Raw genomic sequence first — 53735 nt, 5'->3', positions numbered from 1 at the left:
TCGGCGTTCGCCCTCGACCTGGTCACCGGCGGCGCCATGGCCGGCCTGCTCGTGCTGCTGCTCGGCGGCCTCGGCCTGCTCTACTGGACGCGCGGCCGGGACGCTCGTGTCGCCGGTCACGAGAAGGGCGGGGTCGATCCCGTACAGAACGGGCACTTCACCCCGCCGGACGGTGTGCGTCCCGGCCAGATCGGCACGCTGGTGGACGAGCAGGCCGACGTGATCGACGTGACCGCCACCATCGTCGACCTGGCCGTCCGCGGCTACCTGCGGATCGACGAGCAGCCCCGCCAGACCTACGACGCCCCCGACTGGATGCTGGTCAGGCTGCCGAACGCGCCGGTCAACGCGCTGCTGAGGTACGAGCGCGCCCTCTACGACGCCGTCTTCGACGGCCGCGACACGGTGTTGCTCTCGCAGCTGTCCGGCTCGTTCGCCGGCCACCTCGGCAAGGTGCGCGACGCGCTCTACGCCGACGTCGTCACCCAGGGCTGGTTCGCCCGCCGGCCCGACACCGAGCGCACCCGCTGGACGACGATCGGCGTCGTGCTGATCGGCCTGGGCCTGCTGGCCACGGTCGCGCTGGCCTGGTTCACCACGTACGGGCTGCTGGGGCTGGCCCTGGTCATCGCGGGCGGCGCGCTGGCCGTCGGCGGCCAGTACATGCCGGCCAAGACCGCCAAGGGCTCGGCCGCGCTGGCCCACACGATGGGCTTCCGCGAGTACCTGTTCTCCGGCGACCTCGGCGAGGTACCCGAGCAGCACCGGGTGGAGCTGTTCTCGCGCTACCTGCCGTACGCGGTGATCTTCGACGGGGTCGAGCACTGGTCACGGGTGGTGGCCTCGGTGACGGGCAACGGCCACCAGTCCGACAACCTCTACTGGTACCACGGGCCGGCGGAGTGGGATCTGTCCAAGTTCGCCGGGTCGATGCGTACGTTCACCACGACGACCTCGGGGGCCATCTCCGCCAGCCGTCAGTTCCGCACCCTCTAGCGGATCCGCAGCTCGCCCACCGGCCGGCCGCCGCCCAGCAGCGGCGGCCTGGCCAGCTCGGCCAGTTCGGGGGCGTCCAGGCCGAGCGAGCGCAGCGCGGCCACGGTGACGGGCACGCGGGCGCGCTGCGAGCCGTCCTCGATCTTGACCGTCCCGGCGCGCCCGTCCTCGAACGCGAACGCCTCGAACGCCTCCGCGCCCGCCTTCAGCATCAGCCCGGGGATCGCCCGCATGAGCTTGGCCTCGGCGCGGTCGGTGCCGGACGTCCACTCGGGATACGTCCGCATGGCGTCGAAGATCCGCCGCTCGTACGAGTCCTCGGCGGCCAGCGGGAACGCCCTGAACGCCTTGGTCACCCCGAGCATCGAGACGAAGAACAGCGGCGCGCCGCAGCCGTCCACGCCGGAGGCCGCCACCCGTTCGCCGGTCAGGTCCTCGACCGTCTGGCGGATCGCGCGTTGCAGCGGGTGCGCGGGCTCCAGGTAGGTCGCGAGCGGCCAGTCGTTGAGCACGCAGGTGGCCAGCATGGCGGCGTGCTTGCCTGAGCAGTTCATGTAGACCCGGCCGAACTCGGTCGAGGTACGGTCGGACGGGTGGTCCTCCGGACACAACAGGGCGGACTCATCGAGGTCCGCTCCGTCCAGGATCTTCCGTACGCCGTCCACGTGGAACGCCTCGCCCGAGTGGGAGGCGCAGGCCAGCGCCAGCAACTCCCCCTCCAGCCGGAGCCCGTTGCGCAACATGCCGAGCGCCTGCAAGGGCTTCATCGACGAACGCGGCGAGGACGGGACGTGCACCGCGCCCCGCGTCTCCACGGGAACGCCCCGGGCGTCCACGGTCAGCATGCGGGCCTGATGCGTGGACTCCACGAACCCCGACCGGACAACCTCGACAATCAGCGACATTACGCGCCCCCTTTGGGCCTGAGTCTACGAACAGTTCTTTCTGGGCCAGAATGGGATGCCATGCGAGCAGTCGTACAACGAGTGAGCTCGGCCTCCGTCGAGGTCGAGGGGCAGACAGTGGGCGCGGTCGACGAGCCGGGGCTGCTCGTCCTGGTGGGCGTCACGCACACGGACACGCGCGCCGAGGCCGCCAAACTCGCCGCCAAGTTGTGGGGGCTGCGCATCCTGCACGGCGAGAAGTCCTGCTCCGACGTCTCCGCCCCGCTCCTGGTGATCAGCCAGTTCACCCTCTACGGCGACGCGCGCAAGGGCAGACGCCCCACCTGGCAGGCAGCGGCCCCGGGCCCGGTCGCCGAGCCGCTGGTCGAGGCCGTGATCGAGGAGCTGAGGACGCTCGGCGCCCACGTCGAGACCGGCCGCTTCGGCGCCGACATGAAGGTCTCGCTGGTCAACGACGGGCCGATCACGCTCGTCCTCGACATCGACGCCTAGCGGGGGTCAGCGGATCCGGCGGCGCAGCGAGGGATCGATGGAGACGTTGCGGCCGGCGTCCGGCGGGACGATGACCTCCTGCGCGGCGGCCACGCCACCGGCCAGCAGCGGCGCGTCGACCGGGACCGTGCGCTTGACCACGGCCAGCGCGATCGGGCCCAGCTCGTGGTGGCGGGCGGCCGAGCCGACGACGCCGACCTCCTGGCTCTCGAAGATCACCGGCGCGCCGTGGACCGGCAGCGTGTCGACGCTGCCGTCGAGGTGGAGGAACACCAGGCGCCGCGGCGGGTGGCCCAGGTTGTGGACGCGGGCGACCGTCTCCTGACCGCGGTAGCAGCCCTTGCTCAGATGGACGGCCGAGCCGATCCAGTCAACCTCGTGGGGGATCGTCTTGTGGTCGGTCTCGAAGCCGAACCGCGGCCGGTGGGCCTCGATCCGCAGCGCCTCGTACGCCCACAACCCCGCCAGCGGCCGGCCCAGATGGTCGGCCAGCTCCGCGCGCGGCACCAGGAAGTCCTCGGTCGCTGTCGAGAGCACCGCGAGGTCGTCGGCCCGCGACACCTCCACGCGCAACATGAACCGCATGCGGTCGAGATAGTCGATCAGGCTCTGCGCCGTGCCGGGCTCGACGTGCGCCAGCACGCTCTCACCGTCGTCGACCAGCGTCAGGTGGTGGACGACGCGGCCCTGGAGGTCGAGGTCGAGCGTCTGCGTCCACTGGCCGGGCGGCAGCGCATCGAGCTTCTGCGAGGTCAGGTCGTTGAGCCATTTCAGCCGGTCGGCCCCCGAGATGCGGATCACCTCGCGGTTGCTGCGGTCGACGACCGCCTCACCCTTGGCCAGCGCGCGCTGCTCGGCGAACAGGTCGCCGTAGTGCGCCGCTACGTCGGCGTCCGGCCCGTCGGCCGCGACGGCGCCGGGGAGATCGAGCAGAGGGCTACGCATGACTCCAGGCTATCCGCCCGCGCGACGGCGTCCGACGCCGGTGTCGCCGGTTGATCAACGACAGTCGCGGCAGCGGCCGAAGACCGTGAGGTGGTGGACGTCGGCCGCGAACCCCAGCTCCTCGTCGAGCCCCTTCACCAGCCCTTCGGCCAGCTCGGGCCGCACCTCGAACACCTCGTCGCAACCCCGGCACACCAGGTGGACGTGGTCGGCCTCGGCGGCCAGGTGGTAGGTCGGCGCACCGTGACCGAGATGGGTGTGGGTGACCATGCCGAGCTCTTCGAGCAGCTCAAGGGTGCGGTAGACGGTGGAGATGTTGACCCCGCGCGCCGTCTCGCGCACCTTGTGGCAGATCTCCTCGGGCGTCGCGTGCTCAAGGTCCTTGACGGCTTCGAGCACGAGCTGCCGCTGCGGGGTGACCCGGTAGCCCTTGGCGCGGAGTTCCTCGTGCCACTGCGTCTCGGTCATGTCCCGAGTGTAAAGCGCCCGCCCGGCTCTTCGAGGCCGTCCGATAATTACTTGCCCCCGCCGCTCGCGACCGCATAGCTTCATGAGTACGCGGAAAGGAGGTGGTCCGAATAATGGATAGTCATAGTCGGGCTAGCGAGGTGGTTGTCCGCTAGCACTGCGGACTGTTGTCTCGTGGCGCAAGCGAATCCGAGGCAACCACCGGGGCCCCGTGGCAGCCGGAGGGCGGGATGAGGCATCCCGACCATGGTCCATCCGGCCCGCCTGCTCAGCAGGCGGAGTGTCGCCCGGGGCCCTCTTTGTTTTCTCCGATCAGTGTTCGCCGTGGGGCTCGATGCCCAGCTCGGCGCAGGCCGCCCGGTAGAGGCGCACGACGGCCTTGCGCACCTGCGCGCGCTCGGTCAGCGTCTCACCCCACGGCACGCGCACCCGCTCGCCGCCGTCGATCGTGAACTCCATCGCCTCGGCGTCGACGTCGCTGGTCACCGCCGAGGTGGCCTGCGGCCGGCCGCCGAGCCCGCGCACGATGACCAAGGCGTCGCCGGTGTGGTCGTCGTTCATGTGGCGCTTGATCGCCTCGACGGCCTCGGGGGTGAAGGGCGTGGACATGCTCAGGACACCTTCTTCAGCTCGGCCGACATGTGGTCGGTGAGCGGGTGGCCCATGGCCGCCATCTCGTAGGCCCACATGAGGTTGCCGTTGACCAGGCCGTAGAGGCGGTAGCCCGCCGTGTAGTCCTTGGCCGTCGTGGTACGGGCCACGACGTCGGTACGCAGCTCGATCTTGTGGAAGACGACCTCGCCGATGTAGATCTCGACGATGCCGGTCGGATGCGCGAGCACCACCTCGACCTGCCGGTCGGGCTGCGGACGCCAATAGCCGGACTCGGTGGCCAGCGGCCTGACCCGGTTGCCCTCCTCGTCGAGCAGCCAGGTGCGGCTGACGTACGTCAGGAACGGCTTGCCGTTGTGGCCGAACTCGATCTCCTGCCCGAAGTTGAAGCTCTCGATCGTCGGGTAGCCGCCCACGCCGGCGCCCTCCCAGCGGCCGAGCAGGAACGCGATCTGCTCCAGAGCGGGATGCACCTCAGGTTCTTCCATGCTCACCAAGCCTAGTGCCGGTGGCTAACCTTCTCGATCGGGGGAACGCCCTGTCGGGGGGAGCTGTGATGCTGGATGCCTGGGCCGTACCGCCGCCGCACGTGGACGTGCTGTTCGTCGGCGCCCATCCGGACGACGAGTACCAGTCGCTGTCCACGTTCGGGCAGTGGCGCGAGCGGGACGGGCTGACCACGGGCGTCGTGACGGTCACCCGCGGCGAGGGCGGCGGGAACGCCGCCGGGCCGGAGAAGGGCGCGGCGCTCGGCCGGATCAGGGAGGCCGAGGAGCGGAAGGCGGTCGCCCACGCGGGCATCGACCAGGTCTTCTACCTCGACAGACCGGACTTCTGGTACACGCTGTCGGCGCCCCTGACCGCCCGCGCGTGGGGGCCCGGCACCCTGCGGCGGCTGGTCGAGGTGATCAGATCCACCAGGCCCTCGACCGTGGTGACGATGGACCCGCGGCCCTTCGGCAATCACGGCGGCCACCAGCTCGCCGCCCGGCTGGCCGTCGAGGCGTTCCGGCTGGCCGCCGATCCCGCCGCGTTCCCGGGCGCGGGATCGCCCTGGCGGGCCTCCCGGCTGCTGACCCAGAACTGGGGGCTGCGCGGTCCCGTGGGCCCCGGCTGTGCGACGGCCGGGCTGCGCGACCCGGCCACCGGACTGCCGCAGCTCGGCGTCTGGGAGGGCGCCTGGTCGCCGGTCCACCACACCACGTGGGCCCAGCGGGAACGCGACGCCGAGCGCGTGTACCGGACGCAGGGCTTCGCCGCGCGGCCCGCGAAGGTCGCCGGGCCGTTCGGCTGCGACTGGTTCTCGGTCGTCTTCGACGGCGGCCGGCCGGTGACCGCCCCCGTCGCCGAGCAGGCGGGCCTGCGTCCCCTGTACGCCGAGTTCCGCGACTGGGCACACGCGGTCGGCCTGCCCTGGCTGGCCGACCGGGCGCAGCCGGACTATCCGCCGCCGCCCGCCGCCATGCTCCCGGTGGCCCGGCGTGCCCCCGTGCTCGACGGCGCCGCCTCCCCCGGCGAGTACGCGGCCCCCGCCCTGCGCCTCACACACTGGGAGGGCGAACGCTGCGCCGCGGCCGACTGCGCCGCCACCGCCCGGCTCACCCGCCACGGCGACGACCTGTACGTCCTGGTCGAGGTCACCGACGACGCCCGGGGCGCCGCGCTGGAGAAGTGCGAACGCCACTGGCGTACCGACGCGGTGGAGATCGCCCTCGACCCGCGCGGCGACTCCGACGACACCTCCACCACGTTCAAGCTGGGTGTCCTGCCCTACACCGCGCGCGGCGGGCCGTGCGCCGCCCGCGACGCCGACGCCCGCCAAGGACCCGCCCCCGGCGTACGGGTCGCGTCGGCCTCCCGCCCCGGCGGGTACGCCGTCGAGGTGCGTATCCCGCTCGCGCTGCTGCCCGCCCGGCCCACCGTGCTGCGGGCGAACATCCTCGTCTACGACTCCGACACGAAGGACAGGACCGGCCAGACCCGGCTCGCCTGGTCGCCGTTCGGCAGCGCGCAGGCCGATCCGTACGTGTGGGGCCGCCTCGGGCGGGGTTAGGGTGACGCCATGGCACGATCATTGGTGATCAAGGTGACGGCGGGGGCCGACGCCCCTGAGCGATGCAACCAGGCTTTCACGGTGGCGGCGGCCGCACTGGCGAGCGGGGTGCCGGTCTCGCTCTGGCTGACCGGCGAGTCGTCCTGGTTCGCCCTGCCGGGCCGGGCCAAGGAGTTCGCCCTCCCCCATGCGGCGCCGCTGACCGACCTGCTCGACGCCGTCCTGGCGGGTGGCCGGGTGACGCTCTGCACGCAGTGTGCGGCCCGCCGGAACATCACGGTCGACGACGTGATCGACGGCGTGCGCATCGCCGGGGCGCCCGCCTTCGTCGAGGAGGCGGTCAGCGAAGGCGCCCAGGCCCTGGTCTACTAGCCCGCCGGCGCGGGGCCGGCGGGCACCCGGTCAGCCGGACAGGACGGCGCTGAGCCGCTCCTGGCGCAGGGCCTCGTACCGCGAGTCGTCGAGGGGGGCCAGCTCGCCCACCCGCCACGACAGCAGCAGGTCGGCCAGGGCCGGGTTGCGCGCCAGGGCCGGGCCGTGCAGGTAGGTGCCCACCACGTGACCGGCGTAGCAGCCCTCGAAGCCGTCGCCGTTGCCCACCCCGGCGACCGTCCTCGACAGCGGCCTGACGCCCGGACCCAGGTGGGTGACGCCCATGTGGTTCTCGAAGCCGGTCAGCGTGGGCAGGTTGAGTGCGGCGTCGACCTCGGCCACCAGCTCGCCCACGGCACGCGCGGGGCCGCGCGAGCTGGCGATGTCGAGCAGGCCGATGCCGTCGACCGGCTGGCCCTCCTCGCCGCCGAACGTGCTGCCCATGATCTGGTAGCCGGCGCACACGGCCAGCATCGCCGCGCCCCGGGCGATGGCCCGCTGGAGGCCGCCGTCCCTGCGCAGGCGCTGGGCGGCCAGGATCTGGGGACGGTCCTCGCCGCCGCCGATGAGGTAGATGTCGCCGGTCTCGGGCACGGGGTCGGCCGAGCGTACGTAGACGGTCTCGACCTCGATGCCCCGGCGCTGCGCACGCTGCTCCAGGACGAGCACGTTGCCCTGGTCGCCGTACGTGCTCAGCAGGTCGGGGTAGATCCAGACGATGCTGAGTGCGCTGTCAGAGGGCACGTCCGAACTCCGATCGGATCTGCTGGAAGGCGGTGTAGTTGGCGATCACGTCGACCCGGCCGGGCGGCTGCATGGCCAGCGCCTCCGAGAACGAGCCGCACAACGTGAACGGCACGTCGGCCACGTCGAGCCGGAGCGCGAGGTCGAGCCGTCGCTCACCGGTGACGAAGACCGGACGGCCGCGCAGGATGCGGTAGTCGACGTCCCACAACCACGAGGTGTCGCGGCCGTCGGGGCCCTGCGCGTTGACCGACAGGATGATCGGCAGGTGCGGGTCGGCGACGTCGAACGCCTCCAGCCAGCCCGCCGGGTTCTTGGACAGCAACAACCGCGCGTGGCGGCCGTCGCGCTCGACCGTCGTGTAGCGCCCGGCCACCGAGGTGACCTCGCGCAGCCGGGGCAGCGCCCGGTCGACCGGCAACCCGAACGCCTCGGCCACGGCCAGCGCCATCACCGCGTTGGAACGGTTGGCCAGGCCGGGGAGCTGGATGTCGAGCACCCAGTGTTGCCCGCGCGGGTCGATCGCCACGTCGTCGTGGAGCACCCACTGCGGCTCGGGGCGGTGGAAGGTGCACTCGCGGCAGGACCAGTCGGCCTCCTTGCGGTCGAGCGGGCCGCCGCACTCGGGGCAGCACCAGGAGTCCTCCTTCCAGCGCTGCCCGCCGGCGACCCACGTGACCTTGGCGGCCGTGGAGGCGCCCCAGGTGACCAGGGGGTCGTCACAGTTGGCGATGACGTGGGTGGGCTTGCCGGACAGCGCCCTGCGCCACTTCTGGGCGAGCAGCCAGATCTCGGCCGCGCGGTCCATCTGGTCGCGGCTGAGGTTCATCAGGCAGACGACGCCGGCGCCGGTCGTGTCGAGCACCTCCGGCAGGTACTTCTCGTCGACCTCCAGCACGCCGTAGGGGGCGCCCTTGTGCTGGGAGAGCGCCGAGACGTGCCCGGCCGGCATGTTGGCGCCGAAGGCGTTGGTGGCCACCTCACCCATCTCCAGCAGCGCGGAGGTGATCAGCCTGGTCGTGGTGGTCTTGCCGTTGGTGGCGCTGACCAGGGCCAGCTTGCGGTCGCGGGCCAGCTTGCGCAGAAGGTCGGGCTCAAGCAGCAGGCCGACCCTGCCGCCGATCACCGAGCCGTCACCGCGCCCGGTCATCCGCGAGAGCGTGGCGGCACTGCGTCCCAGGGCGCTGGCGAGCTGAGCCCGCAGAGGAAGCTGGGTCATGCACATGGATCCTAGTCGTGGTTCGCCCGTACTCTGGAGTCGCACACGAAAACGCAGCCCGGTTGGTAGCCCGGGCGAAGCATCACGTATCCGCCCTTCAGGGATGTCCGGTGTGCCGGTGGCGGCCTTTCCCAGGCCGCTGTTCGGCATGTCTGGCGAAGGGCGGAGAAGATGGTCACGTTGTCGGTCTACCTGGACGGCCCGTTCTGGGTCGGGGTGCTGGAGGTCGTCGAGGGCGGGCGGCTGCGGGCCACCCGGTTCACCCTCGGCTCCGAGCCCACCGATCCCGAGTTGCACGAGTTCCTGATGCGGCACGGCGTGGCCCTGCTCGAACAGGCGCACGCCGCGCCCGCTGTGGCCGCCGCCGAGCGGCCGAAGCGGGTCAACCCCAAGCGGGCGGCCAAGTTGGCGGCGCGGGCCGCGGCCCAGGTGTCCGTACGCGGCACCGCCGCGCAGGAGGCCATGCGGCTGGAGCTGGAGAGCCGCAAGCAGGAGGCCGCGCAGGGACGGCGGGAGCGGCGGCGCGAGCTGGCCGAGCACAAGCGCGAGGTGGCCCGCCGCAAACGCCTCGAACGCCGCCGCGACCGCTGACCCCGGGCCTGTGTCAGGCCGAGGGCGTGTCTGCCCCCGGGCGGGTGTCAGGCCGAGGGCGCGTCGACGAAGGCGATCTCCGGCGCGCCCCCTTGGTCGAACGGCAACACGAACCTATGCGGCCACGACAACACGCTCTCCAGCCATCCCGCGCCCATCGTCTGGCCCACGTGCCTGATCCTGGCCGACGCCTCGATGCCGATGGCCACGTTCGTGATGTCCCGTTGCACGCTCTCGTTCTCGTCGTCGCCGAGGATCACCCGCCAGGCCAGGGCCCGGTTGTGGTCCACCTCCATGGACAGCGGGTGGTGGCGCAGGGCCTTGGCGCGGTGGCCGAGCAGTTCGGTGGGCACCAGGTCGGCCGCGCCGTTGCCGTTGGGCTGGCGGAACAGGGCGTACTCCATGGCGGGGGCCGGGCTGCGCAGGTTGGGGGCCGGGCGGCCGTACGGGAAGAGCCGGTCGACCTCGTGCAGCCAGCGCACCTGCGGGATCACCCACGACGCGCCGGGACGGTCGCCGCCGGCCTCGGAGCCCGACAGCAGCCGCGCGGCCGCCTCGGCGGCCTTCTCGGTGAGCAGCGCCGGGTCGAACCAGCTCCGCAGCGACCAGGCCCGTCGTTGCACCGCGCGTTCGACCAGGGTGGCGAGCAGGCACTCGCGGCGGCGGGCGGGCAGCTCGGCCCAGGCTCCCGACAGGGCGCGCGGCACGCCGGGCAGCGGCCGGTTGCTGACGAAGGCCAGCACGACCGTGTCGCACCAGATGCGCAACCACGCCCAGTCGGGCGCGTCGGCCAGTACGTCGGCCTCCCGCAGCTCCACCAGCGTGCACGCCTGCCCGGTACGGCACTGCGCGCCGCAGGCGGCCGACCTGCGCCCGCGGATGGGCGGCTGGGGCCCCGGCAGCGGCTTCTCCCGCGACTCGCCCAGCGGTACGCGCACGCGCAGCGGCCGGTCCATGCCGTCGGCGAACACGGCGGCCGAGCCGGGCTGGAGCGAGACGACGTGCCTGGACTGCTCGTCGCTGAGGTTCATGGCCGCGCCGACGAGCTTCCTGTCGTCCTCGGCGGGCAGCCGGTGGACGACCTTGAGCGCGGTGTTCTTCACGACGTCGGAGACGAGCTTGGTCGGGATCTGCTCGGCCACCACGATGCCCTCGCCGTACGCCCTGATCTCGGCGAGCAGGCCGGCCAGCAGTTCGACGGCGTGGGTGGAGGCCCGGCCGTGGCCGCGGTCGCGCAGCAGCCGGTGTGCCTCCTCGATCACGATGACGTGCCGCAGCCCGGCGGTCTTCTCCTTCCTGGCCCGCATGCGCAGGTGCTCGACGATCCGGATGATCAGCGTGCCCATGAGGAACGCCTTGTCCTCGTCGTTGGCGACGTCCTCGATGGCGAGGACGACGTTGCGCTCCAGCAGGCCGCCGATGTCGGCCGGATGGCCGCCCTCGAAGAAACGCCCGGCCGAGCCGACCCGCAGCGAGCGCAGCCTGAGCGAGATGAAGCCCTCGACGTCGGCCTGGACCTCGCGGCCGTAGCCGATCTCCTTGATGACGTCCATGGCGTGCTGCTGGAGCTGTTCGAGCGTCGGCACGCTGGGCGGGACGTTCGAGCCGGGCACGGCGCCGCCGGTCACGACGTCCCAGCCGGTGGCCTCGTAGACCCGTTGCAGGGACAGGGACATGATCTGCGGGAACGGCTCCTCGGCGTCGAAGGCGGCCATGAACAACGCCCTGATCATGTCGATGTGCGCCTGGACGGGATAGCCGGGCTCGGGTTCGAGCGGGTTGACGCTGAGCGGCACGCCCTCGGGGGCCGACGGGTTGATCACCGTCACCGGGTCGGCGACGCGGCCCGCCATGGCCGCGTACTCGGACTTGGCCGGTTCGATGGCCAGCCACGGGATCTGGGCCTCGCTGAGCTGTTCCAGCAGGTGGCGGACGGTCTGGGACTTGCCGGAGCCGGTCGCGCCGGTGACGAACGCGTGCCGGTTGAGCGTGGCCAGAGGTACCCGGAAGGTGCCCACTCCCCTGTCCTGGTCGTCGAGGATCTCGCCGAGCTCCAGCTCGCCGCCGTCGGCCTCGGAGGTGACGTCGAAGAAGCCGGAGTCGAGCACCCGTACACCGGGCACCTCGCGCCTGGGCAGCCCGGCCAGCGCGGCGAGCGCTCCCGCGGTGGCCGCGAAGGGCGCGGCGGCGCCGTCGGCCGGGTCCTGCATGGTGATGGCCAGGGCCTCCGACAGCGCGTAGACGGCGCCGTGCGCGCTGCGCAGCCGGTACGGGTGGTGGCTCATCTCGACCGACCCGACGAGCACGGGCGCGATCTGCCGCAGTTCCTCGGCGGTGGCCCCGCCGGCCAGCACGCGCACGTTCCACAGGCCGGCCTCGCGGAAGGCGTCGAGCTCCTGCATGCGGCGCTCGGCCCGCTCGGCGTCGAACCGGGAACGTTCGGAGGCGTCGCCGTACTGGCGCAGCACATTGAGCTGGGTGCGCAGGTGCGCCACCTCGGCGTCGAGCAGGTCGGTCGGCTCGGCCACGACGAGCCACGCGAACGGCCGCGACATGAGCGTGACCAGCGTCGACTCGAACAGCGTGGGCCGCCGCAGCTCGTCGGGGTCGGCCCCGGCGAACTCGCGTCCCCGCCCGCCCAGCGGCGGCGCCTGGCGGCCCGGGCACGGCGTCCACACCAGGTCCGCCAGGTCGGCCAGGTACTCCTCGTCCAGCTCGACCCCCCGCGCGCCCCCGGGGAACAGCAGCGGCTGCGGCCCCGTCGGGCGGTCCGGCACGTCGGTCGCCCGGCGTGGCTGGCGTGGCGGCGAGAGCGGGCCGGCGTTGGTGATCAGTTCGAGCGGCGCCCCGGAACCCCGGGACAGCCACCCGATGACGAACGGCCGGTCGCGTTGCGCCGCCGACAACACGGCGGGCAGCACGGTGACGAAATCCCATTCCGCCGACGAGCTTCGCGAGGGTGCGGCGATCGACTGGATCCGATACCAGGGCCCGCTCAGCGAGACACTCGGCTGCATTATTCAAATCCCCCACAGTCGGTTCTCAGTAAAATCTCGCCGATCGCAGGCTCCTCACCACGCCCTTGACCAGGTCATTGCCTGCCCTTGCGCCAGTCCAGGCGTGGCGGTGGTGGCCCGAGGTTGGGTGGCGGCTCTCCGTCGTCCTCGCCGCCCTCCAGCGAGAGCACGGCCTCGCGCACCTCGTCCAGCTCGCCCAGCGTGGTCTTGGGGAAGGTCAGGATGGCGGGGTTGGCGTCGGCCAGGCGTACGCGCCGGCCCTGGGCGGTCGCGTCGGTGACGATCACGGACGTCGTGGGGAGCTGCTGGAGCTGGTGCGGCTCGACCAGGAACTCGCGCGAGCGTTGGAGCACCCGTTCGGTCTCGGAGATCTTGTCGGCGGTCCTGCCCCACTCGGTGGACTCGGTGATGTCCTCGGCCAGGTCGGCGACGCCGTCGGCGCGGTCCTCCCGGGCGTCGTCCACCTGGGAGATGGTGGAGGTGTAGCCGCCGTCGAGGCCCGGCAGGGTCTCGCTGATCGTCTCGGTGAGCTGGGCCAGCTCCAGCCGGTGCTCGGTGCCGACGTGCTCACTGGCGACCCGGGCGTCCTCGGCGTTGCCGAGGCGCATGAACGCCACGGCCGCGTGGCCGCGCCCCAGCCGCTCCTTCACGGTGGGGGTCAGACTCCGGTACGTCAGCACCAGGCCGGTACGGGAGGTCTCGCACGCGTCCATGAGCCGGTCCAGCACGTCGCCGCGCAGCTTGTCCGCGCCCGCCACGATGATCGTGTGGTACCAGGGCCGGTCGGAGGCGGGCGACTGGCGCAGGATGTGGGTGAGCGCGGTGGCCACGTACGTGCCGAGCACCCGGTTGCCGAACACGCCGGCCTGCCGGTCCATGCTCACCACCCGCAGCCGGGCGGGCGGCAGGCGGACGGCCTGGGTGCCCAGCGTCTCCAGCTTGCGCAGCTGCGACTCCAGGGCCCAGGCGCGCTCGATCACCACCCGGTCGCTCACGCCGCGGCCGAACAGCGTGCCGATGCGTTCGAGCTGGGTCGCGGTGATCAGGCCGAAGCGCAGGTCGTCGCGCGGGTCGCCGACCTGGGCCAGGGCTCGCAGGGCGGCGGTGACCTGGCTGATGGTGGCGTTCTCGCCGAGCACTTCGAGCACCCGTTCCAGGATGGCGTTGTCGAAGCTGAGGTCGCGCGTGGTGCGGTGCTCCTCGCTCACGCTCACCACGTGGGCCAGTACGTCGGCGAACGCCTCCGGCTTGAGCGTGGCCCCGAGGTCGAGCTTCGGCAGGTCGACGGGCAACACCCAGACCAGCGGGTCGTCGCCGCCCTTGCGGGCCAGCTCGATCAGGTCCTTGGCGATCGCGCCCTCCGACAGGTCGAGCACGGTCAGGTGGCCGCCGCTGTAGAGCCGGGTGGCGCCGAGCAGGGTGATCAGCGCGGACCAGCCGGGCAGCGTGCCGCCGGCCACGTCGATGCGGTCGATCTCGTCGGGGACGGCGACGGCGTACCAGCTGAGCTGGCGCTCGTGGCGGTCCTTCGACTCCTGCCACTCGCGGTAGCGCTGGGCGTGCTCCTCCTGGGCGCGGAACAGTTCTTTGTCACGTTCCTGGCGTTGCCGGTCGTCCCTGGCCTGTTGTTCGAGCACTCTGAACCGGACCGCCCGGTCGCCCTGGAGCAGCGCGTAGCTGCAGATGCCCGCCACGCCTCCGGCCGCGACCAGGCCGAGGAGCGCGAAGGACCACCCCAGGTAGCCGGTGAACGCGGCCACGAGGATCAGTACGGACACGGTCACGGCGATGGCGCGGATCACCCGTACGGGCCGGTTGAGCATGTCCTCCTGGAGCCGCTCGCGGCGCAGCGCCTCGGTCGCGGCGCGGTCGGACGACGCCTGGTCGGGGCCGGGCTCCTGGACGGGCGAGGGGCGTTTGGGCGGTGGTCCCGGGTCGGGATGCAGCAGGATGTACTGCCAGCCCAGGTAGATGCGGTCCGCCTGGAGCTGGGCATGCTCGGGATGCACGTCCGCCACGTGACCCTCCGGCCGCGATATGTCGTTAGTTGTGGGGGCCAGCCCCTTTCCGCTCCGTGACAGCGTATGAGTTTCCACCCCCGGAGCGGCAGGGTTCGCAGCAATTCGACCCGCCAGAAGGGAGCATTGCGGCAGATGGGGCAAGCGTGACCTATTACCATCCATACCCATGACGGAACCCTCCGGCGGCAGCAGCACGAAGCCCAGACGTCCGGTGGCGGTGCCCATCGTGGGCCTTGTCGCTCTCACGGCCGTCGGCATCACCGCCTTGCTCGGCGGGCTGAACGAGGCCGCCGACAAGGGCCCGGACGCGCTCGGCGCGGGCGCGACGCTCGACCAGGGCCGTTACTCCACGCGCTTCGTCGAGTCGCGGGTCAAGGTGGACAAGGCCAAGACGCCGTACGACGAGGACAAGCGCTTCGTGGAGCTGGTCTTCGAGGTCACCAACAAGGGGGACGAGACCTCCTCCGTCGGCCTGCCCCCCGACCCCGCCAAGCCGGACAAGGCCTGGCTCGGCATGTTCTTCGCCAGCTCGCTCATCTCGATCAGCCCCAAGTTCCCCAAGGAGTCCGGGCCCTTCGTCTACGCGCTGAACAAGGGCGACGAGACCCGGCAACTGCACCCCGGGGTGACCAGCCAGGTCCTCGTCCGCTACCGGCTCGGCGCGACCGAACGCCCGCCGGACAAGATCACTCTCGACGTGGCCACCTTCGAGTACGCGCCCGGCTTCGAGGACCAGCGGCTGCGCTGGCAGATGGTCTCCAAGGAGGAAGGGGACAAGTTCGTCCCCGAGATCAAGGCCCGCGTGACTCTGCCGGTGAAGACGGGTGAGGGGGCATGACCGCCACCGAACCGCGCTCCTCCGTCGTCCCGGACCGCGGCGACGGCCGCGACGAGCGCGCCGGGCGCGGGCGGGGTGGCGGCTCCAAGCTGCTCAACGCCTGCGTCGGGCTGCTGCTCGCGGCCGCCGCGATCGGGCTTCAGACGTTGCACATGACCCCCAACGAGGCCGCGGCCAGACTGACGTACACGGGCGCCAAGGGCGAGAACGTGGACGCCCGGCGGTTCACCGTCCGGCTCGACTCCTTCCTGGCCGCCAAGGCGATCCAGAACGGCGAGGAGACCGTCACGACGGACAACCTGTTCATCGTGGTCAACGCGTCGGCCAGGTCGAGCCTCAAGCCGTACCACCTGGGGCAACCGCAGCTGCTGACCGCGGACGGCAAGAAGTTCGACGCCACCGACCGGATCGCGAGCCCGCTGACGCTGGCCAACACGTGGGTGCAGCCCGACATCTGGGTCAGCGGGCGGTTCTTCTTCGAGGTTCCCTCATCGGCTCTGCCGGAGGCGCGGGTGGTCTTCGGGCTGCCGGCCGAGGTGCTGGTGGAGCCGTACCAGCCGGAGGTCGAGGTCGACCTCGGGCTCGACGAGGAGGCCGCGCGCAAGCTCGCGGCCTCGCCGCAGGCCGTCTACTCCATCGTCAAGAAGTGATCGCACTGTGAGCACGAACGAGCGCGACTGGTTCTCCCCCAGAACCGACCAGCATCCCGAGGACCCGCCCCCACCCCCGCCCTCCGGACCGCCGTCGCCGCAGGGGCCGCCGCCTGAGGCGGGGGCACCGCAGGCGCCGCTGCCCGGCAGGCCGCGGCGGCGGCGTGCGGGCACCGGGCGGGACCGCGCCACCCCGCCGCCCAGCCGCCCCACCCCGCCTCCCGGGTACGGAGGCACCCCCGGCGGCTACGGCGGCGTGCAGCCCGGCCCCGGCGGTGCGAGCGGGCCCGGCGCCCCGGGTACGCCCGGTGGTCCTGGTGGCCCCAGAGGCGCGCAGGCGGCCGGAGCGGGGCAGGCGGCGTTCGGGCAAGGGGCGCCCGCAGGGCCCGGGTTCGGGCAGGGGGTGGCTGGGCGGGGGCGGTACGTGCATCCGGACCAGCAGGTGTGGCCGCCCGCCCAGCGGGAGTCCTCAGGGGGCAGCAGCACCCAGCCCTTGCCGGCCATCCGCCCCGGCATGCCCGCGCCTCCCCCGCAGCAGACCCAGCCCCACGGCGGCGGCCCGTCCGAGCCGCCCGCCGGCGGGCCCCGGCAGAACGCGCCGCAGCCCAAGCGCAGCCGGCTGATCCTGGTCGCCGTGGGCGCCGCCGTGGCGTCCGTCGTCGCCATGGGCCTGAACGCCTACGACGGCTACGGCTTCTACGACACGACCGTCACCGACGGGATCGAGACCAAGGTGATCGCCGTCGCCCCCGGCCAGGCGGGCAAGGTCTTCAACATCGAGTGGAAGGCCGCCCTCACCCCGACCCCCGCCCCGCCGGGCAGCAAGCACGGCGCCGAGGTCACCTGGCTGAAGGTGGACATCACCCAGAAACTGCTGGACGAGGCCAACGCCACCATGATCGCCCCGCCGGACAAGGCGAGGCTGGAGGACCGCTCCGGCCGGACCTGGACGGTGGAGTTCGATCCGGGCGACCGTCCGACGGACCGGCTGGAGCTGGGCAAGGAGTACAGGATCGAGGGGCTGGCCATCGTGCCGGCCCAGGTCGCGAACGAGGTCGAGCTCTCCTTCAGGACCAGCGACTACCGCTCCGACACCCCCACCCAGGACTTCTTCAAGCGCGACAAGGTGGGCCCGCCGGTCGCGAACGTGTTGTTGTTCAGACGTCGCTGAGGGGCTCGCCCTTGAGGCGGGCCCTCGTGGCGGCCAGGTCGTACGTGGCCGCCATCAGCGCCATGGTGAGCACGGTCACGAACATGTCGCGCAGGAACATCACCGGCGCCTGCTTGTACGCCCACGTCCACTCGGCCTGCGAGCCGACGAGCGTCACCACCAGGCGCTCGGCGTACTGGCCGGCCAGCGTGACGGTGACGTAGCACAGGCACATCATGCCGAACAGCGGCGCCCCGGCCTTGGCGATCATGCGCAGGGAGTTGGCCAGCGGCAGCCAGCGGTCCCGGAACCCGCCGGTGAGCTGGTCGAACGACCGCTGGGTGAGGTCGTGGCTGTCCTCCAGCCGGTCCACGCCGCGTTCGAACCGGGTGCCCTTGACCAGGCTGCGGGTCTCGTCCGAGTAGGAGCCGAACACGAGCATCGCGACGGTGAGCCAGGCCAGCGGGACGGCGACGGCGTCCAGGAAGTACGGCCAGAAGTCGCTCACCACGCCGCTGACGGTCTCCCACAGCGGCACGCTCTTCCGCGCCTGCTCCATCAGGTCCTCCGTGCCCGCGACCACGCTGCGGTGCTCCACCCAGTCCGAGCGCAGGCCGGCGATGGCGACGGTGGCGTTCAGGCCGTAGAAGACGAAGGCGAACTCGGAGAAGGCGGCGCCGAAGCCGTACAGCCGGCCCTTGCCCTGCTCCACGAGCTTGGCGAACAACCACTTCAGGCCGAACAGCACGACCATCGCGCCCAGCGACACCCGCCAGTCGAGGTCGGTGAGGCCCTTGCCGACCTGGGTCTCCTCGCCGAACCAGGAAGCCGACGTCATGTCGTAGTAGTGGTGGTTCAGGTCCATTCGCTGGACGGCGCGGGCGTCCTCCACGTGCCAGCCCCACGACAGGTAGAGCACCGCGAAGGCGGGGGCCACCCGGTCCAGCACCCTGAAGAAGCGTTCGTCCTCGACGCCTTCGCCCCTTCTGGCGCGCATCTCCCACAGCGCGCCGCGCAGGGTGAAGAGCATGCCGGTGGTGACCGTCATCACCGCGAGGACGATCAGGGTCAGGAAGGTGACCGTGCCCATCAGCCGGAGCTGCCGCAGGTCGCCGTAGGCGATCTCGGTGGCGCCGTACAGCAGGGCGAAGCGCACGACCTGGCCGGCCGCGAACCACAGGATCAGCGGCAGCGCGCACCTTCCCGCGAGGCGCAGCGTGTGCAGAGGCAGCGAGTACGGCGACGGCATCCGCTGAGCCGGCGTAGGCCCAGGTCGGGGCGGCGCCATCACACCAGTCGATCCGGACATCTGCTGAATCGTAGCGGTCTGCCCCTTACACCGCAGCCGCAACCCGCGCACCGCGTGTGACCCGCGTTCCTGCTGCGCGTTCCTGAGCACTGAGGAACAGAGGAAAGCGGGAATCGGCGGCCACACCGGACGAGCCGTGCGGCACGATGGCGTTATGGACCCGCTCCCCGCGTTCGACCAGGACCCAGTCGTCGTCGGCGATCGGCTGCGACGGCTGCGACAGGCGCGCGGGGTCTCGCTGTCCGAGCTCGCCAAGCGGGCGGGCATCGGCAAGGCCACGCTGTCCGGCGTCGAGACCGGCACCCGCAACCCGACGCTGGAGACGCTCTGGGCGATCACCGCGCAGCTCGGCGTGCCCATCGGCGCGATCCTCGACTCACCGCCCGAGCCGCAGACCATGCGCGGCACGGCCATCGAGGCCGACCTCCTGGAGGTCTTCGAGGACGACAGCGTCACCTACGAGCTCTACCGCGTCCGCGTGCCGCCGGGCCTCACCCAGACCTCGCCCGCCCACCACGAGGGGGTCAGCGAGCACGTCACGGTCTTCACCGGCACGCTCAGCGCGGGCCCCCTCGACGCGCCGCTGACCGCCGGGCCAGGCGACCACATCTCCTGGCTCTCGGACGTGCCCCACGGCTATCGCGCGCACGGCCCCGACGTCGTGCGCGCGACCCTCCTGATGCGCTACCCGGCCAAGCCGCCCACCTGAGCGGGCCGGCACGTACGGCACGGCCGGTAGCCGGCCGCCCTGGCCTGGGCGATGCTCCGGAAGCCGTGCCGGTGCGCCGGGGTGATCCGGCGGGCGTTGTGGCAGGTCGGGAAGCACACCACGCCGGTGGTGTCGCTGGCCAGGTAGAACACCCGCTCCCCGGCCAGGTCGCGCACCCGGCCGAGGTCGACGCCCTCGGCCAGCAGCAGCCGTTCCTTGGCCGCCCGGCCGAACACGTAGTCACCGGCCACGCCGTCGGACCTGACGACCCGGTGGCACGGCACGAGCAGCGGCACCGGATTGCCGCCGAGCGCCGTCCCCACCGCGCGTACGGCCTGCGGCCGGCCGATCTGCGCCGCCACCCACGAGTACGGCCTGACCTCGCCCCTCGGGATCGTCCTGACCGCGTCGAGCACGTCACGCTGGAAGCCGCTGACGCCGCGCAGGTCCAGCGCCACCTTGCCCAGGCGGCCGGTGCGCAGCGCGGGCACCAGCCCGGCGGGCGGCCGTTCGGCGGCCAGCAACGGCCGGCCGAAACGTTTCCTGAACGAGGCGGCGAAGTCGTCGCCGGCGTGCACGTACGCCACGCCCTGGTCGGTGAAGGCCACCCGCAGCTCGCCGATCGGCGCGGGCACGCTCACCCAGCGGGCGGCGATCCGGTCGAGCAGCCCGGCGGGCGCATCGGTGGCCAGCCCGGCGAGCCCGGCCAGCAGTGAGTCGTCGTTCATCGGGCACCTCCCAGTTCGCGCAGTCGCCGCAACCCGCGTGACACATGTGATTTCACCGTGCCCTGCGGGATCTTGAGCACAGTGGCGATCTCGCTGACCGGCAGGTCCACGACGTGCCGGAGCACCACCGCTGCCCGCTGCTCGTCGGGCAGCAGGCCGAGCAGTTCCGACAGCTCGTCGCCGGTCTCCCTGCGGACCGCGGCCTCCTCGACGTCCTGCGCCGGGTCGGGCTCGTCGACGGGCTCGTCGCGGAGGTCGGGTGGCGGTTTGCGGGATTTCGCCCGTGCGCAGTTGCGCCAGATGTTCATGAGGATCGTCATCAGCCAGGCCCGGGGCTGGAGCGCGGCCACGCGGTCGCGGTCGTACCCCGCCAGGGCCCGGTAGGCCCGCAGGAACGCCTCGGCGGTGAGGTCCTCGGCGTCGGCCCAGCGCCCGCTCAGCCGCAGCGCGGTCGAGAAGACCAGGCCGCGATAGGTGGCGTACAGCTCGGCGAAGCCCTCGTCGAGGTCGTCGAGGAGCGCCTTGCGCACCGGGTCGAGACAGTCGGTTGCACTCACGACCTCTACAACACCGCCGCGTCCGGTTTCGTTGCACGTGCCGGAAACGCGGACGGGGCCCGTGTCCGAGGTGGACACGGGCCCCGTCGAGGCGATCTCGTGCTCAGACGGCGACCGCGAGCTGGGAGACCTCGCCCAGCTTGGCCTCCACCTGAACGTCCCGGGTGACGCCGCCGCCCGCGATGATGCGGACGGTCCAGTCACCGGGAGCGGCGAAGAAGCGGAAGACGCCGTCGTCGGAGACGACGACCTCACCGGTGAACTCGCCGGAGTCGTCGAGCAGCCGCGCGTAGGCGGTGGTGGCGCCCGTCACCACACCCTGGATGACGGCCTGGTTGGACAGATCGATCCCGGCCGGCAGCGCGATGGTCTGCTCCGGCGCTCCGCAACCCTGTGCAGTGGTCATCAGCGGGCCTCTCCCAGCTCGATCGGCACGCCCACGAGCGAGCCGTACTCGGTCCACGAACCGTCGTAGTTCTTCACGTTGCCCTGGTCGAGGAGCTCGTGCAGCACGAACCACGTGTGCGCCGAGCGCTCGCCGATGCGGCAGTAGGCGATGGTGTCCTTGCCGAAGTCGACGCCGGCGTCGCCGTAGAGCGCGCGCAGGTCGTCGTCGGACTTGAAGGTGCCGTCGTCGTTCGCGGCCTTGGACCACGGGATGTTGCGGGCGGTGGGCACGTGGCCGCCGCGCTGCGCCTGCTCCTGCGGGAGGTGGGCCGGGGCCAGCAGCTTGCCGGTGAACTCGTCGGGCGAGCGCACGTCGACCAGGTTGAGCTTGCCGATCGCGGAGACCACGTCGTCGCGGAAGGCGCGGATCGCGGAGTCCTGCTCCTGGGCGGTGTACTGGGTCTTGGCGCGCTCGGGCACGTCGCGGACCAGCTCGCGGGAGTCGAGCTCCCACTTCTTGCGCCCGCCGTCGAGCAGCTTGACGTCCTGGTGGCCGTAGAGCTTGAAGTACCAGTAGGCGTAGGACGCGAACCAGTTGTTGTTGCCGCCGTAGAGCACGACGGTGTCATCGTTGGAAATGCCGCGGTCCGACAGCAGGGCCTCGAAACCGGTCTTGTCCACGAAGTCGCGGCGGACCGGGTCCTGCAGGTCCTGCCGCCAGTCGACCTTCACGGCGCCACGGATGTGGCCCTTGTCATAGGCGCTGACGTCCTCGTCGACCTCGACGAGTACGACGCCAGGGTTGTCGAGGTTGGCCTCGACCCAGTCGGCGTCCACCAGTGCGGCGGAGCGGCTCATTGGGAAACCTCCATGTTGGCGGCGGGCAGTAGACGGCGGAAGAGCAGGTACGTTTCGCAGCCGAGGCAGAATCCGAAGGCTGCGTTGAGGAAGGCGGCGAGGAGAGCCGCGGCCGTGGCCCCGAGGGCCAGGGGCGTGATCCCGGCGACGAACCCGGCCAGCCCCACGACCGCGAAGACCAGCCCTACCCCCTGCGCGAACCGCGGCGGGCGGGCGTCTTCTGTCTCCTTCGGGGCACTCCTGACGAGCGCCTTGAAGAGCATCGTGTACGGCGAGAGCCGCGCGACTCCGAGTGCGAAGACCACCGCCTGGGCGGCAAGCAGCCACGCGCTGCCCGTCACGAGGACGAGAGCGAGGACCAGGGTGGTGATGGCCGCGCCGAAGCGCAGAGCTCTGGGATCAGCACGCATCACAGGATGCTCCTGAAGGGGGCGACTGGGGCGGACCAGATGTCCGCGGTGACCGTCCTCAGGCAGCGCGACAGAGCGCGGTGGCGACGCGGCAGAAATCAACTGCGCGCCGCTTCGTGAGCAGCTCTGTCGACGGGTTCATGGCCTCGACACTACTCGTCGTCTCGCCATCTGTCACATCTCGTCCGAGTTCTGAGACAGTTCGTGAGACGACTGTGACTCCCCGGAGGGAATCGCGGCCGCCAGCGCGGCCAGTACGTCGGCCTTCCGTGGCTGGCCAGACGCCTTTTTGACGACGTTCCCTGACGGATCCAGCACAATTACGGTGGGCGTGCGCATGATGTCGAGCCGGCGCACCAGGTCGAGCCGGGACTCGGCGTCGATCTCGACGTGCGTCACCCCGGGCACGAGCGCGCTCACGTCGGCCAGCACCCGCCTGGTCGCCCGGCAGGGCTGGCAGAACGCCGTCGAGAACTGCACCAGCGTCGCCCGCTCGCCCATGGCGGCGCCCAGCATGTCCGCGGTCAGCCGGTCGCCGGCCGCCGTACGCACCCGTCCGTCGCGGCGCAGACGTACCACCCCGATCACCGTTCCGAGCGCCAGCGTCGCCAGCGCGATCCACAGACCCGTCACCTCAGGTGCCAACCACGGGCGTCCGCGATTACTTCCGCGCCGGGCCGTCGACGTTGACCAGCACCCGTCCGGCCCGGTCGACGACCTCGAACCGGTCGATGTGCCGCATGAGCACCGGCGTCTCCATCTGGAAGACGGTCTCCTTGCGGTAGGTCTCGCGGCTGACGGTCCAGCTCCCGACGACCTCGCGCCGCCCGCCGTCGTCGTAGACGGCCAGGCTGCAGTCGGTGCCGACCGGCACGTTCCGTACGGTCACCAGCAGTTCGGTGCTCGCGCCGCCGGGCAGGGCGTAGACCGTGGCGTAGTAGTCCTTGGCCGAGTTCTCGCCCTTGAAGGCGCGGCCGTCGCCGGTCCGTTTCGCCGTCGTGGGCGTCGCGCTCGGCGTCGGGTCGGCCTTCCCCATCCGGGTTTCGGGCGCGGCGTCGCTGGCCACGAAGGGCTCGGTCGTCAGCGACTTCTCGGCCGCCGAGGACTGGGGGGCGGCCGCGGGTGCGGCGACGCTCTGCTGGGCGGTGTCCTGCCGGGTGGCGGTCCAGACCGTGCCGCCGAGGGCGACCACGGCCACCGAGGCGGCCACGGCCAGCATGAGCCGGCCGCGCCGGTACCGCTTGACCCGGGCGTTCAGCAGCCGGTCGAGCACCTGGCGCGGCGGGCTGGCGACCAGCTCGACGTCCCGTTCTGACACCTTGCCGAGGAACGCGGCGACGCCTTCGAGTTCGAGCAGTTCGGCGCCGCAGGTCTCGCAGGTGGCCAGATGGTTGTCGACCTCCAGCGCCTCGTCGGGCTCCAGCGCCCCCAAGGCGTGCGCGCCCATGGCCAAACGCACTTCTTCGCAGGTCATCACGGCGCCAGCCCCCGTTCTTCGAGGGCCAGCTTGAGCGCGCGCAACGCGTAGTAGGTGCGCGACTTGACCGTGCCCGGCGGAATGCCCAGCGTCGCCGACGCCTCCTTCACCGATCGCCCCCGGTAGTAGACCTCCAGCAGCACCTCGCGGTGCTCGGGCCGCAGCGCGGCCAGCGCCTCGGCCACGGCCCACGACTCGACCGCCCGCTCCAGCTCGTCGTCGGCCGGCAGGACCGCGAGCGCCTCGTCGCCGGTCTCCTGCGGCCGGGCTTTCTTGGCCCGGTGCTGGTCGACCACGAGGTTACGCGCCACCGTGAACAACCACGCCCGGATGGGACGGCCGGAGAGCGCGTCGGGGTGCCGCCAGGCCCGCAGCAACGTCTCCTGCACCACGTCCTCCGCACGTCCGGAATCACCGGTGAGTCGCAGCACGTACCCGTAGAGTGGCCCGGCGTGCTCGTCGAAGAGGGTGCGTACGAGCTCCTCGTCCGCGGTGCCTGCTGCGCTCACGTCCTCATCACGTACGGGAGGCCGCAGCGGTTCAGGCTCATCCACGGATCGGCACGTCAGACGCTTCGGCCGAGAACTCCAATCCGTCGGCCACGTTCTCGACCCCGGTGATCTTCACGTCGAAGGGCAGCCCGCCCTTGAACGGGATCGTGTAGCCGACGAACCCGGCGAGCTGGTCGGGCACACCCTCGATCTTCTCCGCCTGGAGCCTGATGGCGCCGTCGGTGACGACGACCCGCATCTCCGCGTTGAACTGCACCTTGCGCACCCCCACCGTCACCTCTCCCGACGCCACGAGCCGCCGCCCGTTGCCGCTGATCTTGACGCCCCGGGGCGCGTACTTGTCGATCGTGGCCCGGGTGAGCGTGCCGCTCACGGTGACGCGCCCGGCCCGGACGTCGGCGCGGTTCTGCAGCACGTCGGTCAGCGGGGCGGTCACGTCGTAGGCGGCGCCGCGAAGGTTCTTGACCGGCACGCCCCCGTAGGTGAGCGTGCCGAGATTGAACCGTACCTCTGGATAGTGCCCGGAGACTGCCTGAGTGAGAAACGGGATGCCCTCGATCTCGACCGTGGGGGTGCCGCTGAGGTCGGAGGCGGCCGCGATGCGATTGGCGAGATCGCGTTCCACGCCGGCCACTGCGACGCGGTCGAGAGCGACGAGGAGGACACCCAGCACGATCAGAAAGACGATCAGCTTTCGCATGTGGCTCCCTGTCGGTGGCGGGGGTTGACGAGCCTATCGACTGGCAGGTCTCATTCCCCGCCAGGGCCGGCGATCACCCGCCGGCGAAGGGCGGCAGCACCTCGACCGTCACGCCCTCGCCGAGCACGACCGAGTCGTGGGCGCGCAGGCCCACGGGCGCGCCGTCGACCAGGAACGACGAGCGGCCGACCACTCTGGCGAGCTCGGCGCGGTTTTCTGTGATTTTGGTCATCAATTCGTCAAGAGTGGCCGCCTCGAACGACTCTTCCGCCACTCCGGCGGCCTCCTTGGCCGCCGCCCAATAACGTATTTTTCCTGTGGCCATGCGTTGCCTCACAATCGCGTTCGCTCTATTGTGCGGCGTCCTTAACGCGCTTGTTCCACGGGAGTCGCTGTTCACCAGGTGGACGCGCAATGGACGCGACTTAGTCGTGGGATATCCTCGCTTACAGGACCTGGGCGACATCGCCCCCGGGTCCTTGCGTGTTCGAGGAGGCCGTAATGAGCAACCTGCTGCTGCTGACCAACGCCCTCGAGCCTTCCTCCGAGGTGCTGCCGGCGCTCGGGTTGCTGCTCCACTCCGTCCGGGTCTCGCCCGCCGAGGCGTCGGCGCTCATCGACACGCCGCCCGCGGACGCCGTCATCGTCGACGCGCGCAGGGAGCTAGTCCAGGCCAAGAGCCTGTGCCGGTTGATCCGCACCACGGGCGTCGACTGCCCGCTGCTGGTGGTGGTCACCGAGGGCGGCCTGGCCGCCATGACCGCCGAGTGGGGCGTCGACGACGTGCTGCTCGAAACCGCCGGTCCGGCCGAGGTCGAGGCGCGGCTGCGCATGGCCACCGGGCGCATGTCGCAGTCCGCCGCCGAGGACGTCCCCGACGAGATCCGCAGCGGCGACCTGTCGATCGACGAGGCCACCTACACCGCGCGGCTGCGCGGGCGCGTGCTCGACCTGACGTTCAAGGAGTTCGAGCTGCTGAAGTACCTCGCCCAGCATCCGGGCCGGGTCTTCACCCGCGCCCAGCTCCTCCAGGAGGTCTGGGGCTACGACTACTTCGGCGGCACCAGGACGGTCGACGTGCACGTCCGGCGGCTGCGGGCCAAGCTCGGCACCGAGAACGAGTCGCTGATCGGCACCGTACGCAATGTCGGCTACCGCTTCGTGCCCGACAGGAGCGACCCCGCGCACGTGTGATCCGTTGACCCGCGTTCGCCCGATGTGACACTTTGTCGTTGGGGCTGTTTCCAACCTGTCATGTCGAGGACACCGCCGTCCCCAGATTGGTGGTGTCGGCGTGGATCTGTTCAGGTCACTCGTGGACGAGGGCGCGCGCCCTCGCCTCTTCCGCCGCGGCGAGCTGATCTGCTCGCCGGTCCGGCCGGTCAACCGCGTCCACCTGATCGACCACGGGTACGCCCGCGAGCACGTCCCCGGCGGCGACCGGGAGGTCGTGCACGACCTGCGCGGCCCCGGCGACCTCGTCGGCGAGATGGCCTTCTGGAGTCCGGGCGAGCGTGTCAAGGTGGACGCGCTGACCGAGGTCCGCGCCTGGCCGATCGACCTGGGGCGGCTGCGCGAGCACGCCTCGGCGGGCCCGGCCGTGGCGACCGCGCTGGTCCAGGAGCTGTTCGCCAGGAACCTGGCCGCCCGCAGGCACGAGGCGCTGGCCCGCGCGCCGGTCGCGGCCCGGCTGGCCGTCTGGCTGCTGCACCTGGACGAACGGTACGGGCTGGCCTCCCCCACTGCGCCGCCGCTGTCCATGGAGACGCTGGCCGACCTCGTGGGCAGCGCGCCGGACGTCGTCCAGCGGCAGCTCACGCAGTGGGTCAGGCGTGGCTGGCTGGTGCGGCCGGGGTATCGGCGGCTGCGGATCGCCGACCCGGCCGCGCTGCGCGAGGCCGCCGGGGCGTGGGGGGAGTTGTCGGAGCCGTGGCGCGGGCGGGTGACGCCGTTCCTCACGCGGCCGGCCGCGCAGGCCGGGCCGCTGCCGGTGGGCGAGCTGCCGAAGCCGCGCCAGCTTCCCGCCGACGTCCCCGACTTCACCGGACGGCAGCAGAGCCTCGACCTGCTCACCGCCTGGCTGGACCGGCCGCGGCGGACGAACACCATGGTCGTGCAGGGCCTGCCCGGGGTCGGCAAGACCGCGCTGGTGACGCATTGGGGCCTCCTGCACGCCGACCGGTTCCCCGCCGGGCAGATCATGATCGACCTGCGCGGGCAGTCGCCGACCCAGCCGCCGATGAGCTCGGCCGAGGCGCTCGGGCAGATCCTGCGCTCGCTCGGCGTCGGCGAGCACATGCCGGCCGCCGACGAGGCCGAGCTGATGTTGTTGTACCGCAGCAGGATCGCCGGGCGCAGGCTGCTGCTCATCCTGGACAACGCGGCCGACCCGGCCCAGGTGCGGGCGCTGTTGCCGGGCGGCAAGGACTGCGTGGTGCTGGTGACCAGCAGGACGCGGATGGCGCCGCTGCGGGCCACCGGGCACGCCGACCTCATGGACCTGTCGGTGCTCGACCCGGGCAACGCGGTGGCGCTGCTGGTGTCGGTGCTCGGCGAGGGCTCGCCGCGGGCCGCCGACCGGGACGCGCTGGCCGAGCTGGCCCGGGTGTGCTCGTACCATCCGTTCGCGCTGCGGATCTCGGCGGCCAAGCTGGCCGAGGACCCGGCGCTGAGCGTGCGGTCGCGGGTGGCGGAGCTGCGCGGGCCGGACCGGCCGCTGGCGGGGGATCCCGAGGAGGCGTTCAGGTCGGCGCTGGACCTGGCGTACGAGTCGCTGGGTCCGGCTCAGCGGCGGGCCTTCCGGCACGTCGGGCTGCTTCCTGGACGGGACTTCGCGCCGGAGGTGCTGGCCGCGGCGCTGGGCGTGCCGGTGGGCGAGGCCGTGGCGGCGGTGGAGGGGCTGCATCGGGCGTACCTGGTCGAGCCGCTGCCCGGACCGCGTTACCGGGTGCACGACCTGGTCAAGCGGCTGGCCAGGGAGCTGGGCCGGCACGCGGAGGCCGGGGTGCGCGAGGCCAGGGTGCGGCTGCTCGACCACTACCTGGCGGTGGCGACCGGCCCGGACACGCCGCGCGAGTGGTTCGAGGCCGAACGGCGCTCGCTGGTCTCGGCGGTACGGCTGGCCGAGGAGAGCGGCGCGTACGGGCTGGCCTGCCGGCTGGCCGAGGCGGTGTTCGAGCCGTTCAGGAGGCTGCGGTACTACGAGAACAACCTGGAGGTCCAGCAGGCCGGGCTGAGTTCGGCCATGCAGGTGGGCAACCGCCGGGCCGTCGCGCTCATGCGCAGCCACCTCGGGTCGATCCACCGCGACATCGGGCCGTCCACGCTGGCGGCCAGGTTCATCGGCGAGGCGCTGGCCGACTTCACCTCGCTCGGCGACCGCGAGGGGCTGGCCCGCGCGCTCAACGACCTGGCCGAGGTGCACGGCATCGCGGGCAACAGGGACGAGGCGCTGCGCCGCGCGGGCGAGGCGCTGGAGGTGCACCGGGAGATCGGCGACCTGGCCGGCGTGGCGAAGTGCCTGCACACGCTCTCCCTGCTGCACCTGTCGCAGGAACGCCACGACCTGGCCCTCCGGTACGCCGGCCAGGCCCTGCGCGTACGGGAGGAGCTGGGCGACCGCAGGGGCACCGCGCAGAGCCTGATCATCTCGGCCCGCGTACGGCAGAGCCTGGGCGAGCCGGACACGGCGCTGTCGGAGGGCCTGGAGGCGCTGTCGATCTGCCACGAACTGGGCGACGAGCACGCCGAGGCCGAGACGCTGCTCTGCCTGGCCGAGATCTACGACCGGCTCGGGCTCCAGCAGGACGCCCGGCGCGACGCCGAACGCGCGCTCGCCGGGTACACGGCCACCGGCGACCAGCACGGGTGCGGGCGCGCGCTGTGCGCGCTCGGCCGGATCGCGCGCAACGGCTCGCGCTACGACGAGGCGCTGGCCTGCTACGAGCAGGCGCTCGCGGTGCAGGTCGAGCTCCACCACGAGCAGGGCAAGGCCGAGACGCTGGGCGACATCGGGGTGGTGCACTGGCGGCTGTCGGACTACCTGCGCGCCGACGACTACCTGAACCAGGCGCTCGGCATCAGCAGGGTGATCCGCGACGAGCCCGGCGAGGCGCGCATGCTCAACCGGCTGGCCCGGGTCCGGCGGCGCCAGGGCCTGCCCCAGGTGGCCTTCGTGTACGCGCTGGAGGCGCTGGACCTGGTCCAGGGGCTGGGCAACCGGCGGGCCGAGGCCGACGTGCAGGAGACGCTGGCGTACACGTACCTGTCGCTGGGACAGCACGAGCAGGCATTAGCGGCGGCGCGGTCCTCGCTGGCGCTCAGGGAGGAGACGGGCGACAACCAGGCCAGCGCGCTGCTGTCGATCGCGCAGGCGTTGTACACGGCCGGCGAGCCCGCGGCGGCCCTGGAGTACGCCGGGGAGACCGTCGAGCTGCAGCAAGTCACCGGCACCAGGGACCGGTGGGGGGCGGCGCTCACGACGCTGGCCATGGTGCTGCTCGACCTGGGACGGGCCGAGGAGGCGCTGGTCCACGCCAAGCAGGCCAGGGACGTGCACCTGGAGTGCGGGACGCGGCGCGACCTCGGATGCGCGCTGCGGGCGCTCGGCCTGATCACCGCCAGGCTCGGGGACCGCGTGGCGGCGAGGGCCCACCTGACCGAGGCGGTGCGCACGCTGGAGGAGGTGGGGGACGTCTTCGAGGGCCGGCGGGCGGCGCAAGAGCTGCGGGAGCATGCCTGAAATTCCGCTGAAAGTCGTGAATTCTCGGCAATAAGGTCGCAGATCTTCTCCGGACCTTCTCGTTAGCTGGTTCCACCAGCTACGACACGGAGGTGATCCGGATGCTCAAGAGCCATCTGCGTCGAGACCTGCAGTCACTGAAGCGACAGGCGCGCAGGGACCGGCGGGTCACGCTCGGCCTGCTGGCCGGGGTGCTGGCGGCCTGGACCCGCCAGCTCTCCCCCGGTGACCCGCCCTCGGGGCCGGGGGTGCTGCTCGCCCTCTCGGTGGGACTGGTCGCCGCGTCGTGGGCGGCCTGGCTGCTGGCGGCGTACTTCGCGCTGCGGGCGGTCCGGCCGCGCTCGGAGCCGGTGGAGGTGCTGGTCTGGGTGGCCCGGGTCGGCAGGAGCAAGGAGTGGGCGTTCTGCTCGCTGGCCGCGTACGTGGCCTGGCACCTGCTGCAGTTCGTCACCGCGCTGCTCCTGGGCTGAGCGGGGGCGCGGCGAGGCGTCACCCCGGAGGGGGCGTCTCGCCGCCTTCGCGCCCGCGCCGGGCCCTGACCGCCGCCCCGATCAGCGCCGCGTAGCCGGCTTCGAGGTCGTCCGGCAGCCGGTCGACGGGGAAGAAGCGCAGGTCGCTGTGCTCGTCGCTGACGCGCGGCTCGACCGGCCCCACGGGGGTGGCGAGCAGGGCAACGATCAGGACCTTGCCGCCGGCGATGTGGAAGATCTCCGCGCCGACGACCTCGCCGACCTCGACGTCGAGGCCGCTCTCCTCCAAGACCTCACGGCGTACGACCTGGGCGAGCGTGTCGTCGGCCCGGTCCGGCCAGCCGCCGGGGAGCTCCCAGGCGTTCCTGGGGTTCCGGCAGAGCAGGACGCCTTCGTCGGTCAGGACCACGCCCTTGATCGAGGCGTGCATGAAATACCAGCCGGTCTCCGCGTCGATCACAGGCCGATCATGGCACGGTCCTGGGCGGGCGGGCGGGCAGGCGCGGGCGGGCGGCTCGGGTCAGGGGAAGGCGTCCCGGTGGGGGCCGGTGTCGGGGTCGAACTCGTGGCGGATCCTGGCGCAGTCGTCGAGCAGGGCGCCGTACAGGGGCCAGAGGGGGCCCTTCGGCGGGGAGTCGGCCAGTTCGGCGGTCAGATGACGCTGCTGGTGCTCGCCTTCCCGCAGCGCCGCGCACAGGTCCGCCATGTCCCTGGACCTGGCCTTGCCCACCTGGAGCAGGCCGAAGTTGTAGAAGATGCGCGACAGCGCCCGCAGTTCCTCGGCCAGGGGCTCGGGCAGGTCGGCGGCCTCCTCGCCGGGCAGGCCGCGGGCCCCGGCGATCAGGTCCACCAGCCCCCTGGCGATGCTCCTGAGCTGGTGCCCGGCGTGGTCGAGGCAGGTCGCGGCCTCGGCGGCCTGGCGCAGGCGCCGCTCGTAGCGGCGGCGCCGGCGGAAGGTCAGGCGCATCGACTCGGCCGCCTGGTCGGCCGTGTCCTTGGTGTTCTCCAGGCGCTGGGACAGCTCGCGGGCGCGGTCGAGCCAGTCGCGGGCCATGTCCTCGGTCCAGTGGCCGCCGAGCCCGTCGGCCATGTCCTCGGCCAGCTCGGCCAGCTCGCCCGACATGTCGCACAACTCCCGCGCCGCGTGCTCCACGAAGCGCGGCGGGAGGATGAGCAGGTTCGCCGCGATGCCGATGGCCGCGCCGAGCAGCACGTCGGCCAGGCGGGCGAAGCCGTACGTGCGGCCGAGCGAGAGCACGAGCAGGGCGGTGATCGGGATCTGCACGTTCTGGGCCGGGAGGTTGAGCAGGCGCGTCAGCACGAGCCCGGACGCCACCAGCACGCTCAGCGTCACCGCGTTCACGCCGATGAGCCAGATCAGCACCGACGCCGCCCCCACCCCGACCACGACCGCCCCGACCTGCTGGAACCCGCGTACGACCGTGCTGTAGGCGGTCGCCGAGACCGTGAGCAGCACGCCGATCGGCACCAGGACGGGCAGCGGCACCTTCAGCACGTACGCCGCCAGCCACCACCCGAACACGCAGGCCAAGGTCACCTTGACCGTCTGGGCGAACGCGTCCCGCTCGGCCCGCAGCCACTCGCGGAACCCCTGGGCGCGCAGCCGCGCCAGCCCGGCCGCAGCGCCCGAGACGATCCGCCCGAGCGGGGCGCCGGCACTCTGCTTGCGGCCCGGTTCTCTGTCCATCCTCCCAGGTCAATGCCCATCCACGCGGCGGATAGAGGTCGTCGTGCCTGGGTAGCGGCAAGGCTGTGGCGCAGCGGCGCCACGAACCCGTCGGAGGTGAAGCATGACCGGCGACCTGGTCATCCCGGACGCCGCCCAGGGGGTGGTGGTGTTCGTGCACGGCAGCGGCAGCAGCCGGCTCAGCCCGCGCAACCGGTACGTGGCCGAGGTGCTGAACAGGGCCGGCCTGGGGACACTGCTGTTCGACCTGCTCACGCCGGAGGAGGAGGCCGATCGGGCCAACGTGTTCGACATCCCGCTGCTGGCCGGGCGGCTGCTGGAACGTACGGCATGGGTGCGCGGGCAGGAGGCGGCGGCGGGGCTGCCGATCGGCTACTTCGGCGCGAGCACGGGCGCGGCGGCGGCGCTGTGGGCGGCGGCCGAGCCGGACAACGAGATCACGGCGATCGTCTCACGCGGCGGCCGTCCCGACCTCGCGGGCGGGCGGCTGGCCGCGGTACGCGCCCCCACCCTGCTCATCGTGGGCGGCCGGGACCCGATCGTGGTGGACCTGAACGAGGAGGCGCAGCGGCACCTGCGGGCCGACACCCGCCTGACGGTCGTGCCCGGCGCCACCCACCTGTTCGAGGAACCGGGCGCGCTGGAGAGCGTGGCCGAGCACGCGCGGGACTGGTTCGCCACGCACTTCAGCGGGTCGTGACGGGCGCGGCCTTCAGCGGATCGTGACGGGCGCGACCTTCAGTGGGTGGTGACGGGCGCGGCGCCGCTCGCCTCGGCGACCAGGCGGGCGTAGACCTCGGGGTCGGTCGTCTCGCAGCCCAGGCGGTGGCCGGTCAGCTCGCCGTGGTCGTCGCTCGACCCGGTCACCTCCAGCCCGAGCCCGGCCGCGAGCCGCCGCAGGTGGGCGCGGGCCTCGTCGTCGTGGTCGAGGTGGTCGGCCTCCACGCCGAACAGCCCGGCCGCGGCCAGCTCGGTGATCCACTCGTCCAGTACGGGCTCGCCGCGCCTGACCGCCTTCGGGTGGGCCAGCACGGGCACCCCGCCGGCGGCGCGTACCAGGCGGACCGCGCGTACGGGGTCGAGGGCGTAGCGGGTGACGTGCGCGCGGCCGCCCGCGCCGATCCACTCGGGCGTGAACGCCTGCTCCGGCGTGGCCACGGCGCCGGCGGCGACCATGGCGCGGGCGATGTGCGGGCGGCCGACCGGGCTGCCGTCGGCCAGCGCGGCCACCTGTTCCCAGGTGATCGGCACACCCAGCTCGACCAGGCGCTCGACGGTCAGCCTGCCGCGTTCCTCGCGGGCCCGGGTGATGCGCGCGCACTCGGCCAGCAGCTCGGGGTCGGCGGGGTCGAAGAGGTAGGCGAGCAGGTGGATGCTCCGCCCGGCCCGCCGGCACGACAACTCCATGCCCGGCACCAGCGTCAGGCCCTCGGGCAGCGCCTCGGCGGCGGCGGCGTGCCCGGCGACGGTGTCGTGGTCGGTCAGCGCGAGCACGTCGAGGCCGCGCTCGCGGGCCCGGCGCACCACGTCGGCCGGCGGCTGCGTGCCGTCGGAGGCGGTGCTGTGGCTGTGCAGGTCGATGCGCATCGCTCGATGGTAGGCGGTGTCGGGCGGTCACACCTGGACGGTCGCGAGGATGCGGCCGTCGAAGGTCTCGATCGCGAAGTGGTTCAGGTCGTCCTGGGTCAGGCTGGTGCCGCCGTGCAGCAGGAGGGGGTCGGGGGCGCCGGGCACGCCGTACCCCTTGTCGGGGACGCCCCAGCTCGCCACGGTCTCCGAACGGCCGTCGTCGCCGTAGGCCAGCAGCCGGCACTTCAGCGGCCCCTTGACGCCCTTGAGCTCCAGCGCCACGTGGGTGCCCCAGCCCTTGTCCTCGACGCCGACGACGCCGGACACGCCGGTCGCGGGGTCGCTGACCGCGTACGTGCGGCCCGTCATGAGCAGGGCGCGGGCAGGACTGTGGACGCTGTCGGGGTCCGGCCCCGAGGTGACCGCGTTGACGGCGAGGAAGACGCCGGTCGCGACGAGGAAGCAGGCGGCCGCCGACATGACCGCGCGGTGCAGGGTACGGCGGCGGCGCTCCTTGGCGGCCCGGTGGACCAGCAGGGACTCGACCGGGGAGTCGATCCCGGAGCCCTCCGGGGCGGTGCGCAGGTCGTCCGGGTCCACGTCGCGCATCAGCTCGCCCATGGCCGCGAACGCGCCGACCTCGCCGGCGCAGCTCGGGCAGCCGTGCAGGTGGCGTTCGAAGGCGTTGCGCTCCTCGTCGTCCAGCAGGCCCAGCGCGTACGCCGCAACGTCCTCGTGGTGCACTTCGTTCATGGGAGCCCCACCCCCCTTTCCTCCAATGCGATGCGTAACGCCCGCATCGCGTAGTACACGCGGGACTTCACCGTGCCCACGGGCACGCCGATCGTCTCCGCCGCCTCCTGCAAGGTTCGATCGCGCAGGAAGGTCTCCGTGAGCACCTGGCGGTGCGCCGGCGAGAGCGAGAGCATGGCGTCGGTCACCACGATCTCGCGCAGCAGGCGATCGTCCTCGGCGGCCACGGCGTTCGCGCGCTCCGGGATCTCCTCCACGGTGTCGAGGGGGCGCGTGCCGGAGCGTCGCCGATCGTCGATCACGACCCGGCGGGCCACGGTGGCCAGCCAGGGCATCAGCGAGCCGTTGTCCGTCCGCAGCTCCCCCAGGTTGCGCCAGGCGCGTACCAGCGTCTCCTGGACGACGTCCTCCGCCCAGCGCCGATCGCCGCCCGTCAGCCGGACGACGAAGGCCATCAGCGGGGACCCGTATTCGCGGTACAGGGCCCGGACCATGGCCTCGTCGGTCACACGATGATTCACGCGGCGACTCCTCGCGCTGCGTACACCATGAAATGTCGCCCTGACAACTACTGATATTGAATTATTGCCCTAGATACCGGCGGGGAACAAGATACGGAATTTGCATCGATCGCCTCACCTGTTGATTAAGCGTTAAATCAGTGCCGGTCCGCGACCGTGCCGGCCGGTCGCTCGCGACCGGGTCTCCGTACGGGCCCACTCGTCCGGGCCGGACCAGCCCTCGGCCTCGCGCAGCAGCTCGCGTACCGAGGCGTGCCGGGCGGAGGGCGAGTGCCCGAGCAGGACGCGCACCAGCTGCATCGCCGTCGGACGGGCGGCGGGGTCGGGCCGGCGGCACCGGCCGATCATCTCGCGCAGCAGGGGCGGCAGCGCGTCGAGCCCCGGATCGCCGTCGGCGGCCCGCCCGGTGGCCGCGAAGACGATCACGTCGGCCCACTCGCGCACGTCGGCCGGCGGCAGCTCGCTGCTCCTCGGGCCGGGCGCGAACGACGCCTCGCCGAGCGGGCCGATCAGCACGTTGTGCGGCCCGAGCCGCAACCCCGCGATGCCGGTCAGATGCAGCCGCGCCATGGTGGCGGCCGTCCCGAGCGCGAGCCGGTGCAGCGCCTCGCCTCCGTACGGCCCCGCCGCCGCGACGACGTCGGCCAGCGGCTCACCGATCCCCAGGTAGTCGCGCGGCCGGAGGGCCAGGCCGCCACCCCATCCCTGACTGTCCATCGCCATCCTCTGGGTCGACTTCCCGTCGTCAGGCTGTACGCCGGTCTTCGCGGGCGGGGTTCAACGGCTCCCATACGGAAAACTCATGGGACGGCCGTGAAGAACTCGTAACTGTGACCGTTCGGGTCGCGTACGTAGACGCCCCGGCCGCCGCCCAGGTGGTTGATCCGCCGGTCCCAGCCGTGCCAGGGGCCGGAGCCGTACTCGACGGACGGGTCCGCGCCGAGCCGGCTCAGCAGCGCGTCGAAGGTGCCGTCGTCCATCAGGAAGGCGTAGTGGCCGGGCTGGGCATGGTGGCGGTCGTCGAAGTCCAGCGTGAGGCCGTCGTTGATCCGTACGGGTGCGAACGGGCCCGAGGGCGCGCCGACGTCCAGGCCGAGCAGTCCGGCGAGGAAGGCCGCCGCGACGTCCTTGTCTGCGGCGGGGACGATCAGATGGTTCAGCGTGATCTCCATGGCGGCTCCCGTCAGTTGTGTGCGATACGCATACGATAATCGCATAGACTGACCCGGTGAACGACGATTCCCCGGCCGACGGGGGCCCCGCGCTGTTCCGGCTGGTGCGTTTCTGGTCGCGGCGCTGGGCCGGGCAGGCGGCCGGCGACCTGGGCCAGGTCCAGCACGTCCTGGTCCTGGAGGCCGTCCAGTGCTCCGGCGGCGACGCCGACGTCGGCACCGTCGCCCACCAACTCGGGCTCGACCACTCGGGCGCCAGCCGCATGGTCAAGGAGGCCGTCGCCGCCGGTCACCTCGTCCGCGAGACCAGCGAGCACGACCGCCGCCGGGCCGCGTTGCGGCTCACCGACAGCGGCAACGCCCTGCTGGCCGCCGCCCGGCAGTGGCAGCGGCACGTCTTCGACGACCTGACCGCGTCCTGGGACGAGCCGGACCGGGAGCGGTTCGGCACGTACCTGAGCCGCCTGGCCGACGACGTGGGCGCCTGACATCCCGGGCGCCTGACACCCGAGGCCTTCGAGACTTCGGGCGCCCGACATTCCGGATGTACGGCATTTCGGGCATCCCGGCGACCGGGATTTAGATGAGATCAGCTCATGTTTAGTCTTGCCGGACCCCTTCCGGCGGTGGATGCTTGCGGCGACCCCGGTACCGCAGCCTGGGAGGTGGTCCCGTGCTCCACCGACTCATCCGCAGGGCGGCCGCAGCCGTCCTTCTCCTGACCGGCGCGCTGGTCGCGCCGTCCGTCCCCACCGCCGCCGCGCAGACGGCCGCCGCCGTGAGCGGCTTCGTCGACGGCCACAGCCACCTGTTCTCGTACGAGGCGTTCGGCGGCATGCTCATGTGCGGCAAGCCGTACGATCCCGACGGCATCGAACGGGCGCTGACCGACTGCCCCGACCACTACCCGAACGGCGAGCTGGCCTGGTACGAGAACTTCACCAGGACCGGCAAACCCACCGGCACCCACGACCCGGTGGGCTGGCCCACCTTCCGCGACTGGCCCGCCAACGACTCGCTGACCCACCAGCAGGCGTACTACACCTGGGTCGAACGCGCCTGGCGGGGCGGGCTGCGGGTGCTGGTCAACGACCTGGTGGCCAACCGGCAGCTCTGCGCGATCTACCCGCTGAAGAAGTACTCCTGCGACGAGATGAGCTCCATCAGGCTCCAGGCCCAGCGGGCCCGCGAGCTGCAGGACCACATCGACGCGGAGTCGGGCGGCCCCGGCCAGGGCTGGTTCCGCATCGTCGACAACCCGGCCGACGCCCGGAGCGTGGCCGCGGCCGGCAAGCTGGCGGTCGTCCTCGGGATCGAGACGTCGGAGCCGTTCGGCTGCCGGCAGATCCTCGGCATCCCCCAGTGCACCAAGGCACAGATCGACCGGGGCCTGGACGAGATGTACACGCTCGGCGTGCGCAGCATGTTCGTCTGCCACAAGTACGACAACGCGCTGTGCGGCGTGCGCTTCGACTCCGGCACCCAGGGCGCGATCGTCAACGTCGGCAACCTGCTCGCCACCGGCTCGTTCTGGCAGGCCCGCACCTGCACCGGGCCCGAGCACGACAACACCATCGACCCGGCCGGCGTGCTGCCCGACCAGATCGCGCGGCTGCTGCCGCCGGGCGTCTCGCTCCCGCTGTATCCGCCGGCGCCCCACTGCAACACCCGGGGGCTGACCTCGCTCGGGACGTACATGGTGCAGGGCATGATCCGGCGCGGCATGATGGTGGAGATCGACCACATGAGCGTCAAGGCCGCCGCCCAGACGCTCGGCTTGCTGGAGGCGGCGCGCTACCCGGGCGTGATCTCCTCGCACAGCTGGGCCGACCCGAACTTCTTCGCCCGCGTCTACGCCCTCGGCGGCATGATCACCCAGTACGGCCACAACTCCCAGGACTTCGTCGCGGAGTGGCGGCGTACGGCGCCGCTGCGGCAGCAGTACAACGTCCCCGGATACGGCTACGGCCTGGACGTCAACGGCATGGGCCGGCTGCCCGCGCCGCGCGCGGGCAGCGCCGCGAACCCCGTGACGTACCCGTTCGCGTCCTTCGACGGGAGCGTACGGCTGGACCGGCAGCGTACCGGGCAGCGGGTCTGGGACGTCAACGTGGACGGCGTCGCCAACTACGGACTGGTCCCCGACTGGATCGAGGACATGCGCCTGCTCGCCGGGCAGGACATCGTCCGTGACCTGGCGAGCGGCGCGGAATCGTACCTGCGGACGTGGGAGGCGACCGCCGCGCGGCGACTGCCGTGAGGCGGACGTCCGCGTCCTTCACGCGACCGGCTGGACGGACCGCGCGGTCCTCCGGCCGGTGGCCAGGTTGAGCAGCAGCGACCCCGCCGTCAGCGCCACGCCGAACCAGACGACGCTGGTGACCCCGAGGTTGTCGGCGAACAGCCCGCCGAAGAGCGCCCCGAGCGCGATCGAGGTGTTGTACGCCATCGTGTTGAGCGACATGGCGGCCTCGAAGGTCTCCGGCGCGGCGGCGAGCGTCATGTTGACCTGGGCGAGCTGCACGACCCCGAACGACAACCCCCAGACGACCAGCGCCACGATCGCCCCCGTGGCGCTGTCGCCGATCGCGAGCAGCAGCAGCATGGCCGTCACGAGACCCGCGGCGCCGACGACGAAGCTGCCCCGCAGGTTCCGGTTCACGGTGTGCCCGGCGACGAAGTTCCCGATCGCGCCGGCGACGCCGAACACCATCAGCACCCCGGTCACCAGCAGCGGCGAGGCGCCCGCGTTGGCCTCCATGAAGGGCCGTACGAAGGTGTAGGCCCCGAAGTGGCCGAGCACGAAAAGCACGACCGTGAACAGCACCATGCGCAGCGGCACGTTCCTGAGCGGGAGCCCGAACACCTCGCGGACCGAGACCGCGTTCGCCGACGGCAGCGACGGGATCATGACGGCGACCGCCACGAACACCAGCGCGCTCAGGCCGCTCCAGATCAGGAAGGTGCTGCGCCAGTCGGTGAGGCTCTCCAGGAGGGTCCCGACCGGGATGCCGACCACGGTGGCGATCGAGATGCCGGACATCACGATCGCGGCGGCCCGGTTCGCGTGCCGCTCCGGGACGAGCCGCATGGCCATGCTCACGCCGATGGCCCAGAACACGCCGCTGGCGAAGCCCAGCAGAAGCCGGGTCGTCAGGATCACCGTGTAATTGGGCGCGATGCCCGTCACCAGGTTCCCCAGGGCCAGCACCGCCAGCAACGTGGACAGCAGCAGCCGCCGGTTCACCCGCCTGCTCCACGCCACGATGAACGGCACGCCGAGCCCGGCCGAGACGCCCTGCAACGTCACCATCAGCCCGGCCGCGCCCACCGAGATGTCCAAACTCTCGCTGAGCGGGGTGAGCAGGCCCACCGGCATCAATTCGGTCGTGAGGAAGACAAAGAGACTGGCCGTGATGGCGGCGACACCCGCCCAGGCCCTGAAAGCCGAGCGCGCCGGCTGCGTCGAAAGAGTTTGCGTCATGGGACAAGGGTGCTGGAGACCTGATTAATGAGTCCAACACATAGTTTTCATCGAGATCGATCGCGTGACACGATTGTTCGATGGAGCTCCAGCAGCTGAGGTACGTCGTCGCCGTCGCCGAGACCAGCAACTTCACCAGGGCCGCCGAGCGCTGCCGGGTCGTCCAGTCGGCGCTCAGCCATCAGATCGCCGCGCTGGAACGGGAACTCGGCGCCCGGCTGTTCGAACGCACCAGCCGGCGCGTACGCCTGACGTCGGCCGGTGAGGCGTTCCTGCCCGCGGCCCGCGAGTGCCTGGAGGCCGCCGACCGGGCGCGGGCCGAGGTCGCGGCGGCCAGCGGGGAGATCCGCGGGCGGCTGGCGGTCGGCTCGATCCCCACGGTGGCGGCCGTCGACCTGCCGGTCCTGCTGAAGGAGTTCCGCCGCCGGCACCCGCGGGTGCACATCACGCTCACCTCCTCAGGCAGCGAGGAGCTGATCGAACGCGTCCGGCGGGCCGACGTGGACGTCGCCTTCCTCGGCCTGCCGCCGCGCGCCGAGCCGAAGGCCGTACGCAGCCGTCCGCTGGCCAGGGGTGAGCTGGTCGCCGTGGTCGCGCCGGACCACCGCCTGGCCGGCGAGGTGACGGACCTGCGCGGCCTGGCCGGCGAGTCGTTCATCGACTTCCGGGCCGGTCACGCCGGGCGCATCCAGTCGGATCAGGCGTTCGCCGCCGCCGGCGTGGAGCGCGAGGTCTCCTTCGAGGTCTCCTCCGCCGAGTTCATGGTCGACCTCGTACGGCACGGGCTCGGCGTGGGCCTGCTCCCGGCCGCGTACGCGCCGCGCTTCGCGAACCTCGGCATCGTCCGGCTGCGCGACGCCCCGGCGCGGGTGGAGCACCTGATCTGGACGAATCACCCGTCCCCGGCGGCCGCGGCCTTCCTCGACCTGATCGGCCGCGACGACGGGTGAACGCGACAGGCCCTGGCTTGCCAGGGCCTGTCGGTGAAGGGACGATGCCGGGATCAGCCGCGCAGCAGCGGCTGGCCGGCGAGCTTGACCTTGGTCTTCATCAGGCTGGGCGCGCCGTTGCCGCCGATGTTGACGAAGTAGAGCGCCTTGCCGTCGAACGCCAGGCTGGCCGGACTGTCCAGCTTGTCGGCCAGGACCTCCACACCGCCGCCGGTACGGACGATGCTGAGGGTGTTGCCCGTGTAGCTCGGGACGTAGAGCTGCCCGCGCACGTCGAAGGCCACGCCGTCGGCGCCGGCCAGCTTGGCGTCCTTGACGTACACGGTCGGCACGCCCGCCTTGCCGCCCTTGCCGTACGGGATGCGGACGATCTGCGCCTCGTCGGACACCGCCACGTAGAACGCGCCCGAACGCCAGGCGATGCCGTTCGCACCCGTGCCGTCCGAGCCGACGAGCAGGGGCGACTTCGCCCAGACCGCTGCCTTGCCGTCGTCCACGCGGTAGACCACGCTGTTCGTGGTGTCGGTGACGTAGAGCGCGCCGTCGGGCCCGAAGGCGAGGCCGTTGGCGAAGCCGATCGGCAGGGCGGCGTAGAGCTTGGCCTCGCCGTACGAGGTGATGCGCCAGATGCCGTTGGTGGCGGCCTGGCCGGAGTTGAGCGCGGCGTAGACGTTGCCGCGCCGGTCGGTGGCCAGGCCGTTCAGCTTGCCTTCGCCGATGGGCAGGGTCGCCAGCAGGCTGTCGGTGCCCGTGTTGTCGTACTTCCTGATCTCGCCCTTGGTCAGCAGCCCGACGTAGATCGTGCCGTCCGGCGCGACGGTGACGCCTTCGGTGAGGTCGGCGTACGGCTGCACGAGGACCGGGCGGAGCGCGGCGGCCTGAGCCGGGGTGGCGATCAGCGTCAGCAGCGCGACGGAGGAGAGAAGGAGGGGGATGCGCTTCATGGCTGTGATCCTGTCGCCGCAAGATCGCTACGGCGTCACCACCACATCCGCGAATCGTCATGTCGAGCCACACAACGAAGACGTACGCGCCCCCTCGAAGCACAACCCCACCGGCCGGTCCACATCGGGTTGACCTTGACGCGACGTCAACCTGTCTAATGAGGGCATGCGGATCGGCGAGTTGGCCGCGCTGGTCGGGGTTTCTACCCGTACCGTGCGGTACTACCACCATCTGGGCCTTCTGCCCGAGCCTGAGCGGCTTCCCAACGGTTATCGCGAGTACCGGATGCGCGACGCCGTACGGCTGGCGCGGGTGCGGCATCTGGCCGGGCTCGGGTTGTCGTTGGAGGAGTTGCGGGACGCGCTGTCCGGCGACCGGGGCGCGGACTTCCGGGGTGCGGACTTCCGGGAGGCGTTGCGGGAGCTGGACGACGACCTGGCCAGGCAGCAGGAGGCCATCGCGGCGCGGCGGGCCCGACTGGCGGCGCTGCTCGCGCAGCCGGAGCTGAGCCCCGACTCGATGATGTCGCCCGACGCGGCGGACGTGCTGCGCGACCTGGGCAGCGGCGGGTCGGTCTTCGGGGCGTTCGACCACGAGCTGCTGACCCTGGCGACCGTGTTGTCCGACGAGGAGGGCCAGGCGAACCTGGCCGAGCTGATGCGGCCCATGACCGAGCCGGGCAAGCTCGACGCTGGGCACGCGCTGTACCGGCGCCTCGACGAGCTGGCGGACGCGGAGGCCGGGGACGAGCGGGTCGGGCCGCTCGCCGAGGAGATGGCCGCTCACGTCCCGGACGAACTGGCCGGGATGATGCCGTCCGGTCCCGCGGCCGAGCTGTCCTGGATGGAGGCGATGACCGGGGAGCTGTCGCCCGCGCAGGCGGAGGTGCTCCGGCTGGTGTTCACCAAGCTGAAGGAGAGAGCGTGATGTTGCACGTCGTACGCGCGGCCCTGAGGTTCGAGCTGGCCGGCATGACCAGCGTGGGGTTGTGGGCCGCCCGGCGGCGGCACGGCGTGCCGGACGGCGCGACCCCCCTGTCGTACGCCAAGGAGCAGGCGTTCACGCTGGGCCTGTTCATGTTCGCGATGGCCGTCGAGACGGGGGTCGTCGACCTGCTGCTGCTGGTGAACGACGTGCCGTCGGCGGTGCGCGTGCCGGTGCTGATCCTCGACCTGTACAGCCTGCTGTTCGTCGTGTTCATGGCCGCCGCCTCCGTCACCAGGCCACACGTGGTCACCGAGGACGAGCTGCGCGTACGGTACGCCGCCTACTTCGACCTCCGTGTGCCGCGCGACCTCATCACCTCGGTCCGCGTCACCCAGAGCTACAACGAGAACGGGTTCATCACGGTGGACGGCGGGCGGCTGAACGTCGCGGTCGCGTCCCGGACGAACGTGACGGTGGAGCTCGGCGAGCCGGTCGTCGCGGTCCGGCCGCTCGGCAAGCGGGCCGAGGTCACCTCGATCCGTTTCTTCGCCGACGACCCGGCGGCCATGGTCGCCGCCCTGCGTTCCCCCGCGCGTACGTCCAACTGAAAGATCCCGGGCGGAGGCCCCGCCCGGGATCACCCTCTCAGCTCGCCGACTGCACCGCGACCGCGGACCTGGCCGCGGTCGCGGCGGTCCGCGGCGGGATGCCGCGCAGGTTGAAGGCGAACCTGGCCGTCGAGTCGGCGACCGCGTCGGCGTCCACGTCGAGCGCGGTCGCGTTGATGTTGGCGATCGTGTCGCACGCCTGGTGGTAGCAGGCGTCGTACGGGAGTCCGGCGACGCCGCCGAACAGCGCGGCCTCCTCCGCCGTCTTGATGCCCTCCGCGCCGGTGAAGATCCCGCCCGCGGGGATGCCGACCGCGATGAACGGCCCGTAGTCCGAACGCCCGTCGAAGTCGGTGCCCACGGTGGGCAGGTGGCGGGAGCCGTAGAAGTCGGCGAGCTGCCGTTCGATCTGCGCCGATCCGGGCGGGCCGGCCGGCGAGCCCTGGTTGTCGGAGTTGTCGCCGTCATAGAGCTTGTACGCGTAGTTGGGCGAGGCGACCATGTCGAAGTTCAGGTAGACCCGGATCTTGTCGCGTTGTGCCTGGGACAGCGACGCGACGTACTGGTCGGAGCCGAGCAGGCCGATCTCCTCGGCGGCCCAGAACGCGAACCGCACCTTGTTCTTGACCGGGAAGTGCGCCATCTCCTCGGCCACCTCGAGGATGGTCGCGCTGCCCGAGCCGTTGTCGTTGATGCCGGGCCCGACGGTCACGCTGTCCAGGTGGCCGCCGATCATGACGACGTTGCCCGGGTCACCGAACCGGGACTCGGCGATCACGTTGTCGTTGGTGCCGAGGACGAGGGTGGAGTCGACCTTGAGCCGTACGGTGGGCGTGCCGGTGGCCAGCTCGTTGCCGACGGCGAAGTCGGCGAAGACCATGGGCACGTTCGCCCGCCACTCGCCGATGTCCAGCGGGTAGGCCTCGGTCCGGCCCGGCTGGCCCTCGTTGAACACGATGATCCCGGACGCGCCGGCCCGGCCCGCGTTGCGGATCTTCTGGGCGAACGCGCACGTACCGCGCTGGATGAGCGCGATGCGTCCGGCCACGAACCCGGCGAAGTCCGACTCCTCGCAGCCGCTGGTCGAGGTGGGCGTCGGGGTCGGGGGCAGGATCAGGTCCACGCCCTGGACCTGCGCGGTCACGTCACCGGCCGGTGAGGGCTCGAAGGAGTAGAAGTCCTCGTTCGACGCGTACGACTTGGCGTCCGGCGCGGTCCGGGCGAGTGTGGGCGGGCTGTTCTCGGTCCAGCTCTGGACGAAGTTGATCGGCTGGAGTGTGACCTTGTAACCGGCCTTGCGCAGCTTGCCCGCCACGTAGTCGCGGGAGGCGTTGTAGCCGGGTGTTCCGGCGGCGCGGGTGCCGCCGTTGGCGTTCGCGATCGACTGGAGTGCTTCCAGGTGTTTCCTGACGTTCTCGCCCTTGACCTGCTTCACGAGCAGCTTGGCGAAGACGTCGTCGAGTGGGCCCGCGCTCGCCGGGACCGCCATGGCGACGGGTAAGGCGAGAGCGGTGACCAACGCGATGATGATTCTGCGCATGCAGGCTCCCCTAGGAGTGAGATGCGGAGAAATCCCCCGAGCCGCAGTGATTCGGAAAGTAACCCGCCGAAGCACCCCTGAGAAGGTCTATCGGCCTACGCCAATGCGTCAATATCCGGACATTACGGCGACTCGGCCCGGCGAGCACGGGCACGGCGCTTCCCCTCGTGCATCGCCTGTACGCGGGCCACCGGGATCGTGTGCCCCTCCGCGACCAGGTCGGCCGGCAGCGGGCGCGCCTCCGGCATGAGCTCCGCCCACGGGTCGCGGTCGCCGAGCAGCCCGGCCGCGTTGTGGATGGTGAAGTCGGCGGGCGCGACCCGGTCGATCTCCTCCCACGGGACCGGGAACGAGACCGGCACCCCCGGCCGCACCCGCGGGCTGTAGGCCGACACGACGGTGGCCCCGCCGGCCCTGGTGGAGTCGATGAACACCTTGCCCGCGCGGTCCTCCCTGATGAACGCCGTGGTGGCCAGGTCCGGGTCGATGCGCTCGGCGCGGGCGGCCAGGGCCCGGGTGGCCGCGGCCAGGTCCTCCACGCCCGTGCCCGGCGGGACCGGGACGAACACGTGCACGCCCTTGGCCCCGCTGGTCTTGACCGCGCCCGCCAGCCCGGCGTCGGCGAGCGCCTGACGGACGAGGAGGGCGGCCCGTACGGCGAGCGGGAAGGAGTCGCTGCCCTCCGGCGGATCGAGGTCGAGGATCATGTGCGTGGGATGCCCGCCCAGGAACAGCGCCGGGTGGTACTCGACGGCCCGCTGGTTGGCGAACCACAGCAGGGTGCGCCGGTCGTCGCACAGCGCGTACGACACCTGCCGCCGGGACGCCTCGGCCCAGACGTTGACCGTCCTGATCCAGGAAGGAGCGTATTTGGGCAGGTTCTTCTGCATGAAGGGCTCCTGGCCGGGCCGTACCCGCAACACCGACAGGGCCCGCCCGCGCAGCGCCGGGACGATGCGGCCGGCGACCGCGTCGAGGTAGTCGACCAGGTCGCGCTTAGTGGCGCCGGACCCGTCGAACAGCGGCTGGTCGAGATTTGTCAGCACAACGTCATCGCCGGTCACCCGTCCCACGATGCCGACCGGCCGGGCCCCGGTCAAGATCGGGCGCGCCGTCAGACGGGCGTGGCGTGGGCGAGCGACCGGGAGGCGCCGATCTCCTCCCGGAGCCGGGCGAGCGTGCGGCCGGTCTCCGAGTCGGGGTCGGCCGTGTACATGACGATCAGCAGGTCGGGCTGGCCGGGCACGGCCAGGGTCTCGTACGCGAAGTCCAGCTCGCCCAGTTCGGGGTGGCGCAGGCGCTTGCTCCCGTACGTCTTCTCGGCGACGCCGTGCTCCTCCCACAGGCGTGCGAAGTCGGGGGACGCCGACAACTCGGCGACCAGCGCGGGCAGCAGCGGGTCGCCGGGGTGGCGGCCGGCGTAGAGCCGCAGGTACGCGACCGTCTCGGCGGCCACGTCGGCCCAGTCGCGGTAGAGGGTGCGCGTGTGCGGGGCCAGGAACACCTGTACGAGCTGGTTGCGCCGGTCGTCCGGCAGGCCGGCGAAGCCGCTGACGCGGTCGGCCAGCGCGTTCCAGGCCAGCACGTCCATCCGGGGCCCGAGGACGAACGCGGGCATGCCGTCGGCCAGGTCGAGCAGCCTGCTCAGCCCGGGGCGCAGGACGGGGGTCCCGGCGTGCCGGACCGGGCGCAGCAGGTCGCGCAGGTGGGCGCGTTCGGTGTCGTCCATGCGCAGGACCCGGGCGACGGCGTCGAGCACGGCGTCGGAGACGTTCTGGACGCGTTCCTGCTCAAGGCGGATGTAGTAGTCGACGCTCACGCCGGCCAGCAGCGCGACCTCCTCGCGCCGCAGCCCGGTGACCCGCCGCCGCCCCGACGCGGGCAGCCCGGCCTCCTCCGGATGGATCCGGGCCCGACGAGAACGGAGAAACTGCCCCAAATCACCTTCCATCGCTTCAGGGTAGTACTGGCTTTACCAGGAAAAGCCGTGCGCTGGGTAAGAGCGCCGGCCTCGGCCAGGGTGAGAGCCATGACGAACTACGAGAACCTCTCGGGCCGCATCGCCGTCGTGACCGGAGCCGCCAGCGGCATGGGCGAGGCCACGGCCCGCCTCCTGGCCGCCAACGGCGCCAAGGTGGCCCTCCTCGCCCGCCGCGCCGACCGGCTGGCCGAGCTGGCGGGCAAGATCGACGCCGACGGCGGCACCGCGCTGCCCGTCACCGTGGACGTCACCGACGAGGCGAGCGTGGCCGCCGCCGCGCAGGTCGTCCGCGACGGGCTGGGCCGGCCGGACCTGGTCGTCAACGCGGCCGGCGTGATGTTGCCGAACCCCATCGACAGCGGCCGGACCGACGAGTGGACGCGCATGCTCGACACCAACGTCGCCGGCGTGCTCCGCGTCACCGGGGCGTTCGCGGCCGACCTGCTGGCGGCCGCGGACGCCGGCCGGACGGCCGACCTGGTCAACATCTCCTCGATCGGCGCCCACCTGACGTTCCCGAACTACGCCGTGTACGGCGCCACCAAGGCCGCGCTGACCCACCTGTCGGCCTCGCTGCGCCCGGAGTTCGGCCCGAGGGGCGTACGGGTGACCAACCTCGAACCCGGCCTGACCGCGACCGAGCTCGGCGACCACATCGACAACGCCGAACTGGGCACGCAGCTCGCCGGCATGTTCGAGGCGTTCACGCCGCTGACCGCCGAGGACGTCGCCGACCTGATCGGGTACACCGTCAGCCGGGCCCGGCACGTCAACCTGCGCCAGGTGGTCGTGCTGCCGACCGCGCAGGCGTAGGACGGGAAGCGCCGGCGCGCCGGGCGTGTTGAGGCTGGCATGGACGATCGTTTCGCGGATCAGCGTGTGATCAGGAGCCTGCTGCACGACGCGGGCACGTGGGTCTTCGTGGGGTTGAGCGACGACCCCCAGCGCACGGCCTACGACCAGGCCGAGCGCATCCAGTCGCGCGGCAAGAAGATCATCCCGGTGCACCCGGCCGGCAAGCCGGTCCTGGGCGAGCCGGGCTACACGTCAGTGGCCGAGGTGCCGGTCAAGGCCGACGTGGTGGCGATCTACCGGCGTTCGGAGTTCGCCGGCGAGGTCGTGGACGAGGCCATCGCGGCCGGGGCGGGCGCCGTGTGGCTGCCCATCGGCGTGATCGACGAGGCCGCCGCGCAGCGCGCCCTCGACGCCGGGCTCGACGTCGTGATGGACCGCTGTCCCGCGGTCGAGTGGGCGTTGCGCCGCAATCCCTGACCCCTCCGCGATCCCCGGACACGAGGTACGGTGCGGTGAAGGAGGGCGGATCCATGGAAGACGACCACATCACCACGATCGGCACCTGCTTCGCGTGCAAGCGTACGTTCCCCTATACCGCGGCGAACGTCACGATGATCACCATCGATCCGGAGACCGGCCTGCCTCCGGACCGGTCGGTGCTCGGCACCCAGCGCGAGCCGACCCCGGAGGCCCTGGCCCGCGCGGTGCCCGAGCCCGTCTGTCCCGACTGCCTGACCAGGGCGCGCCAATTCAGGGACCGGATGAACTCCCCCGCCCTGCGCCTGGAGCCCTGGCACCGTCCGGGCCCCGGCTGACCTCACCGCACGGGCGGGCGGGCCCATTCGGCGCACAGCGTCTCGTAGGCCAGCGCCAGCGAGCTCACCACCACCGCTCCCGCGAGCGGCCCCAGCACGAGCGCCGCGGACAACTCGCCCGCGTGCCATCCCGCCGCCACGATCGCCGCCGACGTCAGCAGCGTGACCCCGAACGTCCCCGCCCACACCGGCAGCAACCGCAGGTACGCGAACAGCAGCGGGAACGCCGCCCACACGAACGGCGCCGCGGCCACGGCCAGGACGGCCCAGCACGCGGTCACCAGCCCCAGCCACACCCGTCCGAGCGCCGCCCGGCCAGGCCCGGCGAGGTGCGGCGGGTCACCCTGAAGCACCTGCCCCACGCCGTAGAGCACGCCGAGCAGCACGCCTCCCGCGACCTCGACGGACCGCCCCTCGTCCAGCACGGACGCCAGGGCGATCACCAGCAACGCCCAGAAAGTGCCGTGAACGGCCCATCTCAGCAGTCGCAACACCGGCGACAACCACGGAAAGTCCATCATTGTTCACCAACAGTAATGGAACCTTCCCTGGCCCGGTAGGTCAGCGGCGTCGCAGGGTGAGCACGAAGTAGAGCAGCCCGGCCAGCACCAGCGCGATGACCACCCCGATGTTGGCCGCCCCGAACGTGCTGCCGCGCAGCTCGTCGCTCATCAGGAACCCGACGACCGCCGCGATGTGCTCGTCCGCGGACGTGATCAGGCCGATGCCCGTGACCGAGGCCACGACCAGCGAGACCAGGCCGGCCCAGTTGACGGCGGGCGCTCCCGGGCGCAGCAGCCGCTCGTCGTAGGCCCGGCCGCCGTCGCGCAGCCGCCACATGTCGACCAGGAAGATCGCCACCCAGGCGGCCATCACCACGCCGATGATCGCCAGGAACGCCTGGAAGGTGCCGAAGAAGTTGTCCGAGACGAACAGCAGGTAGTAGCCGCCGAGCACCATGAGGGCCCCGTCGATCAGCACCGCGTAGTGCCGCCTGACCGGCACGCCGAGCGCCAGCATCGACAACCCCGACGAGTAGATGTCCATGATCGCCCCGGCCAGGAAACCGCCGATGACGGTCAGCAGGTACGGCAGCAGGAACCAGGTCGGCAGCGCCGCCGCCAGCGCGCCCACCGGGTCGCCGCCCGCCGCCTCGCCCAGCTTCGGGTCACCGCCGGCCAGCAGCACGCCGAAGACCAGCAGCACCATCGGCGGCAGCGCGCCGCCCAGCATCGTCCACAGGGCCACCGACCTGGGCCGGGAGGCGGCGGGCAGGTATCGGGAGTAGTCGGCGCCGCAGTTGACCCAGCCCAGGCCGAGCAGGGTCATGGCCAGGATGACGCCGCCCACCCAGCCGCCGGGCCCCGCCGTCGTCTCCAGCGCGCCGCCGAGCTTGGGGGCCATGAGGATCACGTAGACGACGGTCAGCACGACGAACGCGTACGTCAGGTAGCGCTGGACGGCCATGATCATGGCGTGGCCGTACACACCGACGGCGATCACGACCAGCGCCGAGACGGCGAAGCAGGCCGCGGTGGCGGTCGTGCCGGGGATCCCGGGCGCCACGCGCCGCAGCACGGCCGCGCCGCTCTGCGCGGAGAGCGTGACGAGCACGATCTCCCATCCCACGTTCGAGACGTACGACAACACCGCGGGCAGCTTGTTGCCCTGGTAGCCGAAGGGCGCCCGGCCCAGCGTCATCGTCGGCACGCCTGACCGGCTGCCCGCGACGGCGACCAGGCCGACCAGCAGGAACGACAGCGCGTACCCGACGGTCCCGGTCACGATGGCGGGGACGACGCCCAGGCCGAGCCCGACCACGTACACACCGAACGCCACGCCGAACAGGGAGAGGTTCGCCCCCGCCCAGGGCCAGAACAGGCCGGAAGGTCTTCCGTGCCGCTCGCTCTCGGGTACGGCGTTGATGCCGTTGCGCTCCACGGCCATCGTGTCCATGATCGCTCCTTCGCGGGGGGCCGGCAAAGAAATCATTGTCCGCCACGGACGATATTTCCCAGCCTGCGGGGAATCATGATCGCGGCCCCTGTCCCGCAGAGAGGTCGCGATGCAGGCATCCGGTTCCGACACGCGCCGGCGGGCACTGGGTGTGTGCCTGGTGGCGGCGTTCATGGCGGGCCTGGACGTGAGCATCGTCAACGTGGCCCTGCCCTCGATCCGCGAGGGCCTGCACGCCTCCGCCGCCGGCCTGCAGTGGACGTTGTCGGGCTACGCGCTCACGTTCGGCCTGCTGCTGGTCCCGGCGGGCCGGATGGGCGACGCCCGGAGCCGCCGGGCGCTGTTCATGTGGGGTGTGGTGGCGTTCACGGCATCCAGCGCGGCCTGCGGGTTCGCCTGGAGCATGCCGGTGCTGATCGCGGCCAGGCTGGTGCAGGGCATGGCCGCCGGGATGCTGAACCCGCAGGTGTCCGGCCTGATCCAGCAGATGTTCCTGGGCCACGAACGAGGACGGGCCTTCGGCGCGCTCGGGGCGACCATCGGCGTGTCCACCGCCGCCGGGCCGCTGATCGGCGGCGCGCTGGTCACCGGGTTCGGGGCCGAGCAGGGCTGGCGGTGGGTGTTCCTGGTGAACGTGCCGATCGGGATCGTGCTGCTGCCGCTGGCCTGGAAGCTGCTGCCCGGGCCCGCCCCTGGGCTCGCGCGGAGCGGGCGGCGGGAGAGCATGGACCCGGTCGGCGTGCTGCTGCTCGGGGTGGGCGTGGCGGGCCTGCTGCTGCCGTTCATCCAGCAGCACCAGTGGAAGGGCGAGGCCAAGTGGCTGCTCCTGCCGGCCTCGCTCGCCGTGCTGGCCGGGTTCGTGCTCTGGGAGCGGCGGTACCGCAGGGAGCCGCTGGTGAACCTGTCGTTGTTCGCCAAGCGCTCCTACAGCGTCGGGTCGGCCATCGCCCTGTTCTACTTCGCCGGCTTCACCGGGATCTTCTTCATCTTCACCCTCTACCTCCAGAGCGGTGAGGGTTACAGCCCGCTGCTGGCCGGTCTGTCGATCACGCCGTTCGCGCTCGGGTCGGCCGGGTCGTCGGTGGTCGGCGGCCGGCTCGTCGGTCGGGCGGGCAGAAAGGTGGTCACTGTGGGGCTCGGGACGGTGATCGCGGGACTGCTGGCGACCATGGCGGCGACCCTGCTGGTGCCGGGCCCCGGCGTGGGCGCGGCGACCGCGCTGCCGCTGCTGGTGGCGGGCATCGGCAGCGGGCTGGTGATCTCGCCCAACCAGGCGATCACGTTGTCGGAGGTACCGCCCGAGGGCGGCGGCAGCGCGGCCGGGGTGCTGCAGACCGGGCAGCGGCTCGGCTCGGCGATCGGCATCGCGGCGGCGGGCTCGACGTTCTTCGGCGCGCTGCCGCAGGGGTGGCCGACGGCCTTCCGGCACGGCCTGCTGGTGGTGCTGGCGTTCGTGCTGGTGGCCCTGGTGGCCGCCCTCTACGACCTCCTCCGCTCGCGCACCGCCGCCCCTGGCTAGAGGTCGGCCGGGTCCGGGTGGTCCAGTTCGTCGCCGTACTCGAAGGGGGTGAGCGGGCCCGACGTCCTCGGGGGCTCGCGGTCCAGTACGGCGACCCGCCCGGCGGGCTCGGGCACGCCCGGAACCCGGACGGTGAAGCCGGGGGCGAGCAGTTCCACGTCGGCCGCCTCCGGGTCGCGCCGCAGCCGCCAGGTGACGGCCAGGGCCAGGGCGAGCAGCAGCCCGCACACGTCGCCGCCGTAACACATGATCTCCACCGCGCCCCTGAGCTGGCCGGCCGGCACCGGCGGGTCCGTACGGGCGGCGTACATGAGCTGCGACAGGCCCGCGTGCGCGGCGGCCGCCACCGCCAGCACGGCTACCCGTACCGGCATCGGCGGGCGGCGCGGCGCGGGGTCGGGACCGGCGACGACCCAGGCGAACAGGTAGCCGGTCAGCAGGACGTACGCGTGCGCGAGCGGCACGGGGACGAACCCGTACAAGGGGGTGCAGTACAGGGCCGCCGTGCCGCCCGCGCTGAGCGCCAGGGCCGTCCACGGGTTGGCCAGCAGGTGCACGGCGGTGCCGCGGAGCGCCCGGGTCACGCGGCGCGCGTACGCGACCGGCAGCGAGCGCAGCAGCAGCGTCACCGGCGCGCCCATCACCAGAGCCAGGGGCGCGAGCATGCCGATCAGCAGGTGTTGCAGCGTCTGGCCGCGCAGGTCGGTCGTGGCCAGCGAGGCGACGGGATCGGTGAGCGCCACGGTCAGCAGCGCGCCGCCGCCGACGAAGCTCGCGGTACGCCACCGGCTCCACGCCGTCCGCGTGGCCAGCACCGCGTACGTGATCAGCACGACGAGCGCCGGCGCGGCCCAGGACTCGCTCAGGTGGTGGTGCGGCACAGCTCGATCACCTTGCCCATGTGTTGCGGCGGCCACCCACGCCCGGCCGGCGCGCGCGGCGGGGCGGTCCGCCGTCGCACTCCGGCGCCTCGCACGTGATCAACTATTCGACCGCATACCGGGGTCGCCCGACGGGAACACGCCTCTTTGCGGGCCGCTTGCCGAATCTCGATCCGGCATTTGCCCAGTTCGAATCCTTATGGGTAGGTCTCTGGGGGATGGCGAAAAGGCTCTTTCCCCGCTCGATACGTGGGCGCCTGACCACTCTCGCGACATTGGTGGCGGCAGTGGTCCTGGCCGTCACGGGCACGCTCACGCTCACGCTCGGGCCGGACAACCTGCACGGTCTCGTGGAGACCCGGGTGGAGCTGGCCGTACGCAGGGTGGCCAGCGAGGCACGCGCCGGGCAGCTCTCCCCCACGCTTGAGGCCCCGGCCCGGGTGCAGCTCCTTCAGGTGGTCTCCGCCGACGGCCGCGTCATCGCCAGCAGCCCCGGGCTGCGCGGCCAGCGCCTGACGGGCATCCAGGTGGACAAACCGGAGACGATCTACAGCACCGAGAGCACGCTCACCGGCCTCAGGGACGAGAAGGAGGCCCAGTACCTGATCATGGCGATCCAGGTGCACACCCCCAGCGGGGAGCTGGTCACGGTGTACGGCGCCTCCTCGCTCAGCGACGTCAACCGGGCGCTGTCCTGGCTGAACGCCATGGTGTTCCTGGGCACCCCCATGGCCCTCGTGATCGTCGCCGGCATCACCTGGGTCGTGGTCGCCTCCGCGCTGCGCCCGGTCGAACGCATCCGCGCCGAACTCGCCGAGATCACCGGCCGCGACCTCAGCCGGCGTGTCTCCGTCTCCGACACCGGCGACGAGATCACCGACCTGGCCACCACCACCAACCACACCCTCGACCGGCTCGAACGCTCCGCCGAGACCCAGCGCCGCTTCGTCGCCGACGCCTCCCACGAGCTGCGCAGCCCCATCTCCGCGCTGCGTACGCAGCTTGAGGTCGCCAACTCCTACCCCGCCGAGACCGACTGGCCGGCCACCGGCGCCCGCGCCCTGGCCGCCGCCGAACGCCTCACCGGCATCATCGACGAGCTCCTCATGCTGGCCCGCCTGGACGCCGGCGCCATCCCCGACCGCCGCATCGTCGACCTGTGCCGCCTGGCCGAGGAGCAGGTACGCCGCCGCGCGGGCGGCAAGATCCCCATCGTCCTGGACACGTGCGGCCGCGCCCTGGTCCTCGGCTCCCCGGTCCAGCTCGACCGCCTGCTGACCAACCTGCTCGACAACGCCACCCGCCACGCGGCCAGCCGGATCGACCTGCGGATCTGGGTGGAGGGCGAGCACGTCTACGTCTCGGTCACCGACGACGGCGACGGCATCCCGCCCGAGGACCGCGAGCGCGTCTTCGAGCGTTTCACCCGTCTGGAGGCGGCCCGCAGGAAGGAGAAGGGCGGCAGCGGGCTCGGGCTGGCCCTGTCCCGCGAGATCTGCGCCTCCCACGGCGGCACCCTCAAGGTCGCCGACCACAGCCCGGGCGCCCGTCTGATCGCCCGCCTGCCGCTGCACCGCGCCTAGGCCGTGTTTCGAAAGATCACGTGTGAGGCGTGTCGGTGATCGTTGAACGAAGAGGTCTCCGGTAGTTGGTTCAACGACCAAGAAGAACGAAACACCG

Annotated in this window: 58 protein-coding genes (1 of these 58 running past the window's edge); 23 read left to right on the top strand and 35 right to left on the bottom strand. The window is 71.9% G+C overall.

The genetic code is table 11. The features are described 5' to 3' along the window. Positions 1–996: the 3' portion of a DUF2207 domain-containing protein gene (locus IEZ27_RS49485; RefSeq protein WP_189653619.1), read on the top strand. 609 nt of this gene lie to the left of the window's left edge; only the last 996 of its 1605 coding nucleotides appear in the window; its start codon lies off the left edge, out of view; it ends in the stop codon at positions 994–996. Here IEZ27_RS49485 and IEZ27_RS49480 read toward each other — a convergent pair. Beyond that, a complete protein-coding gene (locus IEZ27_RS49480; RefSeq protein WP_189653618.1) occupies positions 993–1901 on the bottom strand; it encodes an asparaginase in 909 nt (302 codons plus the stop codon). The two genes, IEZ27_RS49485 and IEZ27_RS49480, sit on opposite strands and share 4 nt — an antisense overlap. Before the next feature lie 60 nt (positions 1902–1961). Here IEZ27_RS49480 and dtd point away from each other — a divergent pair, with 60 nt between their 5' ends. Beyond that, complete coding sequence (gene dtd, locus IEZ27_RS49475; RefSeq protein WP_125643166.1) at positions 1962–2393, top strand: D-aminoacyl-tRNA deacylase; 432 nt, start codon at positions 1962–1964, stop codon at positions 2391–2393. Positions 2394–2399: 6 nt separating this feature from the next. Here dtd and ygfZ read toward each other — a convergent pair whose 3' ends face one another. From ygfZ to IEZ27_RS49455, 4 genes are all read right to left on the bottom strand, one after another. Next, positions 2400–3338, bottom strand: coding sequence for a CAF17-like 4Fe-4S cluster assembly/insertion protein YgfZ (gene ygfZ / locus IEZ27_RS49470; RefSeq protein ID WP_189653617.1), 939 nt, complete (start codon positions 3336–3338; stop codon positions 2400–2402). A 54-nt stretch (positions 3339–3392) separates the two neighbouring features. Next, complete coding sequence (locus IEZ27_RS49465; protein ID WP_189653616.1) at positions 3393–3806, bottom strand: Fur family transcriptional regulator; 414 nt, start codon at positions 3804–3806, stop codon at positions 3393–3395. 312 nt (positions 3807–4118) lie between these two features. After that, on the bottom strand, positions 4119–4415 hold the full coding sequence (locus IEZ27_RS49460; RefSeq protein ID WP_189653615.1) for a DUF2470 domain-containing protein: 297 nt from the start codon (positions 4413–4415) through the stop codon (positions 4119–4121). A 2-nt stretch (positions 4416–4417) separates the two neighbouring features. Further along, positions 4418–4906, bottom strand: coding sequence for an FABP family protein (locus tag IEZ27_RS49455; protein WP_125643178.1), 489 nt, complete (start codon positions 4904–4906; stop codon positions 4418–4420). 68 nt (positions 4907–4974) lie between these two features. Between IEZ27_RS49455 and IEZ27_RS49450 the strand changes: the two genes are divergently transcribed. Both IEZ27_RS49450 and IEZ27_RS49445 read left to right on the top strand, forming a co-directional pair. Next, positions 4975–6471 (top strand): sugar-binding protein, encoded by a 1497-nt coding sequence (locus IEZ27_RS49450; protein WP_189653614.1) that lies wholly within the window; start codon positions 4975–4977, stop codon positions 6469–6471. 9 nt (positions 6472–6480) lie between these two features. Then, the gene (locus tag IEZ27_RS49445) at positions 6481–6843 is read left to right on the top strand and encodes a DsrE family protein (protein ID WP_189653613.1); all 363 of its coding nucleotides are present in this window, start codon (positions 6481–6483) and stop codon (positions 6841–6843) included. Between the two features lie 30 nt (positions 6844–6873). On the opposite strand, the gene IEZ27_RS49440 is transcribed toward IEZ27_RS49445, so the two are convergent. Together IEZ27_RS49440 and IEZ27_RS49435 are read right to left on the bottom strand one after the other, a co-directional pair. Continuing rightward, positions 6874–7587, bottom strand: a complete 714-nt coding sequence (locus IEZ27_RS49440) for a type 1 glutamine amidotransferase (protein ID WP_189653612.1) — start codon at positions 7585–7587, stop codon at positions 6874–6876. Continuing rightward, positions 7577–8806 carry a Mur ligase family protein gene (locus tag IEZ27_RS49435; RefSeq protein ID WP_125643190.1) on the bottom strand — a complete coding sequence of 410 codons (1230 nt, stop codon included), beginning with the start codon at positions 8804–8806 and terminating at the stop codon, positions 7577–7579. The genes IEZ27_RS49440 and IEZ27_RS49435 overlap by 11 nt, the downstream gene beginning before the upstream one ends. Before the next feature lie 171 nt (positions 8807–8977). Here IEZ27_RS49435 and IEZ27_RS49430 point away from each other — a divergent pair, with 171 nt between their 5' ends. Then, positions 8978–9397 carry a YjdF family protein gene (locus IEZ27_RS49430; protein ID WP_189653611.1) on the top strand — a complete coding sequence of 140 codons (420 nt, stop codon included), beginning with the start codon at positions 8978–8980 and terminating at the stop codon, positions 9395–9397. Positions 9398–9444: 47 nt separating this feature from the next. On the opposite strand, the gene IEZ27_RS49425 is transcribed toward IEZ27_RS49430, so the two are convergent. Further along, on the bottom strand, positions 9445–12414 hold the full coding sequence (locus tag IEZ27_RS49425; protein WP_189653610.1) for an ATP-binding protein: 2970 nt from the start codon (positions 12412–12414) through the stop codon (positions 9445–9447). 74 nt (positions 12415–12488) lie between these two features. After that, on the bottom strand, positions 12489–14432 hold the full coding sequence (locus tag IEZ27_RS49420; protein WP_189653609.1) for a DUF2892 domain-containing protein: 1944 nt from the start codon (positions 14430–14432) through the stop codon (positions 12489–12491). Positions 14433–14601: 169 nt separating this feature from the next. Between IEZ27_RS49420 and IEZ27_RS49415 the strand changes: the two genes are divergently transcribed. The 3 genes from IEZ27_RS49415 to IEZ27_RS49405 are packed head-to-tail and all read left to right on the top strand — an operon-like array spanning position 14602 to position 17094. Then, positions 14602–15273: a hypothetical protein gene (locus IEZ27_RS49415; protein WP_189653608.1), complete on the top strand. Its 672-nt coding sequence runs from the start codon at positions 14602–14604 to the stop codon at positions 15271–15273. Beyond that, positions 15270–15923 carry a hypothetical protein gene (locus IEZ27_RS49410; protein ID WP_189653607.1) on the top strand — a complete coding sequence of 218 codons (654 nt, stop codon included), beginning with the start codon at positions 15270–15272 and terminating at the stop codon, positions 15921–15923. Before IEZ27_RS49415 ends, IEZ27_RS49410 begins: the two co-directional genes overlap by 4 nt. A 7-nt stretch (positions 15924–15930) precedes the next feature. Further along, a complete protein-coding gene (locus tag IEZ27_RS49405; RefSeq protein WP_189653606.1) occupies positions 15931–17094 on the top strand; it encodes a hypothetical protein in 1164 nt (387 codons plus the stop codon). On the opposite strand, the gene IEZ27_RS49400 is transcribed toward IEZ27_RS49405, so the two are convergent. Continuing rightward, the gene (locus tag IEZ27_RS49400; protein WP_189653605.1) at positions 17081–18322 is read right to left on the bottom strand and encodes a hypothetical protein; all 1242 of its coding nucleotides are present in this window, start codon (positions 18320–18322) and stop codon (positions 17081–17083) included. The two genes, IEZ27_RS49405 and IEZ27_RS49400, sit on opposite strands and share 14 nt — an antisense overlap. 214 nt (positions 18323–18536) lie before the next feature. Between IEZ27_RS49400 and IEZ27_RS49395 the strand changes: the two genes are divergently transcribed. Further along, positions 18537–19091 (top strand): helix-turn-helix domain-containing protein, encoded by a 555-nt coding sequence (locus tag IEZ27_RS49395; RefSeq protein WP_189653604.1) that lies wholly within the window; start codon positions 18537–18539, stop codon positions 19089–19091. On the opposite strand, the gene IEZ27_RS49390 is transcribed toward IEZ27_RS49395, so the two are convergent. The 10 genes from IEZ27_RS49390 to IEZ27_RS49345 all read right to left on the bottom strand — a co-directional run bounded on the left by IEZ27_RS49390 (position 19067) and on the right by IEZ27_RS49345 (position 25045). Beyond that, complete coding sequence (locus IEZ27_RS49390; protein WP_189653603.1) at positions 19067–19819, bottom strand: methylated-DNA--[protein]-cysteine S-methyltransferase; 753 nt, start codon at positions 19817–19819, stop codon at positions 19067–19069. The two genes, IEZ27_RS49395 and IEZ27_RS49390, sit on opposite strands and share 25 nt — an antisense overlap. After that, complete coding sequence (locus tag IEZ27_RS49385; protein WP_189653602.1) at positions 19816–20376, bottom strand: RNA polymerase sigma factor; 561 nt, start codon at positions 20374–20376, stop codon at positions 19816–19818. Before IEZ27_RS49385 ends, IEZ27_RS49390 begins: the two co-directional genes overlap by 4 nt. A gap of 103 nt (positions 20377–20479) precedes the next feature. Beyond that, entirely contained in the window at positions 20480–20782 is a 303-nt protein-coding gene (locus tag IEZ27_RS49380; protein ID WP_125643227.1) for a DUF1416 domain-containing protein, read from the bottom strand. Beyond that, a complete protein-coding gene (locus IEZ27_RS49375; protein ID WP_125643230.1) occupies positions 20782–21621 on the bottom strand; it encodes a sulfurtransferase in 840 nt (279 codons plus the stop codon). Before IEZ27_RS49375 ends, IEZ27_RS49380 begins: the two co-directional genes overlap by 1 nt. After that, positions 21618–22031, bottom strand: coding sequence for a DUF4395 domain-containing protein (locus IEZ27_RS49370; RefSeq protein WP_125643233.1), 414 nt, complete (start codon positions 22029–22031; stop codon positions 21618–21620). Before IEZ27_RS49370 ends, IEZ27_RS49375 begins: the two co-directional genes overlap by 4 nt. A 174-nt stretch (positions 22032–22205) precedes the next feature. Continuing rightward, positions 22206–22664, bottom strand: a complete 459-nt coding sequence (locus tag IEZ27_RS49365) for a thioredoxin family protein (RefSeq protein WP_189653601.1) — start codon at positions 22662–22664, stop codon at positions 22206–22208. 28 nt (positions 22665–22692) lie between these two features. Further along, complete coding sequence (locus tag IEZ27_RS49360) at positions 22693–23505, bottom strand: anti-sigma factor family protein (protein WP_268246135.1); 813 nt, start codon at positions 23503–23505, stop codon at positions 22693–22695. Then, positions 23505–24017 carry a sigma-70 family RNA polymerase sigma factor gene (locus IEZ27_RS49355; RefSeq protein WP_125643242.1) on the bottom strand — a complete coding sequence of 171 codons (513 nt, stop codon included), beginning with the start codon at positions 24015–24017 and terminating at the stop codon, positions 23505–23507. Before IEZ27_RS49355 ends, IEZ27_RS49360 begins: the two co-directional genes overlap by 1 nt. A gap of 37 nt (positions 24018–24054) precedes the next feature. Continuing rightward, entirely contained in the window at positions 24055–24720 is a 666-nt protein-coding gene (locus tag IEZ27_RS49350) for an LmeA family phospholipid-binding protein (protein WP_189653599.1), read from the bottom strand. 73 nt (positions 24721–24793) lie between these two features. After that, positions 24794–25045 (bottom strand): MoaD/ThiS family protein, encoded by a 252-nt coding sequence (locus IEZ27_RS49345; RefSeq protein ID WP_189653598.1) that lies wholly within the window; start codon positions 25043–25045, stop codon positions 24794–24796. 176 nt (positions 25046–25221) lie between these two features. Here IEZ27_RS49345 and IEZ27_RS49340 point away from each other — a divergent pair, with 176 nt between their 5' ends. From IEZ27_RS49340 to IEZ27_RS49330, 3 genes are all read left to right on the top strand, one after another. Next, entirely contained in the window at positions 25222–25914 is a 693-nt protein-coding gene (locus tag IEZ27_RS49340) for a winged helix-turn-helix transcriptional regulator (protein ID WP_125643250.1), read from the top strand. Between the two features lie 100 nt (positions 25915–26014). After that, a complete protein-coding gene (locus tag IEZ27_RS49335) occupies positions 26015–29461 on the top strand; it encodes a tetratricopeptide repeat protein (protein ID WP_189653597.1) in 3447 nt (1148 codons plus the stop codon). 101 nt (positions 29462–29562) lie between these two features. Continuing rightward, a complete protein-coding gene (locus IEZ27_RS49330; protein ID WP_189653596.1) occupies positions 29563–29931 on the top strand; it encodes a hypothetical protein in 369 nt (122 codons plus the stop codon). A gap of 19 nt (positions 29932–29950) precedes the next feature. Here IEZ27_RS49330 and IEZ27_RS49325 read toward each other — a convergent pair whose 3' ends face one another. Next, positions 29951–30391 carry an NUDIX domain-containing protein gene (locus tag IEZ27_RS49325; protein WP_189653595.1) on the bottom strand — a complete coding sequence of 147 codons (441 nt, stop codon included), beginning with the start codon at positions 30389–30391 and terminating at the stop codon, positions 29951–29953. A gap of 60 nt (positions 30392–30451) precedes the next feature. Continuing rightward, positions 30452–31639: an FUSC family protein gene (locus IEZ27_RS49320; protein WP_189653594.1), complete on the bottom strand. Its 1188-nt coding sequence runs from the start codon at positions 31637–31639 to the stop codon at positions 30452–30454. A gap of 103 nt (positions 31640–31742) precedes the next feature. Here IEZ27_RS49320 and IEZ27_RS49315 point away from each other — a divergent pair, with 103 nt between their 5' ends. Beyond that, positions 31743–32339, top strand: coding sequence for a dienelactone hydrolase family protein (locus IEZ27_RS49315; RefSeq protein ID WP_125643262.1), 597 nt, complete (start codon positions 31743–31745; stop codon positions 32337–32339). A 38-nt stretch (positions 32340–32377) separates the two neighbouring features. Here the strand turns inward: IEZ27_RS49315 and IEZ27_RS49310 are convergent, their stop codons facing one another. The 5 genes from IEZ27_RS49310 to IEZ27_RS49290 form a co-directional block, all read right to left on the bottom strand. Continuing rightward, positions 32378–33226, bottom strand: coding sequence for a PHP domain-containing protein (locus tag IEZ27_RS49310; protein WP_189653593.1), 849 nt, complete (start codon positions 33224–33226; stop codon positions 32378–32380). A gap of 27 nt (positions 33227–33253) precedes the next feature. Next, a complete protein-coding gene (locus tag IEZ27_RS49305) occupies positions 33254–33961 on the bottom strand; it encodes a zf-HC2 domain-containing protein (protein ID WP_189653592.1) in 708 nt (235 codons plus the stop codon). Beyond that, a complete protein-coding gene (locus IEZ27_RS49300; protein ID WP_268246134.1) occupies positions 33958–34482 on the bottom strand; it encodes a sigma-70 family RNA polymerase sigma factor in 525 nt (174 codons plus the stop codon). The genes IEZ27_RS49305 and IEZ27_RS49300 overlap by 4 nt, the downstream gene beginning before the upstream one ends. Positions 34483–34614: 132 nt before the next feature. After that, positions 34615–35199 carry a protein kinase family protein gene (locus IEZ27_RS49295; protein WP_189653591.1) on the bottom strand — a complete coding sequence of 195 codons (585 nt, stop codon included), beginning with the start codon at positions 35197–35199 and terminating at the stop codon, positions 34615–34617. Positions 35200–35282: 83 nt separating this feature from the next. Further along, on the bottom strand, positions 35283–35654 hold the full coding sequence (locus IEZ27_RS49290; protein WP_189653590.1) for a VOC family protein: 372 nt from the start codon (positions 35652–35654) through the stop codon (positions 35283–35285). Positions 35655–35710: 56 nt separating this feature from the next. On the opposite strand from IEZ27_RS49290, the gene IEZ27_RS49285 reads away from it, so the two are divergent. Next, positions 35711–36142 carry a MarR family winged helix-turn-helix transcriptional regulator gene (locus IEZ27_RS49285; RefSeq protein WP_189653589.1) on the top strand — a complete coding sequence of 144 codons (432 nt, stop codon included), beginning with the start codon at positions 35711–35713 and terminating at the stop codon, positions 36140–36142. 185 nt (positions 36143–36327) lie between these two features. Next, on the top strand, positions 36328–37914 hold the full coding sequence (locus IEZ27_RS49280) for an amidohydrolase family protein (RefSeq protein WP_229825041.1): 1587 nt from the start codon (positions 36328–36330) through the stop codon (positions 37912–37914). An 18-nt stretch (positions 37915–37932) separates the two neighbouring features. Here the strand turns inward: IEZ27_RS49280 and IEZ27_RS49275 are convergent, their stop codons facing one another. Continuing rightward, a complete protein-coding gene (locus IEZ27_RS49275; protein WP_189653588.1) occupies positions 37933–39138 on the bottom strand; it encodes an MFS transporter in 1206 nt (401 codons plus the stop codon). Positions 39139–39218: 80 nt separating this feature from the next. Between IEZ27_RS49275 and IEZ27_RS49270 the strand changes: the two genes are divergently transcribed. Further along, positions 39219–40088 carry a LysR family transcriptional regulator gene (locus tag IEZ27_RS49270; RefSeq protein ID WP_189653587.1) on the top strand — a complete coding sequence of 290 codons (870 nt, stop codon included), beginning with the start codon at positions 39219–39221 and terminating at the stop codon, positions 40086–40088. A 53-nt stretch (positions 40089–40141) separates the two neighbouring features. On the opposite strand, the gene IEZ27_RS49265 is transcribed toward IEZ27_RS49270, so the two are convergent. Then, positions 40142–41032 carry an SMP-30/gluconolactonase/LRE family protein gene (locus IEZ27_RS49265; protein ID WP_189653586.1) on the bottom strand — a complete coding sequence of 297 codons (891 nt, stop codon included), beginning with the start codon at positions 41030–41032 and terminating at the stop codon, positions 40142–40144. Between the two features lie 166 nt (positions 41033–41198). Here IEZ27_RS49265 and IEZ27_RS49260 point away from each other — a divergent pair, with 166 nt between their 5' ends. Next, positions 41199–41960 carry a MerR family transcriptional regulator gene (locus IEZ27_RS49260; RefSeq protein WP_189653585.1) on the top strand — a complete coding sequence of 254 codons (762 nt, stop codon included), beginning with the start codon at positions 41199–41201 and terminating at the stop codon, positions 41958–41960. Further along, a complete protein-coding gene (locus tag IEZ27_RS49255; protein WP_189653584.1) occupies positions 41957–42568 on the top strand; it encodes a hypothetical protein in 612 nt (203 codons plus the stop codon). The genes IEZ27_RS49260 and IEZ27_RS49255 overlap by 4 nt, the downstream gene beginning before the upstream one ends. A 37-nt stretch (positions 42569–42605) precedes the next feature. Here IEZ27_RS49255 and IEZ27_RS49250 read toward each other — a convergent pair whose 3' ends face one another. The 3 genes from IEZ27_RS49250 to IEZ27_RS49240 form a co-directional block, all read right to left on the bottom strand. Then, a complete protein-coding gene (locus tag IEZ27_RS49250) occupies positions 42606–44108 on the bottom strand; it encodes a M28 family metallopeptidase (RefSeq protein WP_189653583.1) in 1503 nt (500 codons plus the stop codon). A gap of 122 nt (positions 44109–44230) precedes the next feature. After that, positions 44231–45172, bottom strand: coding sequence for a DNA polymerase domain-containing protein (locus IEZ27_RS49245; RefSeq protein WP_229825040.1), 942 nt, complete (start codon positions 45170–45172; stop codon positions 44231–44233). A 50-nt stretch (positions 45173–45222) separates the two neighbouring features. After that, positions 45223–46059: a helix-turn-helix transcriptional regulator gene (locus IEZ27_RS49240; RefSeq protein ID WP_189653582.1), complete on the bottom strand. Its 837-nt coding sequence runs from the start codon at positions 46057–46059 to the stop codon at positions 45223–45225. A gap of 78 nt (positions 46060–46137) precedes the next feature. Between IEZ27_RS49240 and IEZ27_RS49235 the strand changes: the two genes are divergently transcribed. From IEZ27_RS49235 to IEZ27_RS49225, 3 genes are read left to right on the top strand one after another with little or no spacing between them, the layout of a single operon-like run. Further along, the gene (locus tag IEZ27_RS49235; protein WP_189653581.1) at positions 46138–46902 is read left to right on the top strand and encodes an SDR family oxidoreductase; all 765 of its coding nucleotides are present in this window, start codon (positions 46138–46140) and stop codon (positions 46900–46902) included. Positions 46903–46941: 39 nt separating this feature from the next. After that, complete coding sequence (locus tag IEZ27_RS49230; protein WP_189653580.1) at positions 46942–47361, top strand: CoA-binding protein; 420 nt, start codon at positions 46942–46944, stop codon at positions 47359–47361. 53 nt (positions 47362–47414) lie between these two features. Then, positions 47415–47699 carry a hypothetical protein gene (locus tag IEZ27_RS49225; protein ID WP_189653579.1) on the top strand — a complete coding sequence of 95 codons (285 nt, stop codon included), beginning with the start codon at positions 47415–47417 and terminating at the stop codon, positions 47697–47699. A gap of 2 nt (positions 47700–47701) precedes the next feature. Here IEZ27_RS49225 and IEZ27_RS49220 read toward each other — a convergent pair whose 3' ends face one another. Both IEZ27_RS49220 and IEZ27_RS49215 read right to left on the bottom strand, forming a co-directional pair. Then, a complete protein-coding gene (locus IEZ27_RS49220) occupies positions 47702–48220 on the bottom strand; it encodes a hypothetical protein (RefSeq protein WP_189653578.1) in 519 nt (172 codons plus the stop codon). A gap of 40 nt (positions 48221–48260) precedes the next feature. Then, on the bottom strand, positions 48261–49655 hold the full coding sequence (locus IEZ27_RS49215) for a purine-cytosine permease family protein (RefSeq protein ID WP_189653577.1): 1395 nt from the start codon (positions 49653–49655) through the stop codon (positions 48261–48263). A 109-nt stretch (positions 49656–49764) separates the two neighbouring features. Between IEZ27_RS49215 and IEZ27_RS49210 the strand changes: the two genes are divergently transcribed. Next, positions 49765–51174 carry an MFS transporter gene (locus IEZ27_RS49210; protein ID WP_189653576.1) on the top strand — a complete coding sequence of 470 codons (1410 nt, stop codon included), beginning with the start codon at positions 49765–49767 and terminating at the stop codon, positions 51172–51174. Here IEZ27_RS49210 and IEZ27_RS49205 read toward each other — a convergent pair. Then, positions 51171–52055, bottom strand: coding sequence for a cytochrome c oxidase assembly protein (locus IEZ27_RS49205; RefSeq protein ID WP_189653575.1), 885 nt, complete (start codon positions 52053–52055; stop codon positions 51171–51173). The genes IEZ27_RS49210 and IEZ27_RS49205 overlap by 4 nt on opposite strands. Before the next feature lie 278 nt (positions 52056–52333). Between IEZ27_RS49205 and IEZ27_RS49200 the strand changes: the two genes are divergently transcribed. Continuing rightward, entirely contained in the window at positions 52334–53638 is a 1305-nt protein-coding gene (locus tag IEZ27_RS49200) for a sensor histidine kinase (RefSeq protein WP_189653574.1), read from the top strand. The last annotated feature ends 97 nt before the right edge of the window (positions 53639–53735 follow it).

It is taken from the genome of Nonomuraea spiralis (assembly GCF_014648435.1).
GTDB lineage: Bacteria > Actinomycetota > Actinomycetes > Streptosporangiales > Streptosporangiaceae > Nonomuraea > Nonomuraea spiralis.
Note: the sequence above shows the minus strand (reverse complement) of the source record. Positions and strands in the feature narration are given on the sequence as shown.

Excerpts from the sequence above, each read along its gene's own strand:
- IEZ27_RS49480 (WP_189653618.1), bottom strand. The coding sequence starts at position 1,901 with ATGTCGCTGATTGTCGAGGTTGTCCGGTCGGGGTTCGTGGAGTCCACG.
- dtd (WP_125643166.1), top strand. The coding sequence starts at position 1,962 with ATGCGAGCAGTCGTACAACGAGTGAGCTCGGCCTCCGTCGAGGTCGAG.
- ygfZ (WP_189653617.1), bottom strand. The coding sequence starts at position 3,338 with ATGCGTAGCCCTCTGCTCGATCTCCCCGGCGCCGTCGCGGCCGACGGG.
- IEZ27_RS49465 (WP_189653616.1), bottom strand. The coding sequence starts at position 3,806 with ATGACCGAGACGCAGTGGCACGAGGAACTCCGCGCCAAGGGCTACCGG.
- IEZ27_RS49460 (WP_189653615.1), bottom strand. The coding sequence starts at position 4,415 with ATGTCCACGCCCTTCACCCCCGAGGCCGTCGAGGCGATCAAGCGCCAC.
- IEZ27_RS49455 (WP_125643178.1), bottom strand. The coding sequence starts at position 4,906 with ATGGAAGAACCTGAGGTGCATCCCGCTCTGGAGCAGATCGCGTTCCTG.
- IEZ27_RS49450 (WP_189653614.1), top strand. The coding sequence starts at position 4,975 with ATGCTGGATGCCTGGGCCGTACCGCCGCCGCACGTGGACGTGCTGTTC.
- IEZ27_RS49445 (WP_189653613.1), top strand. The coding sequence starts at position 6,481 with ATGGCACGATCATTGGTGATCAAGGTGACGGCGGGGGCCGACGCCCCT.
- IEZ27_RS49435 (WP_125643190.1), bottom strand. The coding sequence starts at position 8,806 with ATGACCCAGCTTCCTCTGCGGGCTCAGCTCGCCAGCGCCCTGGGACGC.
- IEZ27_RS49430 (WP_189653611.1), top strand. The coding sequence starts at position 8,978 with ATGGTCACGTTGTCGGTCTACCTGGACGGCCCGTTCTGGGTCGGGGTG.
- IEZ27_RS49425 (WP_189653610.1), bottom strand. The coding sequence starts at position 12,414 with ATGCAGCCGAGTGTCTCGCTGAGCGGGCCCTGGTATCGGATCCAGTCG.
- IEZ27_RS49415 (WP_189653608.1), top strand. The coding sequence starts at position 14,602 with ATGACGGAACCCTCCGGCGGCAGCAGCACGAAGCCCAGACGTCCGGTG.
- IEZ27_RS49410 (WP_189653607.1), top strand. The coding sequence starts at position 15,270 with ATGACCGCCACCGAACCGCGCTCCTCCGTCGTCCCGGACCGCGGCGAC.
- IEZ27_RS49400 (WP_189653605.1), bottom strand. The coding sequence starts at position 18,322 with ATGCCGTCGCCGTACTCGCTGCCTCTGCACACGCTGCGCCTCGCGGGA.
- IEZ27_RS49395 (WP_189653604.1), top strand. The coding sequence starts at position 18,537 with ATGGACCCGCTCCCCGCGTTCGACCAGGACCCAGTCGTCGTCGGCGAT.
- IEZ27_RS49390 (WP_189653603.1), bottom strand. The coding sequence starts at position 19,819 with ATGAACGACGACTCACTGCTGGCCGGGCTCGCCGGGCTGGCCACCGAT.
- IEZ27_RS49380 (WP_125643227.1), bottom strand. The coding sequence starts at position 20,782 with ATGACCACTGCACAGGGTTGCGGAGCGCCGGAGCAGACCATCGCGCTG.
- IEZ27_RS49375 (WP_125643230.1), bottom strand. The coding sequence starts at position 21,621 with ATGAGCCGCTCCGCCGCACTGGTGGACGCCGACTGGGTCGAGGCCAAC.
- IEZ27_RS49370 (WP_125643233.1), bottom strand. The coding sequence starts at position 22,031 with ATGCGTGCTGATCCCAGAGCTCTGCGCTTCGGCGCGGCCATCACCACC.
- IEZ27_RS49360 (WP_268246135.1), bottom strand. The coding sequence starts at position 23,505 with ATGACCTGCGAAGAAGTGCGTTTGGCCATGGGCGCGCACGCCTTGGGG.
- IEZ27_RS49350 (WP_189653599.1), bottom strand. The coding sequence starts at position 24,720 with ATGCGAAAGCTGATCGTCTTTCTGATCGTGCTGGGTGTCCTCCTCGTC.
- IEZ27_RS49345 (WP_189653598.1), bottom strand. The coding sequence starts at position 25,045 with ATGGCCACAGGAAAAATACGTTATTGGGCGGCGGCCAAGGAGGCCGCC.
- IEZ27_RS49340 (WP_125643250.1), top strand. The coding sequence starts at position 25,222 with ATGAGCAACCTGCTGCTGCTGACCAACGCCCTCGAGCCTTCCTCCGAG.
- IEZ27_RS49330 (WP_189653596.1), top strand. The coding sequence starts at position 29,563 with ATGCTCAAGAGCCATCTGCGTCGAGACCTGCAGTCACTGAAGCGACAG.
- IEZ27_RS49320 (WP_189653594.1), bottom strand. The coding sequence starts at position 31,639 with ATGGACAGAGAACCGGGCCGCAAGCAGAGTGCCGGCGCCCCGCTCGGG.
- IEZ27_RS49315 (WP_125643262.1), top strand. The coding sequence starts at position 31,743 with ATGACCGGCGACCTGGTCATCCCGGACGCCGCCCAGGGGGTGGTGGTG.
- IEZ27_RS49310 (WP_189653593.1), bottom strand. The coding sequence starts at position 33,226 with ATGCGCATCGACCTGCACAGCCACAGCACCGCCTCCGACGGCACGCAG.
- IEZ27_RS49305 (WP_189653592.1), bottom strand. The coding sequence starts at position 33,961 with ATGAACGAAGTGCACCACGAGGACGTTGCGGCGTACGCGCTGGGCCTG.
- IEZ27_RS49295 (WP_189653591.1), bottom strand. The coding sequence starts at position 35,199 with ATGGACAGTCAGGGATGGGGTGGCGGCCTGGCCCTCCGGCCGCGCGAC.
- IEZ27_RS49290 (WP_189653590.1), bottom strand. The coding sequence starts at position 35,654 with ATGGAGATCACGCTGAACCATCTGATCGTCCCCGCCGCAGACAAGGAC.
- IEZ27_RS49275 (WP_189653588.1), bottom strand. The coding sequence starts at position 39,138 with ATGACGCAAACTCTTTCGACGCAGCCGGCGCGCTCGGCTTTCAGGGCC.
- IEZ27_RS49270 (WP_189653587.1), top strand. The coding sequence starts at position 39,219 with ATGGAGCTCCAGCAGCTGAGGTACGTCGTCGCCGTCGCCGAGACCAGC.
- IEZ27_RS49265 (WP_189653586.1), bottom strand. The coding sequence starts at position 41,032 with ATGAAGCGCATCCCCCTCCTTCTCTCCTCCGTCGCGCTGCTGACGCTG.
- IEZ27_RS49260 (WP_189653585.1), top strand. The coding sequence starts at position 41,199 with ATGCGGATCGGCGAGTTGGCCGCGCTGGTCGGGGTTTCTACCCGTACC.
- IEZ27_RS49250 (WP_189653583.1), bottom strand. The coding sequence starts at position 44,108 with ATGCGCAGAATCATCATCGCGTTGGTCACCGCTCTCGCCTTACCCGTC.
- IEZ27_RS49240 (WP_189653582.1), bottom strand. The coding sequence starts at position 46,059 with ATGGAAGGTGATTTGGGGCAGTTTCTCCGTTCTCGTCGGGCCCGGATC.
- IEZ27_RS49235 (WP_189653581.1), top strand. The coding sequence starts at position 46,138 with ATGACGAACTACGAGAACCTCTCGGGCCGCATCGCCGTCGTGACCGGA.
- IEZ27_RS49230 (WP_189653580.1), top strand. The coding sequence starts at position 46,942 with ATGGACGATCGTTTCGCGGATCAGCGTGTGATCAGGAGCCTGCTGCAC.
- IEZ27_RS49225 (WP_189653579.1), top strand. The coding sequence starts at position 47,415 with ATGGAAGACGACCACATCACCACGATCGGCACCTGCTTCGCGTGCAAG.
- IEZ27_RS49220 (WP_189653578.1), bottom strand. The coding sequence starts at position 48,220 with ATGATGGACTTTCCGTGGTTGTCGCCGGTGTTGCGACTGCTGAGATGG.
- IEZ27_RS49215 (WP_189653577.1), bottom strand. The coding sequence starts at position 49,655 with ATGGACACGATGGCCGTGGAGCGCAACGGCATCAACGCCGTACCCGAG.
- IEZ27_RS49210 (WP_189653576.1), top strand. The coding sequence starts at position 49,765 with ATGCAGGCATCCGGTTCCGACACGCGCCGGCGGGCACTGGGTGTGTGC.